The following is a 56,467-nucleotide window of genomic DNA, read 5'->3' as shown; positions in this document are numbered from 1 at the left end:
TGAATTGGTGCTTATACGTAAGGCGAGCTTGCCGTCTTCACCGAGACAAAGTTGTGCTCTGCTCCCTGAAAACTGGATCGTTCTGAACTGGAGTTTCTGGCGGTCTCTGATTTGGACAGGTAGGAGCAGGATGAATTAAGGAATCGAAACTCACAAACGCGCAAAAGGCGTTATTTTGAAGCAGGGTGAGCATGGCATCGCGATGGCAGAAATCTGCCGCAAGGCGGGGATCAGCTAGGTGACCTATTTCAATTGGAAGAAAAAATAGGCGGTCTTGATGCCGTCGGAGATGTAGCGCCAGAAGCAGCTGGAAGACGAGAATAACCGGCCGGAAGTTCCGGATCCTGACGGTTGTCGATACCTGGTCGTGATGCGTCCTGGCCATCGATTCACGCTACAACTATCGGCGCGAGGACGTCGTCCAAACCCTTGACCGGATCTGCCGACAGACAGGATATCCGAAGACGATCCGGGTGGACCAGAAGCCCGAGCTTATCTCGCGCGACCTCGATCTGTGGGCCATTTCAAAGGGCGTAGTCCTCGACTTCTCCCGTCCCGGCAAGTCTACGGACAATGCCTTTATCGAGGCGTTCAACGACCGGCTCAGGTCGGAGGGCCTGGATGCGCACTGGTTCATGAGCCTGCTAGACGCAAGTGAAAAGCTGGAGGCTTGGCGTGTAGATTACAATCAGCTAAGGTCCTACAGTGCAAACCAGAACAGAGCCCCACAAGCGCTGATAAAACACCCGGACGTCGCCAGTCAGGCCAAGTGATGAAAGGCGGGAAATTCCAACCCGGAATAGTCCCATCCTTGGGCTCAGAGCAAAGGTGAGCAGACTCTCCGAATGAAAGGCCCGGAGCCACGGGGCTGGGTCATGATCAAACAGGGCCTGAGACGAGTTACGGCAAGTTTGTGGCGGCATCGGCGATCGTATTCACGCCCAGCATTGGAACATTTTTGCAGATTAGCACTCCAGCCTACTACTGAATAAATGAGATATTCTGCCTCGTCCGAAACCTGGTTGTTCAACCTTCCTGCGGCTCGAAATACATCGAGGCGCCACCATGTTCCCCCGCGATCATGCCATCTCGTCCCGCCCAAGCATCTGTTGTTCCTGACGGGATTATATAGGACTGCCCCCTCGAATAATATAATGTTTGCACAATCGGTCTACCTTGACAACATGCCAAGCTGGCCAATTGGATTGAGGTTATGAAGCGCTTCGTTCAGCATCACATGCTTCTGGGTATAATTCGGCTGTCGATAGGATAGCTGGAGATGGCTGAACAGGTTCAAAGCTGGGCTCCGTTTATCGATTCAGCCCAAACCTAGTCTCAACTCCGGTCGGGTGGACGGATTGAATTTTTCCGACGCCCCCGGGCCTGTTTCATGGCGTCTAGGAGCGTTGTCGCACGTGCCTGCCAGGAAGCTCCGTCTACAGTAGCACTCGCCATTCGCCGTGTATCCTCATCCGCCTCGGCCTCGGCATGGGCCACCTCGATTGCAGCAGCAAATGCCCCGGCATCTTCCGCCCTATGGACAAAGGGCAGTGTATCGGCCTGATCGAGGAAAGCCGTCGTGACGACCGGCAGGCCCGCGCCCAGATACTCATATATCTTGACGGCATTGATCGTTCGGGTAAACGGCGTGACATAAAAAGGCACAATTCCGACAGAGGCTTTTGTGAGGCGCATCATTGCTTCCTCGTGCCGGCGCTCGCCGAGCAGACGTATGTTGCGTGGAAGCGGCGGGTCGGGAATCCCGCTAACTTGTCCGATAATGTCGAAACGCATGGCAGGTAGCTGTGTCGCCACATCGCACAAGAGTTCCCAGTCAAACCAGGACTCGACCGCCCCGACATATATGGCACAGGGCTCCCTTTCAGAAGAGAAGCTGACAGCACTAAGTGATAGTGGATCGACACCATTGCGCACTGTCACACAGGGGGCCTCAATGACCGTCAAGTCAGGCTTGAGGGCATTGTGGGAAACGCTAATCAGGCCGGCCTGCTTGAAAAGCCTCTCCTCATCCTCAGCAATTGAAGCCCGCACATGTTCAAAACCCGCGTGGTCATCAAGGCGGTCATAGACAATTAAATCCGGCTCCATCGCAGACACAACCGGCTCCCAGCCCGGAAACATTACCAGCACGTCGCACGCGCAGGAAGATGTCAGGTGCTTGAGTACGGGAGCGAACGTCTTGACTGTTCCTTCCGATAGGCGGGCCTTGTTCCAGTCCGGCCGGATAGCGAGCGGAACAAACAGGCTCCATACCTTGGGTATATTCCGAGCCAGCACCACCTCATTGCCAATCGCGTGTTCCATACTCGCCGGGCCGATATAAATGACGGCTTCATATTCCGAGGAAAGCTGCGTAGTAAGCTGTTGCTGGCGTTGTTTGCGAGCATCCCAATTAATCGACGAAAATACTACGAGAACGCGCGCCCCGTTCATCCTTTCAACAAATGGGCCGAACCTGGCCAGAGGATACCGGATCAACGGCCGCGGCTTGGCCCTGATATACGGCGAAGAGCGCCAGCCGCGCTCTGCGGAATGTATCCGCCATCGCTGCTGGGCGGGCGTGAACTGAACCGGCAAGGGCGCGTAGAATCTAAACAATGTCCGCTTAAGGCCGGCAAGCTGGACCTTTCCAGATGGTAAAAGGCTTAAGCGGACCGGCTGCTCGTAGGGGCCGGTAATATCCACCTTCTCATCTTTGTAAACGCTTTTCGCAGGTGCGACCCATCCGCTGATTCCGGTCTCGTCATACCGGTCTATGTACGACCAGACATCTTGCCAAAGAGACAACAAGAACTGTCGTGGCGCAGTTATGACCTTGTCTGTCCGTTTATCCTTTGAACGCCTCACGGCGTTCTCCTTCATAAGGCTTCCCGGTGAAGTCGGCAATCGCCTGAACGATACGCTCGCTGGCATGACCATCGCCATAGGGAGATGCGCCGCTCGCCATGGAGCTATAGTAATCCGGATCACTCAATAGTCTCAAGACCTTGTCCCTGACACGCTCACGCGACAGGCCAACTAGGTGGGCCACGCCTGCCGATACGGCTTCGGGGCGCTCGGTTTCCTCACGCAGGACGAGAACCGGTTTGTGGAAAAACGGTGCCTCTTCCTGTACGCCACCGCTATCGGTCACAATCACATCGGCGGCCTTCATTGTCGCGACGAAGTCGAAATACGCCATCGGATCAATCAGTTTTATTCGCTCATGATCCCCAAGCTTTTCACTGGCCGCCTCTATGACCTCCGGATTGGGATGTACCGGGTATACAAGATGAACATCCGGTCGCGCATCAACGACTTCCCTCAATCCGGTGAAATACTCACGCATCGGAGCCCCGAAATTCTCCCGGCGGTGAGAGGTGAGAAGCACGAGCTTGCCACCTTCCGGCGCGCGGTGCGGGGAGAGGCTCACTTTTTCGCTATAAAACGCCAGATTGTCGATGACTGAATTACCCGTCACGAAGACTTTCTTTTCGGGTACGAATTCACGGTAGAGAGCTTGGGCAGAGGCCGGGGTGGGGGCAAAGTGAAGATCGGCCACGCGGCCCGTAATCACCCGGTTAATCTCTTCCGGGAAGGGATTGCGGACATCGCCAGTCCGCAGGCCGGCCTCCACATGGCCGAATGGGATACGCAGATAGAATGCGACAATTGAAGAAACCATTACCGTGGTTGTATCGCCCTGCGACAGGATCAAGTCCGGACCAATCTCTTTGATCTTTTCTTCGAGCGCGACAAAAGCACGCCCCGTCAAGGAGCCAAGTGACTGACCGGGCATCATGAGATTGAGGTCGTAGTCAGGTCTCACACCGAACTGCTTCAAGGCGCTGTCCACTAGGTCACGATGCTGCCCGGTAAGCAGCAATTCCGACTGGCACCAGCTTTGCCGGTCGAGCTCGCGAAGAATTGGCGCCATCTTCACTGCTTCTGGGCGCGTACCAACAATACTTAGAATTTTCATATAATCTCCGAATTAGTAAGGATGATACGCTCGGGCAGGACAACTGCCCGAAAAAATTGGCTATATGACGTTCATGGGGGATGCAACCCCTTCATTGGGAGGCCTCTACCGCCTTGGCGAGCGCGTTTTGAGCCTTCCAGAGCTTATCATTCAGCTCCTTCCGAGAGGCTTCCAAAAAATCGATGTAATAGTCCTGAAAGGCCAGACTGGCCTCTGCACTCCAAGGCAGACCCCGAAGACGTCTCAGAACCTTGGGGTGCCTGCTCACCGCGACATCCGGGAAGTCAACATCTCTCAGCAAGTAATCCGCCAATTTACAGATAGGGGTCTCAGAAGAATACGTTTTCAGGGGCTGTAGGCCGTTGGCAATCCTCCTTTCATCGGCATACTCCAACACCATGTCACGCAGCATGAAGTCTTCGGGATCAAGAGTATCAATGTTTTTGAAGTCATGGCTAAGGTCGCGCCTGCTTACGGAGATGCCGCGCCCGCTATAATTGGCGCGCCTCAACTCTTCGAAGTCAGCCTTGCGAACTAGAAAGGGCGGCGCTTCCGGGCCTATGAGAACACAGAACTTGTTCGCACTCGCCCCCTCCAGAAAGGCTCGCCCATTGGCGGCGATAACATCATACTCGCCCTGAAGCTGCGCAATATCATGACGTACACCGAGATAGCGCACTCGCTCGGGACTATACCCATAAAGCCTTACGGCACGCTTGAGACGTGCCAGTGCAACACCGTCTCCGGCAAAATCAATGGACCAGCCCTGAAAGGGCTGCAAGAGCTTCAGTAACGGCATGATGGCGCGAATCCGGGGGCGATCCAACCGGCTAACAACAAGAATCCGCCGGCGCACAGGCTGGTGTAGCCGGGTCGGGCGGTAAACCGCAGTATCGATGCCGTTTTCCATGATAAGACTGTGACGTAGCGGCGCGAAGGAGGCTTCGTGCGCCAGCGCGTCTGTCTCCCTCGAAACCGATATGATCTGCTCGGCGTGCGGCAGCATGAATTGCCGCAGAACAAGATTCCAGAAGACACCGTACTCCTGATCACTCAGCGATACAGGACCATGCAGGACAAGGCGCCGCGCGCAGCCTTTCAACTCGCCAGCCAGCATGGCGGGGAAGATGGAGACAAACGGATGGCCCCATATTTCATCCACCTCCTCACTCTCGATAATCCCCGCAAGCTGCGCAACAAGCTGCTTGAGAAGGGACACGTTCAGTGCGCGCCTGAACGGCAGATCACAATACGCCCGATCTACAACGATACCGATACTTTCCAGAACCGTTTCATCGGCTCCAGTTGCAAGGATGATGCGGGCACCTCGCGCCCGAAGGTTACAGAGCTCGCCCCGCAAGCGTGTTTCGAGCCCGCCATGGTCCAGTTGAGCTGTCACGATGAGTATCGTGCTATTAAAATCTGGACCGTCTCTCATAATTTCTCGCCTGTACCCAGTCACTTGCCGTAGATTTATATCATGTTGTAGAGAACCGAAATGAGTGTCACCGCAAATTTCCAGAGACAAAGACGGCCCTTGTTTGGTGAACTGTCTAATACCGTAAGCCATTGGCAGATCTGGGTGCTGATGGGCAATCAGGACATCAAGCTCCGTTACAAGCGGTCTGTGATCGGCCCATTCTGGATCAGCCTCACGCTTGCTGCCTGGATTGCCGGCATCTCGATCCTGTATGCACAGATCTTGAACCAGCCTTTCCTCGATTACCTGGTCTTCCTATCCTGTGGCCTTCTTGCTTGGAACCTGATCTCTGCAATTATTGGTGAAGGCAGCGTTTCCATTATCGATAATGGCGGCCACATTCGAAGTGCCGCAATTCCGCTCAGTTTATTTGCGGCTCGCGTAGTCTACCGGAATGTTATTGTTTTCTTTCACAACTTACTAGTGATCGCACTCGTACTTATCTACGCTAAAGTACCGCCTACGCCCGCCCTGCTGATCCTACCCGCAAGCCTTTTCGCAAATGCAATACTCCTATATTTTTTCATTTCAATTACCGGGCCGCTCTGCGCCCGGTTCCGAGACCTTCAGCAGATCATATCCAACTTGTTGCAAGTGTCGTTCTTTCTTACACCGATCATCTGGCAACCAGGGCAGATGTCAGGGCGCACCCTGATCACGGACGCCAACCCGTTCTATCACATGATCGAACTCATACGGGCACCGCTTATGGGCTCCTTGCCGACGACGACAAACCTGGTCGCCTGCGGCACAATGCTGATTGCGGGCTGGCTGGCCTCCATGCTGGTTTGGCGCTACAGTCGCAAACGCGTTATCTATTGGTTGTAGAAAGTCATGGTTAAAGTTGATGTCAGGGATGCGACTTTTTCGTATCCTATTTATACTTCCAAGAGCCGGTCTTTTAAGAACACTCTCCTGAGCGGCCAGGTCGGCGGCATGGGGGGCAAAGGCAAGCGATCGACACAGGTTGTACACGCGCTTCACGATGTTAATCTGAGCCTTCGCCCAGGTGACCGGCTTGGCCTGATCGGCCATAATGGCGCTGGCAAGACGACCTTACTCCGCCTGCTCGCCGGCATCTCTCATCCGACATCCGGCTCTGTGGATCTGGAAGGGCGTGTCATACCACTCATCAGTCGTGGCCTTGGCATAAATCCCGAACTGACTGGCCGAGAAAACATTGAGCTTCCCCTGCGCCTTTTCGGCGCGACAGGTGAAGAAGTCAGATGGGCTCACGAGACCGTCCCTGATTTTACTGAACTCGGCGATTTTCTGGACCTGCCGGTCCGCACCTATTCGGACGGCATGCGCGCTAGGCTCTCCTTTGCAATCTGCACCGCGCTTACGGGTGACATTCTGGTTCTCGACGAGTGGCTAGGAGCCGGTGATGCCGGCTTTGTCCAGAAAGCCAGCCGGAAGGTGAAGCAAATGGTTCAAGAAAGTGGTATCGTCGTGCTTGCGAGTCACACACCCTCCATTCTCCAGCAGAATTGCAACAAGCTAGCTTGGATGCGGCGGGGCGAAATCGTCGCCATGGGCGATCCAAAAGAGGTTTCCGAGGCCTATGCCTCTGAGATGCGCCGACGAGGGCGATCTGGCATAGGTTACGAAGACGGGAAGGGTGCGGATGACGCAGCCGCGCAACTGGCAGAGCGTGAAAAAGCCATTCAAGCACAGACCGAACTGATGGACACAGCCTGGACCTCACATAAATACGTCGAAGCCAGACACCATGCGGAACATCTTTATGCCACAGAGAACTCTTCCAAGGCAGCCTACCGACTCGGAACGATCCATTTTTATGGTCGCGGCGCGGACAAGAGCGCGGCACATGCTCTGCCCTATTTTCGACACCCGTCCCTCAGTGACGATCCGTGGAGCATCTATCACCAAGGACTGATTATGTGCGACCCAACATACCCTCAGCATGATCAGCAGATCGCCCGCAACCTTCTCGAAGTCGCTTTCGCACGGGGAATCCGGGATGCCGGACCTAAGCTTGCCGCCCTTGAGGCCGATGCAGCCGACTTAAAAACTGGTTAAATCCACCCGCCAGCGTACAATCTCTAAAAGCCCGCGAAGAACTACCGTATATCTGCACTATACTTCCGGATTAGCGTAATAACGATCTACCCGATCCCTAAACTGCTTGTGAAGGCTGCCTTCCACTCGTTGAAGAAGCTTCTGCAAGACATGCGGCAACTTCTCGAAAGCCGGCTTTATTTGAACCTCAGTATTGCCGTCCTCCTGATTGGTGGCCTCGCCGCTTAGGGAAAACGGAGCAAGCTTTGCAAGCAATCCCTTACCGTCGAAAACTAGCACGTCACCGTCTTTCTGGCTTTGAACCGTCGCCTCGAAGGGAAAGATGCCAATTGAAGCATGCATGGCACCGACAATCTTGGAACGTCGAGATCCGTCCACCCCCGAACTACCGTTCGTGAACTCATCAATAGCAAGCCGCGGCATGATTGCCTGCCAAGCAGTCGCGTCGTGCAAATACTCTTCGAGTACATGCACAGGCACCTGAGACGTGACGATCTTACGGGAATACTTCTCTGACATCAGCTTGCTACCCGCTCTTCTGCCAGGCTTTTGCTCGCCGATATCACTAGATCCTCCTTCATCGGCCAATTTAGGACCATCGCATCCTTCAGGACTGGACGAAAGTCGTCCCAATATCTGCGCGCATCAATTCGAACAGCGCGGACGCGTAGTGTGACCCGCTTGGCCGCAGCGGCTTTATCGTTCAAACGCACCTCGACGGGATAGCGAAGCACTGTTCCATCGTGGCTGCCTATAACCTCGCCATCAACTAAGACCTCGAGTGCGCTTACACGCGGGGGAGGAGCATTATCGGACGCAACGCAAAGAACAAGCGTCCAATCCGTTTTATTCTCAAGCCCCAGTCCAGTCAGGTCCACCGAGAAAAATTTGTATTCTCCGACGATATTGACTGGCCGCGCCGAAGTGATTTCGAAGCCTGAGCGTGATCTGCTCACAACACTGTCAATATTCATCTGACCCGCTTCCTGGAGTCTTCCCTCGCCAGCACTGATGCAACTCTGCGGCAAGTGGCTGGGGAACGCCATGGCCAGCTTCCGCGGCCCCACGTCGTTGAACGCATCGAGCATGATTTGAGCACGCTCAAGCCAGCTTGCCTCCTGCGCATAAGTCTCCAGTGCTTTCTGATAAGCTGGCTGAGTGCGAGCATGTAAAGCCTTGTCGATTGCCTCCGCATACTCATCTGCGGAGCTTGCCGCGAAAACTTCCTCGAAGGCGGTACATTCCCTCATGTCGGAATTGACTATGACAGGCTGGCCGGAAGCGAAGTATTCGAATAACTTCAGCGGAGATGTCGATTTAGCAATATTACCTGGTTTGAAAGGAATCCAGGACACGTCGAATGCCCTCATCACAGAGGGCACCAGCGGGTAGGCAACCGGTCCGGTCAGGATAATATTTTCCCCGGAAGGCAAGCTCTCCCCACCTGCATATTCCGGCCCGGTCAGCACGAATGTTATATCCGGCCGGAGCTTTGCAACTTCTTCGATCAACTCAAAATCAAGCCAGTTTGCCAGCGCACCGACATACCCGACGACTGGCTTATCACCATGCTGCTTCCTGATCCCATCGACCATCTCGCTGGTGCCGGTTTCAGCGCTGAACCGCTCAACCTCAACCCCATTTGGGGAAAGTGCAATCATGTCACTGGGAAAGCGGCTTGATACTTCATCATAAAGGATTTGCGCGGTCGGAACGAGCAAGTCGACATGGCTCGGCCTTAGCTTCGCAAAGGTTTCCAGGGCCACCTTGGCCCCAACCTCACCCGAGATCGCCGGATCGATATGATCTACGAATTCATAAACAATATTGTGGCCGTAGGACTTCCAGCGACCTATGATGTCGTCATTGATCGTATTCGTAGAATACAAATCTATGAATGAGGGCGGACCATGCTCGATGTAATACTCGAAATTATTCGGCTGCTTACAGAGGATTAACCCGTCGCGAATCTGAATGACGTCAGTACCGAAATCATGAGTGAAGGTTGGCGAAAAATAGATCACGAAAGCACCAAGCTCGGCCATCGCGGACGCAATATGCTGTGGGCGCTGGAACAGCGGGATATTCCAGTCGATGAAAGGCGGCATCACAAAAACCGGGCGACCTTTGCGACAAGCTTGGTTCGCAAGGTCAATCATGAATTGGAAATTGATGGCTTTCGGCTTTTCCGCACGATAGAGAACATGTGGGAATTGAAAGACCTCTTTCTGCGCATTGACGGGGGATGAAGCACTGTCTGCCTGCACACAGGCCCCCTCGAAGTCAAAGTCGCTACCGTCAACCTGCAATGTCAGGCGCATTGTACGGCGAATATCTTCCGGCACAGAAATTTCGAAACCCGCGAGCTCAGCGTCTACGTCAGAAGCGACGTCTTTTCGACGATGACATGTTTCACCGCAGGCTACGAGTTCTCCGCTTGCCAGCACATTAATGACAACCGGTTTGTCCGGGTTGAATACATCAACAGCCCACCCCGAAACTTTTTCCCTGTCGAACCGGTCAATTGCACCAATAATCATAAAATACTCCCCGGTTTCTGGAGACACAGCTGTCAGGCCTTGATGAAGCTAGATAACGCTTAGTACTGCTTTGCGAAGTGTCTGAAGTTCGTCTTTTGAAGCTCGACGCAGTTGATCGATTTTCAACGGATCGACACCTTCCATGGCAGAATAAAATAGTTCGCGCAAGCCAGCATCACCGGCATGCGACAAAAACCTCTCACGCCCCACGAGGTTATAGAAATGCATAAACTTATCGGCCTTGCTGAGCGTGATTGTCGGGATGCCCGACATATGTGCAACAACGCAGCCATGAAACTTCATGCTAACAAGCATCTGGCATTTTTGGATTTCACTTGTAAGCTGTTTGATTGACTCAGCCTTCGTTACTGAACGGGGCACAAATGTATGGTCTTCGACTTCAGCTATATCAGCGGCTGCGGTGTGACCGATTGCGAGCGGTATATGCTTGATCATCCAGCCCGCTTCCACCGCCTTTGAAAGCAAGGCATTAACATTGGCCGGGTCGATGTTCTGATTAGCCCGAGTGACCAGACCGAGAACCTTGCTCTGCGGGGCAACGTAAGGAAAATCGATCGCGCAGACGATATCGACCCCCGGATAAACATCTACGTTCGGCTTCAAATGGCGCGTAATCCAGTCAGCACTCGCCGCACTGCGCGCATGGATGAACTTAACGTTTTCATGCTGCATGAACGTGGACATCTTCTCGCAGACATCCTCATTGTAGCCCCCCCATTTGGGAACCTCGACACCGACGACAAAGACAGGTTTTCTGAGATACTCAGCCTTCCAGTAGAGCGGGCTGAGCGTCCAAGGAATAATCAGGTCTCCACCCCCGATAATTATGGCATCGAACTCGTCGACACGCTCCTCGACGGGCATACTGAAATAAGGAGCCTCGAATGAGTCATGAAGAACTTCAGCTTCAATACCCTCATCGCCCTCGAACAAGCCCCTCAAGACGTCACAGAACAACTCGTCGCCATAGTTTCCCCACTTAAAATAACCCACCAGACCAATACGCTTCAACGCTCTACTCCTTGTGTTGATCCGCTTTAGCGCGCCGGTGTGACTGTCAGCGCCAAGGAAAAATTTTTGGCTTGCTACCACTGGCGCGTGCTAACGTCAGACGGTAGCCAATAACCTGTTCTGCGGCATTGTCAAAAGTGACAATGCCGACAGGTCACACCCCATCTCTTATCAGCACCCAGCTCACCCGAGCTTCGTTACTCGTGAGGCAGCAATGGGCCCTTTCATATAGAGGTAAAAAGGCAAACCTTGTCCGGTTTAGACATTTCCCGCCCCTTTTGATTAGCCGGCAGTAGACCCGATTTCGCAATATAGCCTGACTTACACATCGAGAATACCTGCTGCGAAGAGCCGTTCGATAATCAAGTCTGAAGCTTCATGCGGCGCCATCGCTCCCACATTCAGGTGAACTTCAGGCGCCAACGGCGCCTCGTAAGGACTGTCGATCCCAGTAAAGTTCTTGATCTCGCCAGCTCGTGCCTTCTTGTACAGGCCCTTGACATCACGGCGCTCCGCCTCTTCGAGCGAAACATCGACATAAACCTCGATGAACTCGCCCTCATCAACCATCTGGCGCACGATCCGGCGTTCGGCCCGGAAGGGCGAAATGAAAGAAACAAGCACGATCAGCCCGGCATCCATCATTAGCTTGGCGACCTCGCCAACACGGCGGATATTCTCCACCCTATCAGCATCGGTGAACCCGAGATCATGGTTGAGGCCGTGACGGACATTATCGCCGTCGAGCGTATAGGTGTGCCTGCCCATTGCGGCGAGGCGCTTCTCGACGATGTTCGCCACCGTCGACTTGCCCGCGCCCGAAAGGCCGGTGAACCAGAGAATGACCGGCTTTTGCCCCTTCATCGAGGCACGCAGATCCTTCGTCACATCCAGCGCCTGACGGTGAATGTTGGAAGCACGGCGCAGCGCGAAATTGATCAGGCCCAGGCCGACCGTTTCACTCGTCATCCGGTCAATGACGATGAAGCCACCCATGCGCCGGTTCTGCCTGTATGCGTCGAAAGCAACCTCGCGATCAAGTGCGATGTTGACGACACCGATCTCATTCAGGTCAAGCGTCTTCGCCGCTTCATGCGCGCGGGTGTTCACGTCGACGCGGTAACGCTGCTCGGTTACCTGCATCTGGGCTTCTCGGGCACCCATTTTCATAATGTAGGAACGGCCCGGCAGCATGGCGCTATCAGACATCCAGAGCATGGTGGCCTGGAACTGGTCAGAGACTTCTGCCGGGGACTGGTCTGCGCACAGCACGTCGCCGCGCGAAATATCGATCTCGTCATCCAGCGTCAGCGTGACCGACTGGCCTTCAACGGCCTCCTCAAGATCACCGCCCATGGTGACGACACGCGCAACCGTGCTCGATTTGCCTGACGGCAGCGCCCGGATTTTCTCACCCGGTTTGATCGAGCCGGAAATGATCTGGCCGGCAAAACCGCGGAAATCGAGATTCGGGCGGTTCACCCACTGGACCGGCATGCGGAACGGCTTTTCCGCTGCATCCGAGCGGATCTCGACCGTATCGAGATACTCCATGAGTGGAGGACCGTCATACCAGGGCGTGCGCGCGCTGTTGGTGACGACATTGTCGCCCGCAAGCGCCGATACCGGAATCGCCTGAATACTCTCAAAGCCGAAATCAGACGCAAACTCACGATACTCGCTGAGGATTTCCTCGTAGACGGACTGGTCATAGTCGACGAGATCCATCTTGTTGATGCAGAGCACGACATGCTTGATGCCCAGCAGCGAGACAATGAAGCTGTGGCGGCGTGTCTGGGTCAGCACACCCTTGCGCGCATCAATCATCACGATGGCGAGGTCCGCCGTCGAGGCACCCGTCGCCATGTTACGTGTGTACTGTTCGTGGCCCGGCGTATCCGCGACGATGAACTTGCGCCGGTCGGTTGAGAAGAAACGATACGCGACATCGATCGTGATGCCCTGCTCGCGCTCCGCGGCGAGGCCATCGACGAGTAGTGCGAAATCTATCTCCTCGCCCTGGGTGCCGAATTTCTTGGACTCATTCTTCAATGAAGCAAGCTGGTCGTCGAAGATCATCTTCGACTCGTAGAGAAGCCGGCCAATCAGGGTAGACTTGCCGTCATCAACGGAGCCACAGGTAATGAAGCGTAGAAGTGATTTTTCCAGCTGGCTCTCGAGATAGCTCTTGATATTGTTGAACTGGGGAACAGCATAGGCAGCCATCAGAAATAGCCCTCCTGCTTCTTGAGCTCCATTGAGGCGGGTGCATCCTTGTCGATGGCGCGCCCCTCGCGCTCCGAGGTCGTGGTGCGCAGCATTTCCTCGATGATCTCGGTAATGGTAGAGGCTTCGGATTCAACCGCGCCTGTCAGCGGGTAGCAGCCGAGCGTGCGGAACCGCACCTTTTTCATCATCGGCTCCTCGCCCGGCTCGAGCGGAAGGCGGTCATCATCGACCATGACGAGAATGCCATCACGCTCCACGACGGGGCGCTCCTTCGCAAAATAGAGTGGCACGATCTCGATCTCTTCCTGGTAGATGTATTGCCAGATATCGAGCTCGGTCCAGTTCGAGAGCGGGAAGACGCGCACACTCTCACCCGGTTTGATACGCGTATTGTAGAGCGACCAGAGTTCCGGACGCTGGTTCTTCGGGTCCCAGCGGTGCTGTGCGGAGCGGAACGAGAATATACGCTCCTTTGCCCGCGACTTTTCCTCATCGCGGCGCGCACCGCCAATTGCGGCATCAAACTTGTGCTTGTCGAGTGCCTGTTTGAGGCCTTGTGTCTTCATGATGTCGGTATGGACAGCAGACCCGTGCGTGAACGGGCCAACCCCCTGCTCCACACCTTCCTGGTTTATATGGACAAGCAGGTCGGTGGCCGGATCATCCTTGAGCACATCACGGAAGGCGATCATCTCGCGGAACTTCCAGGTCGTATCTACGTGCAGCAGCGGGAAAGGGATCGGCGCAGGGTAAAAAGCCTTACGGGCCAGATGCAGCATAACCGAGCTGTCTTTGCCGATCGAGTACATCATAACCGGATTTTGCATCGAGGCCGCCACCTCCCGCAGGATGTGAATACTCTCTGCCTCCAGCCGGTCGAGATGGGTCAGTATCGTCATGATTGTTCTTTACCGTTAAAAATCTGGCCGTCAGGTAGCAAGCGAACTTGTGGGTAACAATAGAGAGACAGTCAAACGACACGCAGCCATTTTCTAAATCCTGAACTGTATCTGCTTTTTGACGTCAGGAAGCGCTGCAGTGACACAGGCTGACAGTTGTCGCATTCGAATGGAGGGTCTAGGCGATAGGTCTCACTGTTGCGCAGATCAGGACACCATGACAGCTCTTCGTCTTGCCATTATCGGAAAAAGCCCGATTGCCTCGCGGCGCTGCCGTGCGATTGAGCGGCGGGCCGATGCTCAAGTTGTACGCACCTGGACGACGGACGCGTCAGCAGGCTTTACGGATGAGGACTGGGCCGAAGCGCTTTCTTCCAACGATATCGACGCCATCATTCTCGCCCTGCCCGAGCCAATTTCGGCACGCGTGGCTCTCATCGCCCTTCGCTCCGGGGTTCATGTGCTTAGTGAGTTGACAAGCATCCGCAAGGTCGAGGACATCATAAACCTGCGTGAGGCTGAACGGAAAAGCAGGGCGGTGCTCAAATTCGGCTGCGGCCTTCGCTACCATCAGAGCGTTCGTGAGGCCTCGGGGCTGATCTCGCAGGCAAGTTTCGGGCGGCTGCTGACAGCACGGGCCGTCTATGGACATGCCGGCTTTCCCGGTCCCGGTGCTGAGGCGAACGGCATCCTGTGCGGTCATGGCATTCACATGCTCGACCTGCTTCATCACTTCTGTGGTCCCTTCGAAACCGTGAAGGCCATGTGCTCGGGTGATGAGGGCGCGGAAGCGAACCTGTTCGCCATCTTGGGCACAGGCAGCGGCACACTTGCGCAGCTGCATGCATCGGCAACATCCTGGCGCCAGACCTTCCGTCTGGAGCTGGGTTTCGAGGAAGGTTATGTCTGGCTTGACGGACACCTGCCGGCGCCGGACGGCTATGGCCCTGAAATGCTCATTCATGCCCGGCTTCAGCGCCAGGGCGATGGATCGCCGCAGGCCAATCCGGACGAAACCATTAAGGAACTCCGGACAGTTACCGCCGCCAACGATGAAATAACGGAGTTTATTGATGCGATTTCCGGGCGCAGCCCATTGCGTCATGGCACCAGCCATCATGCTTTTGACGCCATAAACATCGCGCAACGCATTTGCGCAGCGACGGAAACGTGGGCATAAGCTCCCCGATCACAGTCTAAGCTGAAAGGAGACAGGATGAGCGTCACCGCTGACCAGTTCACCCGCATCGCGCTGGATGCCGGAAAACTCGTCATGGACATCTATTCGACGGATTTCGATGTCGTGCGCAAGGGCGATTCCTCCCCTGTCACCGAGGCCGACGCCAAGGCAGAATTGCTGATCCTTCAAGGGCTCTCTGCGGCAGAGCCGGACCTGCCTGTCATCGCCGAGGAATCCGTGGCCGCTGGCAAGCTGCCCGAGCACGGATCCCGCTTTGCGCTCGTCGATCCACTCGACGGCACACGTGAATTCGTCAACCGCAATGGCCAGTTCACCGTCAACATCGCCATCATAGAACATGGTAAGCCAGTTATGGGCGTCGTCTACGCCCCCGCCCTGAACCGGCTATTCGTCGCTGAAACCCCCACCAGCGCCTGGCAGGCCGAAGTCAAACCCGGCGAGCCGGTCCCGGCAACCGATGCCCGCCTGCCCCTTCATATAAGGCAGGTTCCGGAGGCGGGGTTAACCGCCATCGCCTCGAAATCACATCGCTCCGCCGAGACCGATGACTTTCTCGCGAAGTTCGACGTTGGCGAGATCATCTCTGCGGGCTCATCGCTGAAATTTTGCCTGCTCGGCGCGGGCGAGGCCGATCTTTATCCGCGCATGGGCCGCACCATGGAATGGGATACTGCAGCCGGGCACGCTGTCGCCGAAGCTGCTGGCGCAAGTGTGCTGGTCGAGGACGGCACGCCGTTACGTTATGGCAAGCGCGAGCGCGGTTACGACAACCCTCACTTTATTGTCTATGGCGACGTAACACCCGCCTGAGCCGGCCTACTCCGACGCCACCTTGCGGGCGATTTCCTTCCGATGCCAATCGTAAGCCGTCCGGATGAGGCTATCGACATCTGACTGGACCGGTTTCCAGCCAAGAATGCTCTCAGCCTTCTCTGCTGAGGCAACCAGTGCCGGGGGGTCACCCGGCCGGCGCGGGCCGATAGAGCGTGGCACAGGCTTGCCGGTCACCCGCTCCACGGCGTTGACGATTTCCATGACGGTGGTGCCGGTGCCCGTACCAAGGTTGAAGGCTTCCGAGGCGCCACCTTCATCGAGATAGTCGAGCGCTCTCAGGTGTGCGTCGGCCAGGTCCATGACATGGATATAGTCGCGAATACAGGTTCCGTCGCGCGTATCGAAATCATCGCCGAAAACAGTCAGCTTGAACGTATCGTTCAGCACCCCCTCGATGCAGAGCGGAATGAGGTGGGTCTCCGGCTCATGACGCTCACCGATCTCGCCATCCGGAGAGGCCCCGGCGGCATTGAAATAACGCAGCTTCACCGCTCGGATGCCATGCGCGGTCTCGTAATCTTCGAGCACCTTTTCCACGAACAGTTTCGATCTGCCATACGGATTGATCGGCGCCTGTGGCAGGTCTTCCGTGATTGGCATGCTCTCCGGCACACCATAGGTCGCGCAGGTCGAGGAGAAGATGATCCTGCCGCAACCTGCCTTTGCCATCGCATCGAGCAGGCGCATTGTGCCGAGCGTATTGTTCTCATAGTAGAGCCCCGGTTTCTCTACAGACTCCCCGACATACGCAAACGCGGCGAAGTGAGCCACGGCGTCGGGCTTGTACCTGTCGAATGCCGCATCGAGATCGGCCGGACTGAGAAGGTCTCCCTCCACACTCTCCCCGAACTGAACGAAATCACGCCACCCGCGCGAGAAATTGTCAAAAACGACAACCTTCCATCCAGCATCCCTGAAGGCTTTGCAGCAATGGCTGCCGACATAACCGGCACCGCCGGTAACGAGAACTGTTCTGGTCAAGACGCTTGCGCTCCCTAGTATCTGCCGCTTCGCCCTCATGGCTCCGGCTGGAGCCCACTCTCATGGCATAAAGAGTGCCGCTCGCGGGGCCAAGGCCCACACAGAATGAAAAAAGGCGGCGCCGAAGCACCGCCTTTTCCAGTTTGCTATCTGATGCTGGTCTAGCGACCGCCACCAAATGTTTTCGAAACGCTGACCTTGAAAGTGCGGCCAAACGGATTGTGCGTGTACGGGTCGTAGCTCGTGTCAAACTGCACGAAGGGCGGCTGCTCGTCGGTCACGTTGACCACAGACAGCCCAAGATCGAGCCCCATCGGCTCCGACGACCAGCTATAGAAGAGGTCGAAAGTCGTCTGGCTGTCGATCTCGCTGTCGTCCCTGTTGTTGAGCGGCGTGATGTCACCACGCTCGTCTTCATAGGAATCGACATGCCGCATAACACCACGGATATTGTGGTTCCCGATGGCGTAGTTCGCCGTGAAGTTGGCTTTCCACTGCGGCAGCGAGCGGGAGAAGTTCGAGCGGTTGAACTGGCTCACCCTGTCACCGCCCGGAATGTTCGTCCCTTCGATCTCGAAGTCGCTCACATCATACTCGATGATATAGGTCGCTTCGCCACCGAGAGAGAACTCACCTGCGCCAACATCCCAGATCTGTTCGGCCCGAAGATCGACACCCGAGGTCTGGATGTCAGGACCGTTCACGACATTGGTTCGGATACGGGCGATTTCACTCCCTGAGTTATTGTCAAACCCGTCACCTGCCGTGTCGTTGAAGGTGATCCGGGACAGGATAGCTGCATCGGTATCCCCAGCCGCCAGCGCGGCCACAGCCGCGTTCACGATCGAGGCCTGGTCTTCAACAATGATCGGGTCCTTGAAGTCGAAATTGTAATAATCGATCGACGCCGTGAAGCCGTTATTGTTGTCGAACAAGGCACCCAGGTTGAAGCTGAACGCATCTTCCGGGTTGAGGTTCGGATTGCCGAACTGGTCAACCGCTTTAAAGGCTAATGTCGGTGCCACGAACTGCAGCGTCGTGACCTGCCCGGAGAGCTGGTTCAGCGTTGGCCCCTTGAACGAGGTCTGTGCCGAACCGCGAAGGGCAAAGCTGTCGGTCGCCTGCCACTTGACGGCAACCTTGGGGTCAAAGGTGGATCCGACATCCCCGCCATAATCCTCATACCGGGTCGCAACCTGGACATTCAGATCATCATACAGCGGAATCTGAAGCTCGCCGAAGAGAGCATAGATCGTCTGGTTCTCGTCAAATGCATTCGTCCCTGCAAGGAAGGAGAACGGTCCTGTACCACCCGGTCCCGGGTTCTGGGCCAGGTCGGTAACCTCGTTCGGGTCGACCTCATAACCTTCGCGGCGCACCTGAGCACCAAGCGCATAGCTGACAGCGCCGCCCTGGGCCTGCACGTTGCTTTGCCCGCTGATACCGGCATCGAAGACCATGATGTCGGACGTGACGACCGTACCAACACCATCTGTCATCCACTCAGCAAGTTCCGGAGAGTTCTCAAGGCCTGCTGTGTAGTTCGGGTTGGGTTCACCGGTAATGGCGCTTGCCTGAATGGCGTTTGAGAATGGGTTGTAATACTCACATCCACCCTGTCCCGGAACAGCTCCGGCCGGTACCGCGCCTGTGTTGGGATCGCCACAGACACCGAAGCCCTGAAGGGCAATCGTCAGGCCGTTGATATAGGTATCATTCGTGACACGCTCGCCTTCTGTTTGATGCCAGGTCAGCGCAGCATGCCAGTCAATGCCATTCGAGAACTGGCCCTTTACATCACCGGCAAGACGGTAGCTGTCATAAGTACGATAGCCTTCCTGCGCGCCGCCCGTGCCCGGGAAGCCGCCCCAGCCATACGTCCGGCCAATAAAGAGCGCGCCGATTCCGCCCGCGAGAGAACTGCCCGGATTGTCTGCGAGGTATTGCTGATAGCCCGGGTGGCTGGCAGGGACGAACTGGTTCGTCAGGGATTGCGGTGGATAGGACGGAGATGTCTTCCACTCCGGCACATCGGTGTGCGCGTAAAGGCCTTCGAGATGCAGGTCGATTCCATTGCCGAATGTCCGGTTGTATTCAGAGAAGATCTGGTAGCGCTCTTCTTCCTCAACCAGGTTATCGAATTGCGTGAACTGGAAACGGCAGTCGCCGATTGTGGGGTGAATAATGCCGCCGGCTGCGACACAGCCGCTGTCGACTTCAGCCCCGATCGGCGTGCCTGCCGGCCCGATGACGACATAACGGCCAGGATTGGACAGCGAGGAGAAGCCGCCAACTTCATTTTCGGTGATTGACGGAACGCCAAACTCAGTATCGAGAAGCCCCACCTCGCTACGGAACTGATAACCGGCGCTGGTCACCCAGTTCCAGTCACTGCCCTGCATGCCATAGGCAAGCGAGACATCGTACTCACCGTCTGAACCTTCAAACGTCTCGTACTGGCCCGAAATCTCGAACCCTTCGAGATCGTCACGCGTAATGAAGTTGACAACACCGGCGATAGCATCAGAGCCATAAACAGCCGCAGCACCGTCTTTCAGCACCTCGATACGGCCAATGGCAGCCGATGGCAGGGTGTTCGTATCGACGAAGAGCTGTGCCTGCTCGCCAATTGCATAAGGCGCGAAGGTCTGGCGCTTGCCGTTAAGCAGAACAAGCGTCCGGCCCGGGCCAAGACCCCGCAGGTTGATGTTGGATGTGCCTTCCAGCCCGTTTGAAGCGAATTGGTTGGTCTGGCCATCGACACCCGTCGAGACGCCAAGGTTACGGATCATTTCTGTAAGTGAGGGATCGCCCTCGAGCTTCAGGTCCCCTGCTGTCAGGACGTCGACGGGCAGTGCCGCATCTTCCGGCGTTCCGGCAATCGCCGAACCCGTCACCGTAACGGTTTCCTGGCGCAGGGTTTCATCATTGTCCTGCGCCTGTGCAGTACCTGCGGCAGACAGTGCAATAATCGACGCGCCCAGGGCGAGTCTTGCTCCGTATTTCATGTGTTTCCTCCCGAGATAATCTCTATTCGGCCAGTCTATTATTGCTGACTCCATGAGAGGCTGGCCTACTTCAGCAGTGAAGCAAACTGATTTTTGTGCTGCGCCGCATCAAAACTTCGGCTTGTTTCGCGTTGCGGTAACCCTGCTGCCTACCATTGATAGATTCACACCAGGTGGGCTCTGGTACCTGAACGCTAGGGAAGGGTTATTTTCCCCCATCCCCATTGAAGCCCGCGGAAAGACCTGCCACCTAATGGCCCTGACATGACAAATTCGCCCCCAATCCTCGAAATCTCGGATTTCTTCGCAGACGCAGCAGAGCCTGCAAATTTTCCAGAGGCTGTGTTGCGATTTCGCAACAACAGATGGGCGAGCCATGTCGGTCTTGACCATCTGGACACCGCTCAATGGGTCGAACACTTCGCCCGGTTCCATCCGCTTCCGGACAATATACCCCACCCATTGGCCATGCGGTATCACGGCCACCAGTTTGGCGTGTACAACCCTGAACTTGGCGACGGGCGCGGCTTTCTCTATGCGCAGCTGCGCGATGAGGATGGCCGCCTTCTGGACCTCGGCACCAAGGGGTCCGGCCAGACACGCTGGTCCCGCCAGGGCGACGGGCGCCTGACCCTGAAAGGCGGCGTGCGCGAAATCCTCGCCGCGCAATATCTCGAAGCTCATGGCGTAAAGACATCCAAGCCCTTCAGCCTGATCGAGACCGGTGAACAGCTAGTACGCGGCGACGAACCCTCGCCCACACGCTCTGCCGTACTCGTGCGCCTCTCGCACAGCCACCTGCGCTTCGGCACTTTCCAGCGCGTCGCGTATCATGAAGACCGTGAGAACCTCGCCCGGCTCGTGCGCCACTGCGCAGCGCATTACTATCCCGACGTCGAGGATGAAGACCTCACCGTCATGGCGCCTGCACTGCTTGAACGCATCACACGGGAAACCGCGCGCATGATCGCCGGCTGGATGACCGTCGGCTTTGTTCACGGCGTCATGAATACCGACAATTTCAACATTACCGGCGAGAGCTTCGACTATGGGCCGTGGCGCTTCCTGCCCTTTTCCGACCCGAATTTCACCGCCGCCTATTTCGACCAGCAGGGCCTTTACCGTTTCGGCCGCCAGCCAACACAGGGGCTCTGGGCGCTACAACAGCTCGCCGCCGCGCTGACGCCGATTGCCGATGCCGAACCGCTGACCGATGCGTTAAAAACATTCGAGGACGCCTATCAGCAGGCCTTTGCCCGCCACACACTTGCCCTGTTCGGCCTGAAGGATGGCGAAAGCCTGCACGAGGATCTTGTCTTCCTCCAGACACTCTATGGCTGGATGACGGAAACCGCCGCGAGCTGGCCGCAGGTCTTTTTCGACTGGTTTGGCGGCAGGCTAAGCGAGACCCGCGCCGCAAAGAGCCCGCTTGCTTCCCGCTATAAGGAAGACAAATTCGCCGCCGTGCGCGACGGCCTGTTTGCCCGCGAGCCGGATCGCTCCGAGCGGCTCGAAAATTCCTACTTCCAGCGCGAACGTCCCGCCTCCCTCTTCCATGATGAACTCGAAGCCCTCTGGGCCCCCATCGCAGAAAGTGATGACTGGTCGGCCTTCGAGACCAAGCTCGACGACATCGAATCCGCCCGCCGCGCGCTCGACCTTGGCGATTCAGCGGTCGGCGCATAATCTCCCGCTGCGACACATTTTATCGCTGCGCCGCAGCACGTTCTGTGTCAAACCGCGCCCGTCAATCTAGTTGAAGTGCGCAGGAGACGCATGGAAGCCAGGCGCACGGAGGGAAAAGATATGGATGCAACGCGCAGCGATACGCCAAACCCGGTGATGGACGGGCTTCTCGAGGCCATGCAGGAGGCTCTCACAAGCCTTGAAGCCTATGGTGAGGACGCGAAAGCCTCCATGAAGGCGCGCCTTGCCCCCGAGGGCAAACCTGACCGCAAACTGCTCGACGTCCATCAGCACGCCGCCCACGGCCTGTCCTGGGTCATCACATATATCGAGACGCTGCGCGAGACCACGCACTGGGCAGAGCGCCTGTCTGCCGAAGACAGGTTCGGTGAGGTCGAACAGCTTCTGTCCCAGATCCTCTTCTCCGAATACTGCGCCCAGCTGATCGGCGGCATCCCGATGAACCAGGGCGAGATCATCCGGCCTGCCGACATGGGCGTCACGAAAGACGGCATGCGCCGCCTGTTCGAGCCTGCCGTCCAGCGTTTCCTCGCCGAAGGCAAGACGACAGAGGTCATGACGGCCGCCGCCGCACATCTGCCCGATGCGCTTGGCCGCGCCACGGTGGAAGAGACCGGCCTTGACGAAACCCTCACCATGATCCGCGACCAGTTCCGCAAGTTCGCATCGAACCGTGTCGAGCCTTATGCCCATGAGTGGCACCTGAAGAACGACTATATCCCGATGGATGTCGTCAACGAGATGAGCGAGCTCGGCGTGTTCGGGCTCACCATACCGGAAGACTTTGGCGGGCTCGGCCTCGGCAAGACCAGCATGTGCGTCGTCTCCGAAGAATTGTCGCGCGGCTATATCGGCGTCGGCTCGCTTGGCACGCGCTCCGAGATTGCGGCCGAACTCATCCTGAATGGCGGCACAGACGAACAGAAACAGCACTGGCTGCCACTCATCGCGTCTGGCGAGATCCTGCCCACAGCCGTTTTCACCGAACCCAATACCGGCTCTGACCTCGGCTCCCTGCGCACGCGCGCGATAAAGGATGGCGAGACATACAGGATCACCGGCAACAAGACCTGGATCACCCACCCCGTCCGCGCCGACATGATGACGCTGCTTGCCCGCACCGACCCGGAAACAGACAACTTTTCCGGCCTCTCCATGTTCCTCGCGGAAAAGCCGCGCGGCACCGACGAAGCCCCCTTCCCCGCAGACGGCATGACTGGCGGCGAGATCGAGGTGCTCGGCTATCGCGGCATGAAGGAGTATGAGCTCGGCTTCGATGAATTCGAGGTGCCCGCGAAGAACCTGCTCGGCGAAACCGAAGGCCAGGGCTTCCGCCAGCTCATGGCGACCTTCGAATCCGCCCGCATCCAGACGGCGGCCCGCGCGGTCGGTGTGGCGCAGAATTCCTTCGAGGTCGCCCTGAAATACGCGCTCGACCGCAAGCAGTTCGGACGCGCCATCTTCGAGTTTCCGCGCGTCGCCAACAAGCTCGTCATGATGGCAGCCGAACTCGTCGGCGTGCGCCAGCTCACCTATTATTCCGCCCGCCAGAAGGATGAAGGCAAACGCTGCGACCTCGAGGCCGGCATGGCCAAGTTGCTGGCGGCCCGTGTCGCATGGGCAGCCGCTGACAATGGCCTCCAGATCCACGGCGGCAACGGCTTCGCGCTCGAATACCCCATCTCACGCCTGCTGGCCGACGCCCGCATCCTCAACATCTTCGAAGGCGCCGGGGAGGTGCAGGCGATGGTGATCGCAAGAAGGCTGGTGGAGCGGGGGAATTAGGTAAACCAGTACGCCATCCACTGATCGCACCATCAATGCGATACCTGCGTTGCCTGTTCCGCCTTGCCCTAACTTTCCGCGATCTCCATGATCTGCATGGCAAAATCGACATCACCGACACGCATGGCGTGATCGAAATGGGACTCACCTGAGGTCGGGTCCTTGTGCATGATGTCGACACCAGCGGCGTGCAGGTGTTTTAGCATGCTGACGGTCGGCTCATAATGCCGGTTACGGCTGGGATAAGGCATATAGTTGATGACGCCCCGCCCCTCGGCATCCGTAGTACTGACATCCGCGCCACGCTCCAGAAGGAAATCAATGAAAGCGGGATAGTCATTGTCGCCCCACCAGTTGGCAACTGCAAACATCAGCGGCGTCGCGCCCTCGCCATAGTCACCCCAGCGCTTGATTGTCGGCGCATTGATGTCGGCCCCGCCTTCCAGCATGTTCTGCATGATCGCCATGAGGCGCAGCACACGTTCATTGTCGGCCTTGTAGGGCTGCTGGTTGGCGCAATAGTGAAGCGGCGCCAAGCCGTTCTCGTCGGTGAAATTGAGCTCCCAGCCTTCCTGTGCCGCATATTGCGAGGTCAGCAGCGCACCCTGGCGGCCCCAGCAGAGGTAGCTGGCCGGGCGCGTCCCGTTGCGCACTTGGGCGTCGAGGTCGAAATGCGGGGCGATGCCTTGGAGGACTTTCAGCGTCGGGCCGCAATAACCGTCACGCGGGCCGTCGCAATCGGGCCCGGGGAAGAGGTAGTATGGCAGGCTCTTGCCGGTCGAGAGATTTGCCGGATCGACCAGCCCCTGCTGCACATAGAAATTCGCCTTCTCGAACTCTTCATCATCGAGCAGGTTGACGTACTGGCTCTCCTGCTGGGTCAGGCGCTCCGACTGGGCAACGGCAACCGGGACCATTGCGGCGGATGCAAACAGTGCCATCGCACCGCACGCTTTCAGTGATCGTGAACTCATCAGCTCTCCCTCTTCTATAAGTCATTGATATCACCGAATTTCACAATGGGTAGCCCTTTATCAGACCGGCCGGGCACGCTCTCATGGCCTTTGCCTGGAGGACGAGGCATGCACAAACGCATGCGACTCGCCCCGTCGCACTTCAGATGCTACCGCCTCTCCGCTCATCCCCGCGCAGGCGGGGGTCTTGGGCAATTGAAGTGCGGAACATGCCGCACAGGATTCCCGCCTGCACGGGAATGAGCGGGTTTCAAACGGACCCATAAACCCCTATGTCCCCGCCTCAGACGACAAAGCTGGAAAGCCCCATGGACGACGCCGACTGGAATTTCACCGAGCAGCAGGCCGAGACGGTCTATACCTGCGAGCAGCTGCGCGACACCAAGGGGGTCAAGCCGCATACGCCGGTCATGCTCGACCTGTTCTTCATCCCCATCGAGGGCGAAGAGGCGCGCCGTGAGGCCTTCGAGAAAGCGCTGACGAGCTTCGGCTATGAGCTTGGCGAGGCCGACAGCGATGCCCCGGAGCAGGTCGCCGTCAGTGCCGGGGAAATTCCCTTCACCCCGCAGGACATCTGGCTGCATGAGGAGCGCACAACCAAGATGGCGCTCGCACGCGGCTACAAGCCCGATGGCTGGGGTTTTGCCGAACCGGTCTGAAGCGTCAGGCGTCGGTCTGGTTGACGAAGATCGCGATCAGCGCCCCGAGCGCCGCATACTGGAACGCCCCGTTTGCCGCGGCTCCGCCGAGCGTGGTCTGCCACATCTGGAAGTAAGCCTCGCCGATGACCTTGAACAGGCCGAACCAGACAAACAGCGTCATCGCGCAGGCCATCAGGCCGAAGGCTTTCGATGCCTGGAAGGCTTGCGCGTCCTGCTTGCGCGCGCCCCACATGTCCCAGACGCCCTTGCCTGCAAGGACCGGGATCGTCAGTTCGAGGGCGATGATGATGACCAGGGCGACAAGCTGAAGGCCGGGCGAGGTGATGGCCGGGCCGAACGCCTCCGGATAGGCCTGATGGTCAGGCATTGGCAGGACGCCGGCGACGAACCCCTTCGCGGCGGCCCAGTTTGCGATGTTGTTGAGCGCATAGAACAGCCCCTGCAGGCCGATGAGCGCGATCAGGATAATCTTGGCAATACGGATCATGTCATGTCCCCCCTGCTCCAAATCTAGCCCAAGCACGCAAATTCACAAAACGAGGGCTCACTCCCCACGTGCAGCCTTGACTCCTCCTTCTCAGAGTCCGATCCCGAAAAGATGAGCGGAATGGCCGACGATATAGCCCACATCATCCAGCTGGCGGTCGCGCCGGTTTTTCTGATTGCCGGGATCGGTCATCTGCTCGTTGTGCTGACCAACCGGCTCGGCCGCATCACCGACCGGACACGCGCGCTGGAGATCGAGCTTGCTGTCGAGCAGCCAACGCAGACCCATCCGCGCTGGTCACGCGAACTGATCCTGCTGGACCGCCGCATGCGGTGGATCAACCGCGCGATCACGCTCTCGACGCTCGCCATGCTGATGATCTGTCTCGTCATCGTGACGCTGTTTACCGGTCAGCTTCTGTCCTTCGACCTGTCCATGATCATCGCGATCCTGTTCATCCTGACCATGGCCGCCCTGGTCGCGGCTGTCGGCAATTTCCTTTGGGAGATCCATGTTGCCGCGGAGATGCTGCGCCTGCGCACCGATCTCATCAACCGGTTGAAGTACAAGCCGGGAAATTTCTGACCAGACGGCCTGTAAGCCGGGTTCTGTTCCCCCGCAAAGCGGGTTCGGCAACCATTCCTCTGGGAGCCCTGTCGCCAGGACCCTCACGCGACGCACCCGGGGCACGGGCTGGAAACGGCCCATATGTGCCCCCTATTCGGTCTTGCTCCGGGCGGGGTTTACCATGCCAGGGACGTTACCGCCCCCGCGGTGGGCTCTTACCCCACCCTTTCACCCTTACCAGCCGCAAGCGGCTGGCGGTCTGCTCTCTGTGGCACTTTCCCTCGGCTCGCGCCGGGCGGACATTATCCGCCGCCCTGTTTCCATGGAGCCCGGACTTTCCTCCAGCATGGCGTTACCACCATGCCAGCGGCTGCCCGGCCGTCTGGTCAGCTGTCGAACATATATCAGGCGGGATGATGTTTCCAGATACCTTCCCCGCTGGCCATCAGGGCCAAGCTGCGCCATCCTGAAGATGGATCCGCTGGCGGACGGGAACACAGATGGAAGCCTGGCTTGAAAAGCTCCCCTTGCCAAAACCCGTTATCATATGGGTGCTGCTGCCGCTCTGGCACGCGATCGTTCGGCTGTCCAAGCCGGAGGTGCGCATCGTTTCCGGCGGGATCAGCTTCTATGCCCTGTTCTCGATTTTCCCGCTCATCTACCTGACACTTACCCTGCTCTTCTCGCTCCTGCCGCATGACCTCTCGGTGAGCCTGTCGAACACGATTGACCAGGTGCTGGTCTCAGCCGTCGCTCCCCTGAAGGAGGCAGACCTCACCGCGATCCGGGACGCAACCCCACAGGGCCTGACCATACGGGCCGCACTTGCCATCCTGATCGTGCTCTATACGGCAAGTTCCGGCGCCAAGGCCGCGATTACAGGTATCCGCATGGTGGCTGGCAGCGAGAAACGCTTCAACATCATCCGCTTCCAGGGCGTCTCGCTGTTAATGACGACCGCGCTGATCATGCTCGTCTGGCTGCTGGGCGCATTGCAGCTACTGATGTCCTTCGTGACCGAACGCGAAGGCTTCATCGCCTTCGAGCTGGCCGAGCGCATTTCGACACTAGCCTCGCACCTCTGGCTCGGGAAGTTCCTGGCCTGTTTTGCGATCTTCTACCTGATTATCTCCCTGTCGCTTTATGGCCGCATCAATTCCGGACGGGCCATGACGGCGGGGGCAGCGGCAGGCGCGCTGTCGTGGAGTGTCGCGACCTGGGCCTATCACCTCTACCTGAAGGTCTCGGTGCTCGACACGTTCTACGGGGCGCTGGCTTCGGTCATTCTCGGCTTTATCTGGCTGCTCGTCTCGGTCTCCTCGCTCCTGTTGGGCGCGGCGCTCTCCGTGGAATGGTCAAGCCGGATTGCCGGCATCAAGGCGCAGGTCGCAAGCCGCGATCAGGAAGCAGCGGAGTAGAGCTGCGCTACCGCCAACGCCACGGCACGGGTATCGGCATCATCGAAACCATCGACACGCTCTGGCCGCCAGCGTCTCTGGAAGGCAGCGATCGCGGCGGGAAGGTCACGCGTGTCATACCCGATGGTCTTCAGGGCAGGCTCAGTTGCCCCCTCAAGGTCTTTCAAGGGCCCCGGCCAGAGACCGATCCCGCGGCTGGTCAGGTCTTTCCAGGGAAAGTGCTCACCGGGGTCTTTCTTGCGGGCCGGCGCGATATCGCTATGGCCGACAATGCGCGTTTGCGGAATATCCCAGCGGTCGACGATAGCTTTGCAGAGCTCTGTCACCGCTTCGATCTGAGCCGGTGGATAGGCAGGCAGATTGCCATCGGCATCCAACCAGTCATGCCCGCCATTCACGATCTCGATCCCGATCGAGCGTGAATTCAGGTCATCGTCGCCCTGCCAGGTCGCCACGCCTGCATGCCAGGCGCGCTTGTCTTCACCGACCAGCTGGACAGTTTTTCCCGTCTCCCAGACCATGTAATGGGCCGAGACACCGCCATCTTCGCTGCGCATCTTCTCAAGCGCCGCATCGCCGCTTTCCATGCCGGTATAGTGCAGCACCAGCATGTCGACCGGGTGCTTGCGGTCATTGAAATTCGGGCTTGGCGTTTGCGCAACCTGTATCATCTCGGCGCTGAAATCCTTTCCGATATGGAAGCTTCCGGCAAGGACTTGTTCCCCCGGACGGCGATCACGAACACGCCTCCAAGAGAAATGGCTGCCCCGACAATAAGTTTCAGGGTCAGCGGCTCGTTCAGCAGGACTATGGACAGGATGACCCCCCAGATCGGCGTCATCAGCGTCAGCGGCGAGAGGAGCGAGATGTCGTATTTCTTGATCAGCGTGTAGAAGGCCCCGTGGCCGAAAACGCTGACACCAAGCACTGCGAACGCGGTTGCCAGCCAGACCAGCCAGCCCCCGCTCGCATAGGAAACAACCTGGTTCTGCTCGACCAGGAATGACAGCAGGATGAGAGGTGAGAAACTGAACAGGCCCAGCCAGCCCTGCAACTGAAGCGCGCTGATCGGCGCCATGCGCTTCATCAAAATGCCGCCAACTGCACCGATAAAGGCCGACGCGATGACATAAAGCAGGCCGTAGCTGACTGAAAAACTGTCAGGATCGAAAGCGATCAGGACTACCCCTGCAAAGGCAAGCATGATGCCCAGCCCGCGCCGCCAGCCGACCGTCTCTCCGAGAAACGCCATGCTCATCAGCGTCGAGAAAGGCACGCCAAGCTGGCCTGTTACCGAGACTGCGCTCGCCTCGGCATTGGCAAGCCCCATGAACAACAGGGCGAAATGCACCCCGCCCATGCACATGGAGATCATGAACAGCATCCCCATCTGCTTCGGCAGCGGGAAGAGAAACGGGATCAACACAAGGGCGATGCCCGCAAAGCGCACCCCCGCGAAGAATATCGGCGGCACGCCAGCATCCGCGACGACCCAGCGTGTCACGACAAGGTTCAGCCCCCAGACAAAACAGACGGCGAATAGCAGCAAGAAATCCCGGAATCCCATGCCCGGTCTCTAGCAGCTTCCTGACGCCTGCGTCATGCGAAATCTGGCAAAGTCAGCTCGGACGCGTCTGCTCGTAAGGGCTATCGAGCGAGAACGTCGGGATACTCGTTCTCAGCTTCTCGCCGCTATCATTCACCATGGTGTAGTGCCCGCCCATGATTCCGGAAGGGGCCGCCAGCGGCGCTCCGGAGGAGTATTCAAATGATTCTCCTGGTGCCAGGCGCGGCTGCTTGCCGACGACACCCTCCCCATCGACAGTCTGGCGCCGGCCATGACTGTCGAAGATGTCCCAGTGGCGCATCATCAGCGTCCAGGTCTGTGAAGAACCGTTCTCGATCTCAACAGTATAATGCCAGACATACTGACCGGACCCGGCATGCGACTCATCATGCACGAAGCGCGGTGTGACACGCACGATAATCCCGTCCGTATCCGCCTCGTAGAGAGTATCAGATGATTGTGCGGCCATTGCGGCTGCCTCCGGCAAGATTACATCGCGTCGAGAGCGCCAAGGATATCAGCTTCGATATCCTCCACATCCTCCAGCCCGACTGAAATGCGGATCCAGCTTTCATCAAGCCCCATGGAGGCCCGCTCTTCCTCGTTCAAGGCCCTGTGCGTTGTTGATGCGGGATGGCAGGCAAGTGATTTTGTATCACCCAGATTATTCGAGATATCGAGAAGGTTCAAAGCGTTCAGCATACGGAATGCTTCCGCACGCGCACCCTTGACCGAAAAAGCCACAAGCGTTCCGCCTGCGGACATTTGTTTCTTGTGAACCTCGTATTGCGGGTGGTCGCTGCGCCCCGGATATCGCACGGCGTTTATCTTTGGGTGGGCCGCAATGGAATCGGCAATCCGGGCGGCATTGCTGCAAGCCTGCTTCACCCTGAGGTCCAGCGTTTCCAGGCCTTTCAGGACAACCCAGGCATTGAATGGCGAAGGTGCTGGCCCGGTGTGGCGTATCCACGGGTCAATATGCTCTTCCATCCAGTCGGACGGCCCGCAGATCGCCCCGGCCAGCACGCGGCCCTGCCCATCCATGTGCTTGGTCGCGGAATAGACCGAAATGTCCGCCCCAAGGTCGAGCGGCCTCTGCAGGACCGGACTGGCAAAGACGTTATCGACAACAAGCTTGGCCCCGGCCGCATGCGCGAGCTTTGCCACGGCCTCGATATCGACAGCTTCAAGCAGCGGGTTGGAAGGTGACTCGATCAGTACGAGATCCGCCGGGCGGGAGAGCGCCTTCTTCCAGGCATCGAGATCTGCCCCCTGCACGAACTCCGTCTCGACCCCATAGCGCGGCAGGATGGTCTGGCAGATGACACGGCACGAGCCGAAAAGCGCGCTTGCCGCCACCACGCGCGCGCCCTGCCCAAGCGGCGCGATCATGGTCGTGGAAATCGCGCCCATACCCGAAGCCGTTACACGACACGTCTCGGAACCTTCCAGCATGGCCAGGCGGTTTTCCAGCATCCGCACGGTCGGGTTGGCATAGCGTGAATAGACATAGCCCTCTTCTTCACCGGCCATGCGCCGGGCGGCCTGCTCGGCGCTGTCATAGGCATAGCCGGACGTCAGGAAGATCGCTTCCGACGTCTCGCCGAACTGTGAGCGCATGGTGCCGCCGCGCACGAGCTTCGTTGCAGGCTTCCAGTCATTTCCATCGCGCTTTGCCATGGGCAAAAATCCTTCCAATCAAGAGCGCACCGTCTTAAGCCTCTTGTCTGAAAGGGATCAAGGGATGGCTGAAGCAACGCAGGGCGTTTTGCCCGACACCGACCTGGCAGACCTGTTTGAAAACAGCGCCATCCGCGCCGGCGAACCACTGGACGACGACCAGATTCAACCGGCCAGCCTGGACCTGCGGCTTGGCACGGAAGCCTACCGCATACGGGCCAGCTTCCTGCCCGGTCCGGAACGCACCGTCGCTGAAGTGCTCGAGGAACCGGGCATAAAACTGCACCGGATCGACCTCAGCCGGGATGGCGCCGTCCTCGAAACAGGTTGCGTCTATCTCGTTCCCCTCATGGAGACCCTGCAGCTGCCTGCCGGCATATCAGGGCGCGCCAATCCCAAGAGTTCTACCGGGCGGATTGACGTCTTCACGCGGCTGGTGACCAATCGCGGCAAGGCGTTCGACGATATTCCAGCGGGGTATTCCGGCCCGCTCTGGCTCGAAATCTCGCCGCGTACCTTCTCCATCCTCGTACGTCCCGGCGACCGTCTCGCCCAGCTGCGCCTGAGGCGTGGTGAATCCCGGAATACAAGTGACAAGACCGTCTCGATCGATATGGACCAGGCCGATGGCCGACCCGTCGGCTGGCGAGCCAAGCGCCATGCCGGGCTGATAGACCTGCGCGGGCTGGGTCTCCATGAGGTGGCCGGCTTCTGGGAGCCGCTATTTCCCCATAAGGGCCGTCTCGTTCTCAACCCGGATGATTTCTACATCCTGGCCTCGCGTGAAACCGTGGAAGTTCCCGGTAACAAGGCCGCCGAGATGGCGCCCATTGCGCCCGAGCTTGGTGAATTCCGGGCCCATTATGCCGGATTCTTCGATCCGGGGTTCGGCACCAACAAGGGCGGCTCCCGTGCCGTACTCGAGGTGCGCTCGCGCGACGTCCCCTTCATCCTGGAACACGGCCAGCCGGTCGCAAAACTCGTCTATGAGGACATGGCAGGCAAGCCCGCCGCCCTTTATGGCGGCCGGACCAGCAATTACCAGGGACAGGGGCTGAAACTCTCCAAGCACTTCGCCCGCCCCGAAGAGTGAACGCTGGACAGCCCGGCTCAAACGCGTTCAGGTGCGGCGGTCTAGACCACAACAAAGCCAGATCACAGCAAAGGATGCGACATGAAACGTGCATTTATCCTGTCAGCCACCTGCCTCGCCTTCGCAGCATGCGGCGGCCCTCAGGACACGAGCGAACCATCAGCTGACGCCGAGCAGGCTGGAAATTCGACGGCCAGAACTGCCGAAACCAGTTTCGAGGATGACTGCCTCGTTGTCGCCAACGATGTCGAGGGCAAACAGGAAATCACCGAGATGGGCACTGACCCGGAAGGCTTCTGCGCCTGCGCCGAAGAGTTCCTCGCCGAAATGCCGCAATCCGATCAGGACAATGCCCGCACGACAATGAAGAACGTAGCCGCCAGCATGAAGGAATCTGGCGATGATACCGAGACCGTTGTCGGCCAGATGATGGCCGAAGCCATGGCCAAGGGCGAAGACCCGGACGCCAAGGCAACAGCAGAGGGCATCCGCATTGTCGGTGGCATGATCGACAATATCGATGACAGCTTCGAGGAAACGGGCAGCTGCACGGTTGGCTAGCCGGATTTGACTTCCCGAGGGTGAAGGGCGTTTCTCTTGAGTGAATATCCGCGGAAAAGACGGATCTCAGGAGGAAACGCCCATGACCCATGATCTCGTTATTCGCAATGGCTTCATCGCTGATGGCACCGGCACGCCGGGCTATGAGGCAGATATTGCCATTGATGACGGGCTGATAAGCGATATCGGAAAGATACCCGGCAAGGGCCGTGAGGAGATAGATGCCAAGGGCCAGCTCGTCACGCCCGGCTTCGTGGACGTGCATACCCATTATGATGGCCAGGTCACGTGGGGCGATGCCCTCACACCCTCCTCTATCCACGGTGTCACGACCGCCGTGATGGGTAATTGCGGCGTCGGCTTTGCCCCCTGCAAGCCGGAGGACCATGACCGGCTCATCCGCCTGATGGAAGGCGTCGAGGATATCCCCTTTCCAGTGCTGTCCACCGGCCTGCCCTGGGACTGGGAGAGTTTCCCGGAATATCTCGACAGCCTTTCGGACAAGAGCTTCGATATCGATTTTGCCGCCCAGCTGCCGCATGCGGCCCTGCGTGTTCACGTGATGGGCGAACGGGGCGCCAACCGCGAAGACGCAACCGATGCAGAAATCGCCGAGATGGGAAAGCTCGCCAAAGACGCTGTTATGGCGGGCGCACTTGGTTTTTCGACATCACGCACCCTTAACCACCGCACATCCGATGGCCAGCCGACCCCGACTCTGACGGCCAGCGAAGCCGAACTGACCGGCATCGCCAACGCCCTGAAGGAAGCCGGGCGCGGCGTACTCCAGTTCGTGTCGGACTTTGACGATCCAAAAAAGGAAGCCGCCATGCTGCGCCGGATCGTCGAGACATCCGGCCGGCCACTGTCTGTCTCGCTCGCCCAGTCCGATCTTGCGCCGGAAGGCTGGAAAGTCCTGCTCGGAGCCATCGAAACGGCAGTAGAAGATGGCCTGCCGATGCGCGCGCAGGTCTGCGGGCGGCCCGTGGGCATCCTGCTCGGCCTCGACCTCACCATGAATCCGTTTTCCGCGCATCCCTCCTACAGGACCATCAAGGACAAACCGCTGAGCGAACAGGTTGCCGCCTTGCGTGATCCAGCGTTCCGCACCCAGCTCCTCAGCGAGGAACCGCAGACGGATAACCCTTTCGCCAAGGTAATGCTACGCAGCTTCGGCAAGATGTTCACCCTCGATGCCGTGCCGGATTATGAACCGAAAGCCGACCGCACGGTGGAGGCCATCGCGCAGGCGCGCGGCGTCTCCTGCGAGGAAGTCGCCCTCGACATCCTGCTCGCCGATGACGGGCAGGGCATGCTCTACCTGCCCTTCCTCAACTATGCACAAGGCTCACTTGAACCGTCCTACGAGATGCTGAAAAGCTTCGCGACCATTCCCGGCCTGTCGGATGGCGGGGCGCATGTCGGCATGATCTGTGACGGCTCCTTCCCGACCACCATGCTGACCCACTGGACACGCGACCGCACACGCGGGGAACGCTTCCCCGTCGAGTGGATCGTCAAGCGCCAGACGGCTGACACCGCGCACTGGATGGGACTGCACGACCGGGGTGTTCTGGCCCCGGGCTACCGGGCTGATCTCAACATTATCGACTATGACAATCTCACCCTGCACCGTCCGGAAATCCTGCGGGACCTGCCGGCGGGCGGGCGCCGTCTGATGCAGCGCGCATCAGGCTATACCGCCACGATTGTTGCCGGTCAGGTGATCTATCGCGACGGGTCACCAACAGGGGCCAGACCCGGACGCCTCGTACGCGGCGCGCAAGCCGCGCCTGCCGTCTCGAAGATCGCAGCGGAATAGAGGGAATTTCAGAGACTCCGGTAAGGATCTATTTACATCTGGCCAGGTGTCAGTTCATCGCGTTTTCACGCCAAATTGACCGTCCGCGAGGCGATTGCGATTTGAGTTCGTCACCGCCAGCACCGATCCTTGTGGCATGATGACATTCCGTTTGACCGCCACCTGCGCCAGCCTGCTCGCCTTCGTGTCAGGTGCCTGCGCCGATACAGATACCAACGTCCGCAGCACAGAAGCGCCGGTCCTCGCCGAACTGTTCACCTCGCAGAGCTGCTCCTCCTGCCCGCCTGCCGAAGCCCTGTTTGCAGAGCTTGCCGATGAGCCCGGCCTGGTAACGATCGAGTGGCATGTCGATTACTGGGATGACCTCGTCTACGGCCGCGAAGGCCGGTGGGAAGACCCCTACTCCCAGGCTTCCCACACCAGGCGTCAGCGTGACTATAACATGTCGCTGCGCGGCACGATGTCAGTCTATACCCCTCAAGCCATCGTCAACGGGCAGAGCGAACTGGTCGGCTCACACCGGGACAAGCTGAACACCGCCATAGAAAGCGCAGACCCAGCCAGCATTGCATTGTCCGTTGCCCGCACGGCTGATGGTATCAAGGTGAGCCTGCCACAAGGCCAGGATGCGCCATCGGCTATCATCCGTCATGTACGCCTTCTGGAGAAGCAGTCGACCAGCGTCAAAGGCGGCGAGAATGCCGGGCGCGAGCTTGCCAGCCGGAACATCGCGCTGAGCTCTGCCGTGCTTGGCAAATGGGACGGCACGAGTGCGTTGTCTCTCTCTGCACCCACGCCTGAAGCCGGTGAGAATTGCGCAATCCTTGTCCAGCAGACAGCCGAGCGCGGCCTCGGCCCGGTTCTGGCGGCACGCTACTGCCCCGAAGCCGGTGCCTGAGCAGGCTTCACCGCCTGCTCCTCAATCCGGTCGAACTGGTCGGCACGCGCCAGCTGCGGGAAGAGCCGCGTCCAGGCGAGCGCTGTGACGATCGCCATACAGCCGCCGAACACAACAGCCCCGACTGGGCCAAGCAGCCGCGCAGCCACCCCGCTTTCAAACTCGCCAAGTTCATTCGAGGCCGAGATGAAAATGAACGAGACCGATGAAACCCGTCCCTTCATCTCGTCCGGTGTGGCCAGCTGGATCAGCGATGCACGGACATAGACAGAGATTTCGTCAGCCGCCCCGGTCACGATAAGGGCGATCATTGACAGCCAAAAGAAGGGGGACAGACCGAAAACCAGTGTCGCAACGCCATAAATCCCGACCGCCCACATCATCCACGGCCCGACATGCCGGGCAAGCGGCCGGGTGGCGAGTATGAAAGCAACGGTCGCCGCGCCTATCGCCGGAGAGGCGGCCAGAATTCCCAGCCCCTCCTGCCCGACATGCAGGATGTCGCGCGCAAAGACCGGCAGCAGCGCCTTTGCCCCACCGAAGAAGACCACCACCAGATCAAGCGAGATCGCGCCGAGCACGATCCTGTTGCGGCGGATATAGCCCAGCCCCTCGAACACCATCGACCAGCCGCGCACGTTCAGCACTTTCTCATGCGGCGGGGTCTTCGCTGTGGCGATGGCAAGGATGGCGAATGCAGCAAGCACGATGGCAACGCTGTAGACCGTCGCGGCACCGAAGAACCCATAGATCAGCCCGCCAATCGCCGGGCCGACAATCACGGCTGTCTGGAAACCTAGCGAGTTCCAGGCAATTGCGCTCGGGAGTTCGTCGCGCGGCACCAGTTTCGGGAAAAGCGAATTGGCTGCAGCCGGGGTAAAGGCGTTGACGCAGCCCAGCATCATGGCCACCCCGAAGATGATCGGAAGTGCATTTTCCGCCGGCATGAAGACCGCCGCTAACAACGCCACGGAAAGCCCGAGGCGCACGGCATTGGAGACGATCAGGATCATCTTGCGGTTCAACCGGTCAGCCGCCTGACCGCCGACAAGAGACAGTAGCAGCACCGGCAGGAACTGCGCCAGCCCGACCAGCCCCAGCAGGAAGGCCGATTCTTCTATACTCCAGCCCAGCCCACCTGACTCCGCCGGGCGGCGCGCGAGATCATAGACCTGATAGCCGATCGTGATCGCTTCCATCTGCCGGGCCGCGGCAATCGAAACGCGCATGGACCAGAAATGCAGATAGGCCCGGTGGCGGAAAACCTGGAGGGAGGGAGCAAGCGCCATGAAGCGCTTGTCCTAGCGTGCCTTCATCAGCATGCAACGGCAAAGTTTGTAAAGGTCGCTTGACATGACAAGTTTACTTGTCTAAATGTCAAGGAAACTGGACATCATGAGAGGACGGTGGAGGAAGAGAAGCAGGATCTTGAATGGGGGCTGTTCCGGGCGCGTATCCTCAGCGGTATCGGCCTGATTACCACCGGCACCGAGTCCCTCGCGCCTGACTCCCGGACACAAAGAAAGGAATGCCCATATGGCACAGCTCGGATTCAATGCCGCCCATAGACGTTACAAGCGTCTTTTCTGGCCCACCACGGTCCTCTATGTGGCCGTCTGCATTGGCGGGGCTTTTCTCATCAACAAGGAGACATCTCCCCTGTGGATGACGTCCACGGTCGCCATTCTCACCGCATTGCCGCTTGTTCTGATGATGTGGGCCATCCTGCGCCACCAGGCAGAAACCGATGAATATACGCGCCTGCGGCAACTCAAGGCCATTGCCCGCGGCGCCGTGATCACAATCAGCGCAATCTGGGTCGTTGGCAGTTTCCAGCTCTGGGAAGTCATTCCGGGTATCAATGTATTCTGGTTCGGTCCGTTCTTTTTTCTCGCCTACGGCCTTGGCAATTGCTGGGACAGCCTGACAGGCAAAACGGTCTGAGGGCTACTCATGGAGAATATCATCCGTACCCTGCGCGCCGAACAGGGCTGGAGCCAGGCGGCCCTCGCCGAGCGGCTGGATGTCTCCCGCCAGTCGGTCAATGCCATCGAAACGGGCAAGTACGATCCATCGCTGCCGCTGGCCTTTGCGATTGCCCGGATATTCGGCAAATCCATAGAAGAGGTGTTCAAGGATCCGGCTACGCCTGAACCGGCAGAAAAAGCGGCGGAATAATCCGCCCACCCGCTCACGCCGAACAGCTGCCCCCGCCGAGCACGCAGAAACTCGCGCACCACGGATGGTTGAGCTGGACCGGGTCCGCCGTCGCCTCTTCCAAAGTCTCGCCGAGCTCGAATTCGGGTGCATAGGCCAGGAGTGTGCAGGCCGTCACGGTCGCACGCCCCGCTCCCTTCCGTCTCACCACCATGCGCTGGCTCGCGCACATCATGTCAGCCGGGTCGACATCGAGAATGCCCCAGCAGGCAGTGGTGATCTCGGGCGGCTCATCGCCTTCAACCATTTCCGGAAACAGCACCAGCGCCCTGGGATCTTCAGGGTCCAGCCCAAGGCCAAGCCGCCGGCTGAGTGCGCCATACCCCGCCCGCGCTGCAGGCTCGTCATCTGTTAGTGCCTGCCGGCCTGCAATGGCAACATCAAAGCCATGCTCTCCCAGCCAGGCGAGGCCCTCACATGCAATATCGAAACTGCCTTCACCGCGCTCCTCGTCGTGCAGGTCAACCGCATAATGATCCATCGAGACCCGCAGCGTCATCCGGTCGCCGAAGCGCGCCTGGAGCCCTAGCAGTCCTTCCCGGATGCGCGGACGCATCATCGGGCGCATGGCATTTGTCAGCAGCAGGAGAGTGTGGCCGCGCTCAAGCACAGCCTCCATGATCTTCAGGATGTCCGGGCACATGAAGGGCTCACCGCCGGTAATCCCGATCTCCTTTGCCCCTTCGCCAAGCCCATCAATCTCATCAAGGAAGGGCGTGACATCCCCTATGCGCAGGAAGACGAGATCGTCATTGGTTGGCGAGCTCTTGATGTAGCAGTTGGCGCACTCGATATTGCAGAGCGTTCCGGTATTCAGCCACAGCGTCTTCAGGCCGCGCCAGTCCACACTGCCACGCGGCTCTCCCTTTGCGGTAACAAAAGGATCGCGGAATTTCTGTTCAATCAGGGTCGTATGCGCCATGGGCGACAGACTAGACCTGCGCGCCAGCATGGCAAACAGTCTGTATCATGCACTCGCGCAAGTGTGATCTCACTTGAGTGAGACCACGACACTGGAGAGAGCGCCGCAAACAAAACCGCTTGACGCCACGCCTGCCCGTGGCAAAGCATTGCCCGGCGCGCGGGTGTAGCTCAATGGTAGAGCAGCAGCTTCCCAAGCTGACGACGAGGGTTCGATTCCCTTCACCCGCTCCAGCGCCTCACGCTTCCGGCAGCCAGCTCAGGTCCAGTTCGTTATAGCGGTTGAGATAGCTGCTATGGACCGAGAGTTTTTCCTCGTCGACGATCTGGATGAACGGGCTGTGGCGCTTGAGCGCGCCTTCCTTTTCCAGCTTGGTAAAAGTGCGGGAGACATGCACGCTCGTCATCCCGACCACATCACCAATATCCGTCTGGGTCAGCGGACAATGGAAACGGTCATGCAGAAGGTTGTTCATCAGTTTCAGCCGCCCGAACGTCTGCTGGGCAAACAGGGCGAGCTTCGCCATTGCGCTGTTGCGGCGAAAGACGCGGGCCCGGTCCTCCTGCTCTGCACTTTCGATCATCGCCACCGTAAGAAGAAGGGCTGACAGGCGCGGCGAGCGCTTGAACACCTCGACAAGGTTTTCCCGCGGGAACGGACAGACGATCGCTTCGGAGCGCGCCACGGCCCGGTATGGTGTGACCGTGTACGGAATTTGTGAGTCCCCGACGATGTCGCCCGGATGGTGCACCCGGACGATGGAGCGGTTTCCGCTGCCATCATGCAGTTCCGACACCAGCCAGCCTTTTTTCAGGACGTACAGTTTTTCCGTCGGTTCGCCGGCCGGGTAGAGAACTTCTCCCGGGCCGATCTCGCATCTTTCCTCTTCAAGGGCGGCCAGCAAGCCCGCCTGCCTGCTGTCCACCGGGGCCAGAGCACTCAGCTTCTCGGCCAGACAGCTATCGGATGTCTCGCAAGGCTCAATGTTTTCCGGTCTGATTCCGCTCATCTCAACAAGTCCGTCTTGTTAAAATTTTCATGTTTTCAGACACCTGCCCTTTCGGGCACATCTGGGTATAGAGACGATCAATCATTCGAAATGTTCCTCAAAAAATGGCATCGAATAAAAATATGAAACCGGCCCCGGGTCATCCCCGGCGCCGGCTTTCAGATACGCCCTGCTTTTTCACGCCCCTCACGCCGCAAAGCGATGCTGACGCGAAAGCCGCCGAAGGGGAGCATCCACCTTGCGGTGGGCGACATGCTCGGGACGCGGCTTGCCTGCGGCGAACGGCGCTTCGAGCCTGTTGGACCAGGCATTGAACACGAAGAAGGCATTCATCCGCTCGAACGGCGTGATGTTGCCATTCGAGGCATGCAGCGTGTTGCAGTCGAAAATCACGACCGACCCGGCTTTCGGGGCCGGGGCCTCAATGCCGCCTTCTGCAACCATGGAAGCAATAGAGTCCTTGTCCGGAATACCGGTCTCCTGGCGCTTCAGCGAGGACTTGTAATTATCTTCCGGCGTCTCGCCGACACAGGAGATAAACTGCTTGTGGCTTCCCGGCACGAACATGACGGGCCCGGCCTGCGGATGATTGTCCGTCAGCATGACCGACATCGAGAGCGCCCGCATGTCCGGCATGCCATCCTCAGCGTGCCAGGTCTCGAAGTCCGAATGCCAGTAGAACTCCTTGCCCCTGAAGGCCGGTTTATAGTTCAGGCGCGACTGGTGGATATAGACGTCGTCGCCGAGAATATGGCGGGCCACTTCGGCGAGACGCGGGTCGCGCGAGACCAGGTCAAAATCGTCACTCTGGCGGTGCGGCGCGAAGACCGAGCGTACGGCCCCGCTATCGGGTTCAGAGACAACGGTCTCGTCGGCAAGGCTTTGTGGATAATCACGCAACTCATTCGCTGTTGCGCGCATCCGCTGGACCTCCTCATCAGAGAAGACGTCTTCCAGCACGATGAAACCATCGCGATCGAAAGCCTCGATCAGCTCCGGCGCAACCGGCGATAACCGGCGGTCGCTGGAGCGTACAACGGGCGCCTTGCGGGCAATCATGTCCGGCTGGCTGTTCAGCCGTGTCTGGTAAAGATCCTTTCTTACTGTCTGCATCTCTTTCTGTTCCTCGATTTATTGCACCGGACCCGCCCAAGAGGCACGAACCGGTGCGGGTGAATTCAAGCAACAATGGCGCGAGGGCCCATGTCCGATCGTTGCGGCCCACCTACGCAACCACTGACCTATGAGTTGCGCGGGTTTCGCGAAACCGGACGTCTTCATGATCCTGATCAAGAAAACCGCCACGAACAGGCGTGAAAACTTGATCTCGATCAAATATGCGCAAGCGATAACCGGCGCGGAATTCATTGCCGGGCTGCCTCTGCATCGCCTAGACTTCAAGGGACAGACGGGGAGGCTACAATCATGATCATCAGGATACTTCTGGCTATTCTGCTCGTAGCTGTGCTGATCACTGGCGCACTGGCCTGGCGCGAGGCGGGCTATGGCACAGGCGCGCGCGATACGTCCGCTGCCCCGGAGGGCGAGACACGGGAAGTTGCCATCGTCTCGAACGCCGTTGGCGGCACGCTTACCCTCATCGGGACCGATAGCCTTGAGCCCATTGCCACGCTCAACGGCATACCCGACGGGCGCAAGGTCGGCTTCCTGCGCGATCCGATACAACGCCTTGCCCAGGGCCGGGCCGAAGCCGCAGGCGGGCTGAATTACGGCCAGGACACCGATCTGTCCCGTGATGGCACCGTTCTCTATATCTCGCGCGGCTTCCTCGGTGATGTCGTCGCCATGGACATCGCCAGCGGCGACATCCTCTGGCGCACACCGATTGCCGGCATGCGGGCCGACCACATGGACATCTCTCCCGATGGCAAACGCCTCTATGTTGCCGCCCTGCTGTTCGGCGGTGATGTCGTCGAAGTGCTCGATACCGAAACAGGAGAGAAGACGGGAGAGTTCAAGGCCGGGATCTGGCCACACGATATTCACATCACCGACGACGGCGAGCATGTCTATGTTGCCAGCCTTGGCGACATGCAGCTGCCCCTGGCAGAGCGTGCACAGGCCGAAGACGCATACCTCATCACAAAGGCCGATGCTGACACGCTCGAGACGCTTGCCACGTACAGCTTCGAAGCCGGCATCCGCCCCTTCGCCGTGACGGAAGATGAAAAGACCGCCTACGCCCAGCTATCCAACCAGCACAGCATCGTCGCGCGCGATCTCGAGACTGGCACGAACAGCACCCGCATAGACCTGCCGGTCGATGAGGGTGTCACGGAAGACGACTGGGACTTCGAGGCCCCGCATCACGGCCTCGCCATGACAGGTGACGAGACGCTGCTCTGTGCCGCCGGGCGCGCTTCGGACTATGCCGCCATCGTGCGCACAGACGGCCTCTCCCTCGTCACGACGGTCGACACGGGCAATGCGCCAAGCTGGGCCGCTATCACGGGCAATGACCGCTATTGCTTCCTGCCAAACACCCGCAGCGACAATGTCTCCGTCATCGACCTTGAAGCCATGTCAGAAGCTGCCCGCATCCCCACCGGACGCGGCGCCAAACATATAACCATCGGCGAGATCCCCGTCAGCGTGATCGCCGCGCTGGACGCCTCGGAATAATGGACGTCCCCTTCTTGCCAAGAGACCACGGTCACGATTATCCCTAGATAGAGGTTAAGCTATTTGTGAGTGTAAATGGGGCGACGGGCACCCTGGCGTAGTCGTGCAAGTAAGCGCAAAGCACTGGGCTTACCGCTCGACCTGATCATTTTTGCGCTCACCATCAGCATATTGGTCTTCACACCACTTACCAGCTTCATCGGCTTCGCCGCCCCCGGCGCATGCCAGATGGGAGAAACCGTTCTTTACGGAAACGGCGCGGACCAGCCAGGGCTTCACACGCTCCTACTTGTGATCTGTGGGCTTATTGGTTTGCTGATTTGTACGCATGCAGCAACTGGCCTCATTATGCGGCAAAAGTTCAGTATTACGGCCTGCATGTTCGGTATTCTCAATCTGGTTTTGCTGGTCCTTGCCACCCGGCAGATCGGATATAGCTGGGCCTTCTTCCATCCAGACCATCCGATCGCGCAGCACCTGCACGCTCAGGCCCGGCCATACGTAATCGATAATGTATTCAGCTTGAACGAAGAGAACTGGACCGATCCGTTGAACGTCTTCTACGACGAGCGCGCTTGGGAATGCGTCGATCAGAATGAGTATGGCTGCATTTTCTGGAATGAAGGCCTCAAGCTAACAGCTCGTCCGATGCTTGTCTCTCAGTGTTATTCCCCCGAACTCATAAGAAAGAACTGGGCAGCACTGATTGACCGGCCCTTTCCGGAAAATCATTCCAACACGCTGATCGAATACGTCTACTTCGATAGTCAGAACAGGTGGATCAGACCACCCGGTTTCCTCCGCCCCCGCACGCATGAGCTGCAGCAACACCTAGCCTCCCATCAACTCGACGAATCCACCCCCGGCTGGTGGCTCATGCAGGACCTCCTTTACGAACAATATCTCGAACGCGAGAAGGCAGAGGCAGAAAAGTTGCGCCCCTATACTCGCAGGGAGATTGATATGCTCGTGGCACGAAACTGGGGCGACGAGCGCCCGGTCTGGTGGCAGGACGAGTAACGCGCTAGCACAATAACAATGTCCCCAGAGCTTCTCCTCGCCTTTGCCGACAGGATCGGTGTCTTCGTCTTCGCCATCTCCGGCGGCGTGCTGGCTGTACGCAAGCAGATGGACCTGCTGGGCGTTATCGTCCTGGCCTTCCTGCCCGCGATTGGCGGCGGCACGTTGCGCGACCTTCTTCTGGGCGAACCCGTCTTCTGGCTGACCGACACGGTTACCATTTTGCTCGCCATCGCCGGTGGGGGGACAGCCTTCATCTTCTACCGTTTCGTCAGCCGGTTCCGCGCCCTGCGCTGGCCCGATGCGGTCGGCATGTCCCTGTTTGCCGTCACTGGCGCGGCCAAGGCCATGTCACTCGGTCACGGTTTTCTCGTCACCCTGATCATGGGGGCGATGACCGCCAGCGCAGGCGGGCTTCTGCGTGACGTGGTCGCGAATGAGGAGCCACTGGTGCTCAAGGATGGCGAACTCTATGCGACCTGCGCGCTTGCCGGGTCGCTGGTCTATTTCCTGATCATGAGCTATGGGCCGGGCGACCCGGTCGCCCTTGCAAGCGGCATGGCGGCGGCCTTCATCCTGCGCGCCAGCACGATCGTTTTCGGGCTCAGCCTGCCGCGCGCAAAAGGCTAGCTAGCGGCCAGCCTCATTGACCAGGGGCACAAAGGCCACCCCGCCCGCATCCATTTCACTCCACGTGTCGTCTCCGGTCCGGGTGATACGTTTGAGCATCTGGCGCCCCCCCGGTCCGCTCACCGGAATGACGAGGCGACCGCCCGGCTTCAGCTGCTCACACAGGGCGCGCGGCACATCGCCTGCCGCTGCCACAAGAATGGCATCGAAGGGCGCCATCTCAGGCCAGCCCTTCGTTCCATCGCCCGTCCGTGTGGTGACATTCTGATAGCCAAGCGAATCCAGTACGTTGCTTGCCTGCCGTGTCAGGGGAGCATGGCGCTCAATGGCATATACATGCGAGACGATCTGTGCGGCGACGGCAGCAGCATATCCGGACCCCATGCCAACATCGAGCACTGTCTGGCCCGGCGCTAGGTCGGCAAGTTCCGCCATGATCGCGACAATGTAAGGCTGGGATATGGTCTGGTCCTGTCCGATCGGCACCGGGCCGTCGCGATAGGCATGGCCGCGGTTCTCTGACGGTATGAAGCAGTGACGCGGCACCGCGCGCATGGCCAACAGAACGCGCGGGTCAGAAATGCCACGCGCTTCCAGCTGGTCAGCCACCATGCCTTCGCGCTGAGTTTCGTAGTCGCTCATCTTCGATGCCTTCCACTCGGGCCCGCCAGAGCCTGAACCAGATGCCACATGCCGACAGCCTTTCCCCGCGGGTGCGGACATGGCAACATAGTTTCTAAATGACCCTACTCATAATCTATCTGTGTCTCGCCATCGGCGTGTCCTTCTTCTGCTCCATCGCCGAGGCTGTCCTTTTATCTGTCAGGCCATCCTATATCGCCACGCTCGAAGAACGCGGTGCCCGTGGCGCCCGCACACTGGCCAAGGTCCGCAGCAACATCGACCGCCCGCTGGCAGCCATCCTCACAGCAAATACGATCGCCCATACCGTCGGCGCAGCCGGTGTCGGTGCCCAGTCCGCCATCGTTTTCGGCAATGCCTATCTGGGTGTGACCTCTGGCGTGCTGACCCTGCTGATCCTCGTATTTTCGGAGATCATACCAAAATCGCTTGGCGCGGCCCACTGGCAGAGCCTGGCCCCCACCATGGCAGTCCTGATCCGATGGCTGACACTTCTTCTGCTGCCCGCCGTAATCATCTTCGAGGCACTGACCCGCCTGATCGCACGCACGAGCGGCAACCAGCCGACCTTCAGCCGTGACGAGATGCAGGCGATGGCAAAGATTGGCGCGCGCGAGGGCGAAATCGGCTCGCAGGAACACAGCATTGTCAGCAATGTGATGAAACTCAACGTGCTGTCGGTGCGCGATATAATGACCCCGCGTCCCGTCATATTCTCCGCGCATGAAGATATGAGCGTTGACGACTTTTTCGCAGAGCACGCCCAGAAGCCGTTTTCGCGGATTCCCATTTATGAGAACGAGGCCGATTCCATTAACGGCTATGTCCTGAAGAACGACCTGCTTCTCGCCCAGGCGCGCGATGCCTTCGACAACAAGCTAGCCAGCTTCAGGCGGGACTTTCTCGTCCTGCCGGACTTCCTGACGGCCTCGCAGGCCTTTGGCAGCCTCATGGAAGACAAGTCGCATATCGCGCTGGTTGTCGACGAGTATGGCACGGTCCAGGGATTGCTCACGCTGGAAGACGTGATCGAGACGCTTGTCGGCCTCGAGATCACCGACGAGCTTGATGTGGTCGAGAACATGCAGACACTGGCGCGCAAACGCTGGCGCGAGCGGATTGCGCGTATGGGGATTGATCCGGATTCACTGGCAAGGCCGGAGACCGAGCCCTCCTAGATTCAGGAATAAAAAAAGCGGCGCTACAGCCATACCATAGCGCCGCCTCTCATTGTCTCAGGCATGTCAGGGGCCACCCGGAAGCAGCCCCTGACACGGCCGATTATTTCAGGTCGAACCGGTCGAGGTTCATGACCTTGTTCCAGGCTGCCACGAAGTCATTCACGAATTTCTTCGTATTGTCTTCCTGGGCGTAGACCTCGGCAATCGCACGCAGTTGCGAGTTGGAACCGAACACCAGGTCAGCCCGGCTTGCCGTCCATTTCAGCTCACCGCCGGAACGTGCGTGACCTTCATAAAGGTGCTCGTTGTCTTTCGAGACCTTCCACGCCGTGCCCATGTCGAGCAGGTTGGTGAAGAAGTCATTCGTCAGCTGGCCTTCCCGCTTGGTGAAGACACCATGCTTCTCGCCGTTATAGTTGGCCCCAAGCACCCGCAGGCCGCCGATCAGGACGGTCATTTCGGGCGCCGACAGCCTCAGAAGCTGCGCACGGTCGACCATGAGCTCTTCGGCTGGAACCGTGCGGTGCGTGTCGACCACATAGTTGCGGAATGCATCGGCCTTCGGCTCGAGATAGGCATAGGAGTCGACGTCCGTCTGCTCCTGCGTGGCGTCCATGCGGCCCGGCGTGAACGGCACTTCGAGGTCGTGGCCGGCATCCTTTGCCGCCTTCTCGACAGCTGCACAGCCGCCAAGAACGATCAGGTCAGCCATGGAGATCTTCTTGCCACCCGACTGGGCGCCATTGAAGGCCTTCTGGATGTCCTCATACTTGGAAAGCACCTTGGCGAGCTTTTTCGGCTCGTTGACTTCCCAGTTCTTCGCCGGCTCGAGACGGATACGTGCGCCATTGGCACCCCCGCGCATATCGGACCCGCGATAGCTGGAAGCTGAAGCCCATGCGGTCGAGACGAGGTCAGCCGTCGACAGGCCGGAACCAAGAATCGTGTTCTTCAGTTCGGCAATATCGCTGGCATTGACCAGCTCGTGATCGACTTCCGGGATCGGATCCTGCCAGAGCAGTTCCTCTTCCGGAACTTCCTCACCGAGCAGGCGGACCTTCGGGCCCATGTCGCGGTGGGTCAGCTTGTACCAGGCCCGCGCGAAGGCATCGGCGAACTCTTCCGGATTATCCTTGAAGCGGCGCGAGATTTTCTCGTATTCCGGATCGAAGCGAAGCGACAGGTCGGTCGTCAGCATGGTCGGCTTGCGCGGCTCGCTGTCCTCGGTCGGTCCGGGGATCACCGCTTCGGCATCCTTGGCAACATACTGATAGGCGCCTGCCGGGCTCTTCTCCAGTTCCCACTCATAGCCGAACAGGTTCTCGAAGAAGAAATTCGACCACTGAGTTGGCGTCTGCGTCCAGGTCACTTCCGGGCCACCCGTGATGGCATCGACACCAACGCCGCTGCCATGTGTGCTCGTCCAGCCAAGGCCCTGCTCTGCAATGTCAGCGCCTTCCGGCTCGGCACCAACCAGTGAATCATCACCGGCACCGTGGCACTTGCCGAAAGTGTGACCGCCAGCGATCAGCGCAACGGTTTCCTCGTCATTCATGGCCATGCGGCCAAAGGTATGGCGAATATCGTGCGCGGCTGCGACCGGGTCCGGCTTACCTTCCGGGCCTTCCGGGTTCACGTAGATGAGGCCCATATGCGTTGCCGCAATCGGGTTCTCCAGAACGCGTTCCTCGCCGGGATAGCGTTTGTCGGAGCCGAGCCACTCTTCCTCGGTGCCCCAGTAGACGTCCTTTTCCGGTTCCCAGATGTCTTCGCGGCCACCGCCGAACCCGAACGTCTCGAAGCCCATGTCCTCAAGCGCGACATTGCCCGCGAGAATCATGAGGTCAGCCCAGGACAGGGAATTGCCGAACTTCTGCTTGACCGGCCAGAGAAGGCGGCGGGCCTTGTCGAGGTTGGCATTGTCCGGCCAGCTGTTCAGCGGCGCGAAACGCTGGGCACCGGCACCACCGCCCCCGCGGCCATCGCCGACGCGATACGTCCCGGCGCTGTGCCAGGCCATGCGGATCATGAAGGGGCCATAGTGGCCATAGTCAGCCGGCCACCAGTCCTGTGAGTCCTTCAGGACCTTGGCGATTTCCTGTTTGACGGCTTTCAGGTCCAGCTTCTTGAAGGCTTCGGCATAGTCGAAGTCCTCGTCCATCGGATTACCAGCCGGATGGTTCTGGTGGAGGATGTCGAGGTTCAGAAGCTTGGGCCACCAGTCCTTGTTGGACCGGCCCTTGAATACATTGTGTGTTTCGAGATCGCCCACGACGGGGCATTTGAGATCGTCAGCCATGATATCTCCCTGTGTTGCGCGTGTATCCTAGTTACACGTGATAGCGCCCAAAGGTCCATCAATCCAATCGATTATACGATCATGTGTTATTGATAGGAGCTATGGATAGCGCGAAACTTCCATATAGCATCTGGCAGACACATCCATATGACGCGCTGTGGCGCCACTTCTGGACTGCTCCCACACCGCTCTCACACCGTGGCTGTACCGTGCCCAGACGGCTCCGGCACGCATTCATCCGGCTGATGTTTCAGAGGAAGTCCACAAGTGTCTGCATGAACAGCTCGAAGCGGTCATGATGCAGCCAGTGCCCGGCCTCGGGAAACAGCTTCACGTCGGCATTGTTGAAATACTTCATCCGCCCGTCCTCGGCCGGATTCGAGGCCCAGCTCTTTTCCCCATAGAGCAACAATGTCGGACAGGTGATTGCGCCCCAGAGTTCATGGACCTGTTCCTGGGTGAGATCGACCGATTCCCAGACGCGCAGATAGTTGTCGAACTTCCAGGAATAGGTGCCATCCTCATTGCGCGCGATACCGTTGATCGTCAGGTGGCGCGCCTGCTCTTCGGACAGGAAGCTGTTTTCTTCCTTCATCCGGGCATAGGCCTGTTCAAGGCTATCATAGCGCTTGGGCTGGCGGCCGGAAAGCGCGCGCTTGTCCTCGACCATCTTGCGAAACCGCTCCCGCCACGGCGTCTCACGGCGCTTGGCGAGCATGGCCGGGCTTGGCCCCAGCCCCTCAATGGCCACGAGCTTGCGGACGTTTTCCGGGTAAAGGCCCGTATAGCGCAGCGCAATATTACCGCCGAGCGAATGCGCGACCATTGTGACAGGCGCCAGCTTCAGCTGGTGTATAAGCTGCGCCAGGTCATAGATATAGGCCTGCATGTTGTAATTGCCTTCAGGCGACCAGGCGCTGTCGCCATGCCCGCGCAGATCCGGCGCGATGACATGCCAGTCCTTGCGCAGTTCCTCGGCCACCCAGTCCCAGCTGCGGCAATGGTCACGCCCACCATGCACCAGCAACAGGGGCGGTTTGTCCTCATTGCCCCAGTCAACATAATGGAGCTTCAGACGCTGCGAGAAATAGGTGTGTGAGACAGGGCCATGTAAAGTCATTGTGCGCCTGTCTCCCGCATTGCCTCGTAAAACGCAATGGCCGCAGCATTGGAAACATTGAGGCTTTCCATGCCCGGAACCATCGGGATACGGGCATGTGTGGCGCAGGCCCTGGCCACAGCGGGGCGCAACCCGGAACCTTCAGCGCCCATGACAAAGGCGATGCGTGGAGCCCCTTTCACGGCACTGGCGATTGTCTCCTCGCCCTCTCCGGCCAGGCCGATCGTATGGTAGCCCGCATCAGCAAGCTGCTTCAGCGCACGGGCAATATTGACCACGCGAACTTCTGGGACAGCCTCTATGGCGCCTGCAGCCGCCTTGGCCGCAACGCCGGTGACCGGCGGGGTGTGGCGTGTCTGGAGAACAAGCCCGCCGACATCGAAAGCGGCGGCAGAGCGAAAGACCGCACCGAGATTGTGCGGATCGGAAATCTGATCCAGCACACACAGGCGCTGTGGCGCATCCGGCCCGGCAATAACGTCCTCCAGCGCAGCCGGCTCAAGCGGCATGGTCTTGATGGCCAGCCCCTGGTGAACTGCTCCGGGCGGTAACAGCTTGTCCAGCGCTTTCGGATCCATGATTTCAAAGTGATCGAACCCGGTCCGGCGCGCGGCGTTTTCGGTCGCAACACAGCGTTGAATGACACGATCGCCATTCGCGATGGCTGCCTCAACGGCATGCTGGCCCCATAGCCAGACCGGCTGTTCAGGGCCAAGTGCAGACTGTGCTGCAAATCGGCGTTTCTCACGGTTGCGTGGAATAGTCTTCATCCCTATAAAGCGCGCTTCGGTGCGCCGGTGACTGTTCTTGCTGTCATTTGGCGTCCTGCTCCGGCGGCGTCAATCGAAGCGTCGCAGGGCAGCCCTGTGGAGGGGTGGCCGAGTGGTTAAAGGCAGCAGACTGTAAATCTGCCCGCATAGCGTACACAGGTTCGAATCCTGTCCCCTCCACCACTTGCTGCCATCGAACATGCTCTACCACTTGCATCCCCGGACAGGGCACAGTATTCCCAGCGGTTCTGGTATGCGGGTGTAGCTCAATGGTAGAGCAGTAGCCTTCCAAGCTAACGACGAGGGTTCGATTCCCTTCACCCGCTCCAGAAGTCTCCAGACTTCAGATGGGATTTCTGTCTAGGCTGACTTGCGGCCTGCCTGGCCGCGCTTTCCTTTATCCCTGGGCGCATCAGCCACAAAGTTTCTCAGGAAATCGAGCGTCTTCTCGCAGGCTTGCGGACGCGCGATGAAATAGCCCTGTGCGGCATCCGCTCCCATGCCTGAGAGGATGGCCATGACTTCGGCCGTCTCGACACCTTCGGCTGTCACTGTCATGCCCAGGCTGTGGGCCAGGTCGATTGTCGACTTGATCAGGAGCGCATCCGAGGAACCCGCCGAAAGCGTCATGACGAAACTCTTGTCGATCTTCAGCTCATGCGCGGGAATCTGCTTGAGATAGGTTAGCGAGGACAGGCCTGAACCGTAATCGTCGATCGAGATCTCGATGCCAGCCTCACGTAGCCGCTGTATATTGGCAAGCGCCAGCGCAGGATCATCAATCACGGCGGTTTCAGTCACTTCGAAGCAGTAGCGGCTCGTTTCGCCTTTTAGCAGGGTGATCGACCAGTCCAGAAACTCCGTATCCGTCAACAGGCGACCGGAAAGATTGACCGCCATCTTGATATCCATGCCGGCGTCGAGGAAAGCCTGCCGGTCCTTGCGCACCTGCTGCAGCACCCACTCGCTCAGCGGACGGATATGACCGGTCTCCTCAGCCGTTCGGACAAAATCTTCTGGTGACACAAAGCCATGAACAGGGTGCTCCCAGCGCAGGAGCGCTTCGGCTCCCTCGATCTTCTGTGTACGAAGGTCGATCTTCGGCTGATAGGCCATATGAATCTGGCCATTTTCGAGGCCGGCAATCATCTCACTCATCAGTGACAGGGTCCCGCTCGGATCACCATATGCCTCTGCGTCGAATTCGAAGATCTTTGCATGGCGCTGGCGGCCCTGCTGCAAGGCGATGACGGCACGGTCGAGCGCGTGCAGACGGTTGGTCTCATCATGATGCGCGAAACCGGTCGAAAGCTGTATGTCCACCTTCTCGCCGTCGATTTCGATGGGGCTGCTCACTGCGGTCGTTATGGCTGCAAGGCAAGCGTGAGCTTCGTCTAATGTCCGAGCACGCACCACCAGCCCGATCATGTCTGTTCCCAGCCGGCCAACCCCTTCGACAGACGCCTGGGACTCGATCCGCTTGCCGAGCTGGGCAATCAGGAGATTGGTCGAGGACTGTCCAATAACCGCCATGATCTTGGCGAAGCGGTCAGGACTGATGGCTGCACAATAGAGGTGTTTCCCGGTATGGCCCTGAAACTCCTGCAGGATCGCGTGGAGCGCGCGGCGGTTCGGCAGGTCCGATTCGGTGTCAGTGAGCGACAGGCGCAGAATATTGTCTTCGCGCCGCTCGATCTCTCCGGCCATTCGCTCGAAGCTCTCGGCCAGACGCCCAATCTCATCATTGGTGCTCACTTTCACATGAACACGCTTGCCGCTCGCCAGTTCATGCGTGGCATGGTCCAGTTTCGTGATCGGCCCTGTCACGCTGCGTGATATGAACCAGGAACAGATCAGGAGAGCCAGACTGCCCCCAACGGCCATGACAAGTATCGCGTACAACATGGGCCGGAAGGGTGCCATGGCGCCGGCAAGCGGGTATTTTAGCACGAGAACGGCTTCAGGCATGTCACCAAAGCCACGGACATTGGTCAGGCGTACAATGTTGTCTCCTGAACTCTCTTCCAGGTCGGTCAGGTCAGGCTTCATCACGATCCTGGCGTTCAGCGGGATCGAGGAAAGGGTCTCCAGTTCCTGCATCCGCTCCGCGCCCAGCTGGTAGCCGAACATCACCCAGCCAACTAGGTCAGGTGCCCGCACCTGCGCGGAGACCATCTGGTATGGAACCTCGTCGACGGCGAGCACGCCCAGTGTCTCCCCCCGAGACGTGAGCGCCTGCCAGACACCCGGCTCCACCCGTTCGGTCTGCTCCATGCCAGGCGAGACGACTCGCCCGTCTGACAGAACGATATAGGCCGCGTCGATGTCCACCCGGCCTGAAATGTTATCCAGCGCTGATGCGATTGTCGCGATATCATTGGTGGCAACGGCTTCGCGCAGACCGAAATCCTTGGCGGTCACACTGGCATTCTCTTCCAGTTTTTCCGCCTGGATCCTCCAGAGCTCGGAATAGACTGCCGAGGTGGCGCGCATCTCGTCAGCGATCTTCCCTCGCGCCGTGTTCTGAATTGAAAAGTAAACCGCGACCGAAATGACCGCGAGGATCAGGCCAAGCAAACCACCATAAGCAAGTGTGAGCTTTGTTTTTAGATGTCTGAACATGCCCGCCTGTGCCCTAGTTCATGCTCATTCGCGCCACAGGTGCAGGTGCATCTGCGGGAAGCGACAGCTTGTATCCTTCGCCATCGGCGATCAGGGGAAGAACGAGCGCTTCGTCACGCCCGATCTGTGGATACCAGACATGCGCCGTGGCAATGTTTTCAGGCATCGCATCGAAACTGATTGTGCCGCTTTCATTGCTGACCCCGCCATAAGGCGCATCAGCGACACGGATATAGGCCAGCATGTCATCATGAATATTGCAGCCAATCGCGACCGTGCCGGGCTTGTTGAAGGTGACCGTGCGATGCTCTTCCCGTCCGTAAAGCTCAAGCTCGAAACGGTTGCCCCTGGAAAAGGAGTAGACATGGTGGCGCACGCGGTCGAGGTTGGGAAACTCGACAGAAACCCCCTTCGGCACGGCCAGCACGTAAGGGTGAAAGGCCAAGTCTTCCTGGCTTACCTTGTTTGCCATGCCGTAGTTTTCAGGTGAGCCCCCCTCACCCTCCATCGTGACAACAGCATGCGGCACGGGTTCTCCCGTCGCATCAAGGACAGTTACCGTCTGTGCTGTCGCAAACGGAACCAGGAACAAGCAGAAAACAAGACAGGACAAGGCGCGCATGTAACGCTCTCTGCCCGAAACTGATTACGTATCGTTTAATCTTTCTTCTGTAATTGTTCTCGCAGGAACACCCCGGAGGAAATCGTTTTGAAACAGTCGAGACGACACAGTCCAGAATTGCGTTGGCCTGTCCGGCTGATCCTGGCCCTGGCTGGTTGTGCAATCTTTACGACGCCTGCCGGTGCACAGGGACTGGATTTCGAAACCGGGGGCAAACTGCTGCTCACCCGCGGGATTACCAGTGTGGACGGGGCCGGAGGCGGGGGGATCACCCCCTGGGCCCTGATCACCGGTAACGAAACCGACCGGGGCATTGGGGGCACTGCACATTACACACGCGTCGACGTCCCCGATTACACATTCGAAGCCTATGGCGGCGCGGTCGGTTTCTATGACCGCTTCGAAGTGAGCTATACGCGCCAGGAGTTCGACACAGGCGAGACAGGGGCCGCCCTTGGCATCGGCGACGGATTCACCTTCGGACAGGATATCTACGGTGCGAAATACCGTATCGCCGGGGATGCCGTGTACGGACAGGATACCTGGCTACCCCAGATTGCGGTTGGCGCACTGTACAAGGAAGCCGATCATGGCGCGTTACTCGGCGCGCTTGGTGCGGAGGATGCCAGCGGCGTCGAAGTGTACGCCAGCGCCACCAAGCTGCTCCTCGCCCAGAGCCTGCTCTTCAATGCCACCCTGCGCTATACCGACGCCAACCAGAATGGACTGCTCGGCTTTGGCGGACAGGAAGACATGCAGATACAACCGGAGGTCTCTCTTGGTTATCAGCTCTCGCGGCGCCTGATCATAGGTGGCGAGTACCGGTTCAAGCCTGACAACCTGGCCTTCGCGAAAGAAGACGACTGGGTGGACCTGTTCGCAGCCTATGCCATCAATGATCACGCCACCGTCACGGCCGCATATGCAGATCTCGGCTCCATTGCGACCTTTGATGATCAACGCGGCCTCTACCTTTCACTGCAACTCGGATTCTAGACCATGAGACTGTCCGCCCTCTGCCTTCTCGCCGTGAGCCTGACCTGCAGCGTTGCCTTCGCTCAGGAAACCGGCACCCCCTACCATCGCGCAGGAGAACTCGAGGTCGATCCTTACGAAGTGAGCAACGAGAATGCCGGGGCCGATCCGTTCACCGGCCAGGCCATGCTGGAAGCCTTTAACGGCCGCGAAGGCATATCGCGCATCGTGGATGATTTTGTCGAAGGTGTCCGCACCGATCCACGCACGGAGAAGATCTTTGCCGCCTCCGACTGGAAACGCCTCGACCGCACGCTCAACGAGCAGTTCTGCTACATACTCGGCGGTGGCTGTGACTATACGGGCAGGAACATGACGGAGGTACACAGGGATCACGGCATCACGCGGGCTGAATTCAATGCCGTTGTCGAGATCTTGCAGGCGGCCATGCGAAAGGAGGGCGTCCCCTTCCGGATGCAAAACCGCTTCCTGGCAAAGCTCGCACCAATGGAGCGTGACACGGTAACCCGCTAAGCCTCACTGGAAGTCGTGCGTGTCAGTGCGACAGCAGCATGTTCACCCGCTCGGTAATCTGGTCCCCCATCCGATCGCTGGACCAGCCCGCCCGGCCCCGGAACATATATCCCTGCCGCAGATCAAAGAGCATTGCGGCGCGTTCCTGCGAGGGGAATGTCGCTGGCAAGGTGCCCTTTTCAATTTCCCGATCAAAGCGCGCGGCCAGTCTTCTCTCCGTATCGGCGATTGCGTCTTCCACGCGTTGAGCGACCCCGTCCACCTGACCGACCGACGCCACGACACTTGAGGCGAGAAAGCACCCCTTCGCGCCGCTTTCATGCTCTGTCGCGGCGTGAATAACCTCGGACAGGAAGGCATGCAGCGCTCTCTCGATGTCCTCTTCACCTTCTAGGGCAACTAGCGGGGCGCAGGCGTCTGCTTCGCAATAGTGATCGATTGTCCTCAGATAGAGACCACGTTTGTCTCCAAACGCCGCGTAGAGGCTGGGGCCGGTAATGCCCATGGCACTGGTCAGGTCGCGCATGGATGCGCCGTCATAGCCCTTTACCCAGAAGACCGACATCGCCTGCATCAGGGCTTCGTCATAGTCAAAGCTCCGGGGACGGCCAATTTTTTTTGTAACGTTCAATATATATCCCTTGACGCTTTTAAATCCGCACCTTTATGTAACGCTCGATATATATAGGGAAACACTCAAAATGACCAGCAAGAAACTCGCCGCCGGTTCGGCGTTTCCGGCGATCACTCTTCCTGTGCTTGGCGGGGGGCAGCGTGACATATCCAGCCCCCGGAACGGGCGCGACTGGATGCTCGTGCTTGTTTATCGTGGCAAGCATTGTCCCCTGTGCACGACCTACCTTCAGGAACTCAACGCAGCACTGGCTGATCTCAATGAGCTCGGCGTGGATGTTGTGGCGGTATCGGCCGACAGCGAAGCCCGCGCCATCGCCCAGATGAAGGAGGTATCGCCGGAATTTGACGTGGCATACGGCCTGACAATTCCACAAATGCAGGCGCTGGGTCTCTACATATCCAGCCCGCGAAACGGAATGGATGTTGAAGCGCCCTTTGCAGAACCGGGACTGTTTGTCCTCGATGAGACCGGCGCACTGCAGATCGCCGATATCTCGAATGTACCATTTTCACGCCCCGACCTGAAGTGGATTGCCAAGGGCATCGGCTTTCGCCGGGGGCCGATGAAAGACGCCCCCGTCAATGGCACCTACGCCTGAGTCCAAGGAGAAAACCATGACCGAAAGAACAGAAGCTGCGCTGCGAAACAGGATCGACGAATTGATGAATGCCGGCGTCAACGCCGACATGGAAAAGCTGGACAGAATTTATCACGACGACATCGTCGTGATGGATCTGAGCATCGACGGCCGCCTGATGACCCTGAAGAAAAAAGACTTCATGGCGATGCTGGAAGAAACCTTCCGGGACAAGAACCCGGAGGACTACCTGTGGGCCAGAATTCACAGCCTCACAGTTTCCGGCGACCGGGGACATGTCCTGATTTCCCGGAAGATCCCGGTGGGAGGCCCGAGGATGATGATCGATCTGAGCATCGACTTCATATTCGAGGACGGGCGCTGGCAGGTCACACGTGAAGTGAACTTCAGCCGACCGGACGTTGAAGCTGCCTGATCACCGGTAAACAATGTGGGGGCAGCACAGCCCTGTGCTGCTCTCGCCGCTTGGCCATCAGGACACAAGACAGGGTTCGCTTCCAGCGCGCCTCCTGACACATCTGGATATTGGCCTCGCTCGAGCTGACCGGGGCCAATTTTTTGGAAGATGGCGCACCT

At 58.6% G+C, this 56,467-nt stretch carries 53 protein-coding genes, 3 tRNA genes, 1 other RNA gene and 1 pseudogene; 28 read left to right on the top strand and 30 right to left on the bottom strand.

Annotated elements, in window-relative coordinates; all coding sequences use genetic code 11:
- The first annotated feature begins 134 nt into the window (after positions 1–134).
- Positions 135–773, top strand: a pseudogene (locus Q1K31_RS00285) (integrase core domain-containing protein).
- A gap of 253 nt (positions 774–1,026) precedes the next feature.
- On the opposite strand, the gene Q1K31_RS16610 reads toward Q1K31_RS00285, so the two are convergent.
- The 4 genes from Q1K31_RS16610 to Q1K31_RS00270 all read right to left on the bottom strand — a co-directional run bounded on the left by Q1K31_RS16610 (position 1,027) and on the right by Q1K31_RS00270 (position 5,420).
- Positions 1,027–1,164 carry a DUF2793 domain-containing protein gene (locus tag Q1K31_RS16610; protein WP_367187490.1) on the bottom strand — a complete coding sequence of 46 codons (138 nt, stop codon included), beginning with the start codon at positions 1,162–1,164 and terminating at the stop codon, positions 1,027–1,029.
- A 171-nt stretch (positions 1,165–1,335) separates the two neighbouring features.
- Complete coding sequence (locus Q1K31_RS00280; RefSeq protein WP_300375461.1) at positions 1,336–2,325, bottom strand: hypothetical protein; 990 nt, start codon at positions 2,323–2,325, stop codon at positions 1,336–1,338.
- Positions 2,326–2,848: 523 nt separating this feature from the next.
- Positions 2,849–3,982: a non-hydrolyzing UDP-N-acetylglucosamine 2-epimerase gene (wecB, locus tag Q1K31_RS00275; protein WP_300375459.1), complete on the bottom strand. Its 1,134-nt coding sequence runs from the start codon at positions 3,980–3,982 to the stop codon at positions 2,849–2,851.
- A 91-nt stretch (positions 3,983–4,073) separates the two neighbouring features.
- Positions 4,074–5,420, bottom strand: a complete 1,347-nt coding sequence (locus Q1K31_RS00270; protein ID WP_300375457.1) for a glycosyltransferase — start codon at positions 5,418–5,420, stop codon at positions 4,074–4,076.
- A 60-nt stretch (positions 5,421–5,480) separates the two neighbouring features.
- On the opposite strand from Q1K31_RS00270, the gene Q1K31_RS00265 reads away from it, so the two are divergent.
- A complete protein-coding gene (locus Q1K31_RS00265) occupies positions 5,481–6,290 on the top strand; it encodes an ABC transporter permease (protein WP_300375455.1) in 810 nt (269 codons plus the stop codon).
- Positions 6,291–6,296: 6 nt separating this feature from the next.
- Positions 6,297–7,505, top strand: coding sequence for an ATP-binding cassette domain-containing protein (locus Q1K31_RS00260; RefSeq protein WP_300375453.1), 1,209 nt, complete (start codon positions 6,297–6,299; stop codon positions 7,503–7,505).
- A gap of 57 nt (positions 7,506–7,562) precedes the next feature.
- On the opposite strand, the gene Q1K31_RS00255 is transcribed toward Q1K31_RS00260, so the two are convergent.
- The 5 genes from Q1K31_RS00255 to cysD form a co-directional block, all read right to left on the bottom strand.
- The gene (locus Q1K31_RS00255; RefSeq protein WP_300375451.1) at positions 7,563–8,024 is read right to left on the bottom strand and encodes a hypothetical protein; all 462 of its coding nucleotides are present in this window, start codon (positions 8,022–8,024) and stop codon (positions 7,563–7,565) included.
- On the bottom strand, positions 8,024–10,045 hold the full coding sequence (locus Q1K31_RS00250; protein ID WP_300375449.1) for a glycosyltransferase: 2,022 nt from the start codon (positions 10,043–10,045) through the stop codon (positions 8,024–8,026). Before Q1K31_RS00250 ends, Q1K31_RS00255 begins: the two co-directional genes overlap by 1 nt.
- A 48-nt stretch (positions 10,046–10,093) precedes the next feature.
- Positions 10,094–11,077, bottom strand: coding sequence for a polysaccharide pyruvyl transferase family protein (locus tag Q1K31_RS00245; RefSeq protein WP_300375447.1), 984 nt, complete (start codon positions 11,075–11,077; stop codon positions 10,094–10,096).
- A gap of 321 nt (positions 11,078–11,398) precedes the next feature.
- A complete protein-coding gene (cysN, locus tag Q1K31_RS00240; RefSeq protein WP_300375445.1) occupies positions 11,399–13,303 on the bottom strand; it encodes a sulfate adenylyltransferase subunit CysN in 1,905 nt (634 codons plus the stop codon).
- A complete protein-coding gene (cysD, locus tag Q1K31_RS00235) occupies positions 13,303–14,205 on the bottom strand; it encodes a sulfate adenylyltransferase subunit CysD (RefSeq protein ID WP_300375442.1) in 903 nt (300 codons plus the stop codon). Before cysD ends, cysN begins: the two co-directional genes overlap by 1 nt.
- Positions 14,206–14,422: 217 nt before the next feature.
- Between cysD and Q1K31_RS00230 the strand changes: the two genes are divergently transcribed.
- Together Q1K31_RS00230 and cysQ are read left to right on the top strand one after the other, a co-directional pair.
- Complete coding sequence (locus tag Q1K31_RS00230; RefSeq protein ID WP_300375440.1) at positions 14,423–15,385, top strand: Gfo/Idh/MocA family oxidoreductase; 963 nt, start codon at positions 14,423–14,425, stop codon at positions 15,383–15,385.
- A 36-nt stretch (positions 15,386–15,421) separates the two neighbouring features.
- The gene (cysQ, locus tag Q1K31_RS00225) at positions 15,422–16,216 is read left to right on the top strand and encodes a 3'(2'),5'-bisphosphate nucleotidase CysQ (RefSeq protein WP_300375438.1); all 795 of its coding nucleotides are present in this window, start codon (positions 15,422–15,424) and stop codon (positions 16,214–16,216) included.
- A 6-nt stretch (positions 16,217–16,222) separates the two neighbouring features.
- Here the strand turns inward: cysQ and galE are convergent, their stop codons facing one another.
- Together galE and Q1K31_RS00215 are read right to left on the bottom strand one after the other, a co-directional pair.
- Positions 16,223–17,221, bottom strand: a complete 999-nt coding sequence (gene galE, locus Q1K31_RS00220; RefSeq protein WP_300375436.1) for a UDP-glucose 4-epimerase GalE — start codon at positions 17,219–17,221, stop codon at positions 16,223–16,225.
- A gap of 161 nt (positions 17,222–17,382) precedes the next feature.
- Positions 17,383–20,229 (bottom strand): TonB-dependent receptor, encoded by a 2,847-nt coding sequence (locus Q1K31_RS00215; RefSeq protein ID WP_300375434.1) that lies wholly within the window; start codon positions 20,227–20,229, stop codon positions 17,383–17,385.
- A 264-nt stretch (positions 20,230–20,493) separates the two neighbouring features.
- Between Q1K31_RS00215 and Q1K31_RS00210 the strand changes: the two genes are divergently transcribed.
- Both Q1K31_RS00210 and Q1K31_RS00205 read left to right on the top strand, forming a co-directional pair.
- Positions 20,494–21,915 carry a protein adenylyltransferase SelO family protein gene (locus Q1K31_RS00210; RefSeq protein ID WP_300375432.1) on the top strand — a complete coding sequence of 474 codons (1,422 nt, stop codon included), beginning with the start codon at positions 20,494–20,496 and terminating at the stop codon, positions 21,913–21,915.
- A gap of 120 nt (positions 21,916–22,035) precedes the next feature.
- Positions 22,036–23,721: an acyl-CoA dehydrogenase family protein gene (locus Q1K31_RS00205; protein WP_300375430.1), complete on the top strand. Its 1,686-nt coding sequence runs from the start codon at positions 22,036–22,038 to the stop codon at positions 23,719–23,721.
- Between the two features lie 68 nt (positions 23,722–23,789).
- Here Q1K31_RS00205 and Q1K31_RS00200 read toward each other — a convergent pair whose 3' ends face one another.
- Complete coding sequence (locus Q1K31_RS00200) at positions 23,790–24,695, bottom strand: hypothetical protein (protein ID WP_300375428.1); 906 nt, start codon at positions 24,693–24,695, stop codon at positions 23,790–23,792.
- 308 nt (positions 24,696–25,003) lie between these two features.
- Between Q1K31_RS00200 and Q1K31_RS00195 the strand changes: the two genes are divergently transcribed.
- Positions 25,004–25,354, top strand: coding sequence for a hypothetical protein (locus Q1K31_RS00195; RefSeq protein WP_300375426.1), 351 nt, complete (start codon positions 25,004–25,006; stop codon positions 25,352–25,354).
- Between the two features lie 4 nt (positions 25,355–25,358).
- On the opposite strand, the gene Q1K31_RS00190 is transcribed toward Q1K31_RS00195, so the two are convergent.
- Positions 25,359–25,844: a DUF2165 family protein gene (locus Q1K31_RS00190; RefSeq protein WP_300375424.1), complete on the bottom strand. Its 486-nt coding sequence runs from the start codon at positions 25,842–25,844 to the stop codon at positions 25,359–25,361.
- A gap of 120 nt (positions 25,845–25,964) precedes the next feature.
- On the opposite strand from Q1K31_RS00190, the gene Q1K31_RS00185 reads away from it, so the two are divergent.
- On the top strand, positions 25,965–26,429 hold the full coding sequence (locus Q1K31_RS00185) for a DUF2721 domain-containing protein (RefSeq protein ID WP_300375422.1): 465 nt from the start codon (positions 25,965–25,967) through the stop codon (positions 26,427–26,429).
- Here Q1K31_RS00185 and rnpB read toward each other — a convergent pair.
- Positions 26,426–26,797, bottom strand: an RNA gene (gene rnpB / locus Q1K31_RS00180) — RNase P RNA component class A. The genes Q1K31_RS00185 and rnpB overlap by 4 nt on opposite strands.
- Before the next feature lie 114 nt (positions 26,798–26,911).
- On the opposite strand from rnpB, the gene Q1K31_RS00175 reads away from it, so the two are divergent.
- Positions 26,912–27,829, top strand: coding sequence for a YhjD/YihY/BrkB family envelope integrity protein (locus Q1K31_RS00175; RefSeq protein WP_300375420.1), 918 nt, complete (start codon positions 26,912–26,914; stop codon positions 27,827–27,829).
- On the opposite strand, the gene Q1K31_RS00170 is transcribed toward Q1K31_RS00175, so the two are convergent.
- Genes Q1K31_RS00170 through metZ form a run of 4 tightly spaced genes read right to left on the bottom strand, consistent with a single transcriptional unit; the run spans position 27,811 to position 31,076 of the window.
- Positions 27,811–28,500, bottom strand: coding sequence for an N-acetylmuramoyl-L-alanine amidase (locus Q1K31_RS00170; protein WP_300375418.1), 690 nt, complete (start codon positions 28,498–28,500; stop codon positions 27,811–27,813). The two genes, Q1K31_RS00175 and Q1K31_RS00170, sit on opposite strands and share 19 nt — an antisense overlap.
- Entirely contained in the window at positions 28,497–29,396 is a 900-nt protein-coding gene (locus Q1K31_RS00165; RefSeq protein ID WP_300375416.1) for a DMT family transporter, read from the bottom strand. Before Q1K31_RS00165 ends, Q1K31_RS00170 begins: the two co-directional genes overlap by 4 nt.
- 52 nt (positions 29,397–29,448) lie before the next feature.
- Positions 29,449–29,865, bottom strand: a complete 417-nt coding sequence (gene apaG / locus Q1K31_RS00160) for a Co2+/Mg2+ efflux protein ApaG (RefSeq protein ID WP_300375414.1) — start codon at positions 29,863–29,865, stop codon at positions 29,449–29,451.
- 20 nt (positions 29,866–29,885) lie between these two features.
- Complete coding sequence (metZ, locus tag Q1K31_RS00155; RefSeq protein WP_300375412.1) at positions 29,886–31,076, bottom strand: O-succinylhomoserine sulfhydrylase; 1,191 nt, start codon at positions 31,074–31,076, stop codon at positions 29,886–29,888.
- Between the two features lie 64 nt (positions 31,077–31,140).
- Between metZ and Q1K31_RS00150 the strand changes: the two genes are divergently transcribed.
- The 4 genes from Q1K31_RS00150 (at position 31,141) to Q1K31_RS00135 (ending at position 35,450) form a co-directional block, all read left to right on the top strand.
- Complete coding sequence (locus Q1K31_RS00150) at positions 31,141–32,169, top strand: 2'-deoxycytidine 5'-triphosphate deaminase (RefSeq protein ID WP_300375411.1); 1,029 nt, start codon at positions 31,141–31,143, stop codon at positions 32,167–32,169.
- 81 nt (positions 32,170–32,250) lie between these two features.
- Positions 32,251–32,730, top strand: a complete 480-nt coding sequence (locus Q1K31_RS00145) for a hypothetical protein (protein ID WP_300375409.1) — start codon at positions 32,251–32,253, stop codon at positions 32,728–32,730.
- Between the two features lie 82 nt (positions 32,731–32,812).
- Entirely contained in the window at positions 32,813–34,552 is a 1,740-nt protein-coding gene (locus Q1K31_RS00140) for an amidohydrolase family protein (protein ID WP_300375407.1), read from the top strand.
- Between the two features lie 151 nt (positions 34,553–34,703).
- Entirely contained in the window at positions 34,704–35,450 is a 747-nt protein-coding gene (locus Q1K31_RS00135; RefSeq protein WP_300375404.1) for a thioredoxin family protein, read from the top strand.
- Here the strand turns inward: Q1K31_RS00135 and Q1K31_RS00130 are convergent.
- Positions 35,426–36,739, bottom strand: a complete 1,314-nt coding sequence (locus Q1K31_RS00130; protein ID WP_300375401.1) for an MFS transporter — start codon at positions 36,737–36,739, stop codon at positions 35,426–35,428. The genes Q1K31_RS00135 and Q1K31_RS00130 overlap by 25 nt on opposite strands.
- A gap of 247 nt (positions 36,740–36,986) precedes the next feature.
- On the opposite strand from Q1K31_RS00130, the gene Q1K31_RS00125 reads away from it, so the two are divergent.
- Complete coding sequence (locus Q1K31_RS00125) at positions 36,987–37,394, top strand: hypothetical protein (protein ID WP_300375398.1); 408 nt, start codon at positions 36,987–36,989, stop codon at positions 37,392–37,394.
- Between the two features lie 9 nt (positions 37,395–37,403).
- A complete protein-coding gene (locus Q1K31_RS00120) occupies positions 37,404–37,628 on the top strand; it encodes a helix-turn-helix transcriptional regulator (protein ID WP_300375396.1) in 225 nt (74 codons plus the stop codon).
- Positions 37,629–37,641: 13 nt separating this feature from the next.
- Here the strand turns inward: Q1K31_RS00120 and Q1K31_RS00115 are convergent, their stop codons facing one another.
- Positions 37,642–38,589 (bottom strand): radical SAM protein, encoded by a 948-nt coding sequence (locus tag Q1K31_RS00115; protein ID WP_300375394.1) that lies wholly within the window; start codon positions 38,587–38,589, stop codon positions 37,642–37,644.
- A gap of 159 nt (positions 38,590–38,748) precedes the next feature.
- Between Q1K31_RS00115 and Q1K31_RS00110 the strand changes: the two genes are divergently transcribed.
- A tRNA-Gly gene (locus Q1K31_RS00110) sits at positions 38,749–38,822 on the top strand.
- Positions 38,823–38,827: 5 nt separating this feature from the next.
- On the opposite strand, the gene Q1K31_RS00105 is transcribed toward Q1K31_RS00110, so the two are convergent.
- The gene (locus Q1K31_RS00105; protein WP_300375392.1) at positions 38,828–39,598 is read right to left on the bottom strand and encodes a Crp/Fnr family transcriptional regulator; all 771 of its coding nucleotides are present in this window, start codon (positions 39,596–39,598) and stop codon (positions 38,828–38,830) included.
- 186 nt (positions 39,599–39,784) lie between these two features.
- Positions 39,785–40,657, bottom strand: coding sequence for an ectoine hydroxylase (thpD, locus tag Q1K31_RS00100; protein ID WP_367187507.1), 873 nt, complete (start codon positions 40,655–40,657; stop codon positions 39,785–39,787).
- A gap of 220 nt (positions 40,658–40,877) precedes the next feature.
- Between thpD and Q1K31_RS00095 the strand changes: the two genes are divergently transcribed.
- Positions 40,878–41,027, top strand: a complete 150-nt coding sequence (locus Q1K31_RS00095; RefSeq protein WP_300375387.1) for a hypothetical protein — start codon at positions 40,878–40,880, stop codon at positions 41,025–41,027.
- Positions 41,024–42,241: a hypothetical protein gene (locus Q1K31_RS00090; RefSeq protein WP_300375384.1), complete on the top strand. Its 1,218-nt coding sequence runs from the start codon at positions 41,024–41,026 to the stop codon at positions 42,239–42,241. Before Q1K31_RS00095 ends, Q1K31_RS00090 begins: the two co-directional genes overlap by 4 nt.
- A gap of 129 nt (positions 42,242–42,370) precedes the next feature.
- Here the strand turns inward: Q1K31_RS00090 and Q1K31_RS00085 are convergent, their stop codons facing one another.
- Entirely contained in the window at positions 42,371–42,520 is a 150-nt protein-coding gene (locus tag Q1K31_RS00085; RefSeq protein WP_300375381.1) for a hypothetical protein, read from the bottom strand.
- Between the two features lie 69 nt (positions 42,521–42,589).
- Between Q1K31_RS00085 and Q1K31_RS00080 the strand changes: the two genes are divergently transcribed.
- Positions 42,590–43,261, top strand: coding sequence for a hypothetical protein (locus Q1K31_RS00080; protein WP_300375378.1), 672 nt, complete (start codon positions 42,590–42,592; stop codon positions 43,259–43,261).
- Between the two features lie 18 nt (positions 43,262–43,279).
- A complete protein-coding gene (locus Q1K31_RS00075) occupies positions 43,280–43,891 on the top strand; it encodes a trimeric intracellular cation channel family protein (RefSeq protein WP_300375376.1) in 612 nt (203 codons plus the stop codon).
- Here the strand turns inward: Q1K31_RS00075 and Q1K31_RS00070 are convergent, their stop codons facing one another.
- Positions 43,892–44,533 (bottom strand): protein-L-isoaspartate(D-aspartate) O-methyltransferase, encoded by a 642-nt coding sequence (locus Q1K31_RS00070; RefSeq protein ID WP_300375374.1) that lies wholly within the window; start codon positions 44,531–44,533, stop codon positions 43,892–43,894.
- A gap of 98 nt (positions 44,534–44,631) precedes the next feature.
- On the opposite strand from Q1K31_RS00070, the gene Q1K31_RS00065 reads away from it, so the two are divergent.
- Positions 44,632–45,711, top strand: coding sequence for a hemolysin family protein (locus tag Q1K31_RS00065; RefSeq protein ID WP_300375372.1), 1,080 nt, complete (start codon positions 44,632–44,634; stop codon positions 45,709–45,711).
- A 103-nt stretch (positions 45,712–45,814) separates the two neighbouring features.
- Here the strand turns inward: Q1K31_RS00065 and katG are convergent, their stop codons facing one another.
- The 3 genes from katG to Q1K31_RS00050 form a co-directional block, all read right to left on the bottom strand.
- Positions 45,815–48,013: a catalase/peroxidase HPI gene (gene katG / locus Q1K31_RS00060; RefSeq protein ID WP_300375371.1), complete on the bottom strand. Its 2,199-nt coding sequence runs from the start codon at positions 48,011–48,013 to the stop codon at positions 45,815–45,817.
- A 250-nt stretch (positions 48,014–48,263) separates the two neighbouring features.
- Positions 48,264–49,133: an alpha/beta hydrolase gene (locus Q1K31_RS00055; RefSeq protein ID WP_300375370.1), complete on the bottom strand. Its 870-nt coding sequence runs from the start codon at positions 49,131–49,133 to the stop codon at positions 48,264–48,266.
- Complete coding sequence (locus tag Q1K31_RS00050) at positions 49,130–49,903, bottom strand: RNA methyltransferase (protein ID WP_300375369.1); 774 nt, start codon at positions 49,901–49,903, stop codon at positions 49,130–49,132. Before Q1K31_RS00050 ends, Q1K31_RS00055 begins: the two co-directional genes overlap by 4 nt.
- A gap of 98 nt (positions 49,904–50,001) precedes the next feature.
- On the opposite strand from Q1K31_RS00050, the gene Q1K31_RS00045 reads away from it, so the two are divergent.
- Both Q1K31_RS00045 and Q1K31_RS00040 read left to right on the top strand, forming a co-directional pair.
- Positions 50,002–50,086, top strand: a tRNA-Tyr gene (locus Q1K31_RS00045).
- Between the two features lie 72 nt (positions 50,087–50,158).
- Positions 50,159–50,232 (top strand) — tRNA-Gly (locus tag Q1K31_RS00040).
- Positions 50,233–50,263: 31 nt separating this feature from the next.
- Here Q1K31_RS00040 and Q1K31_RS00035 read toward each other — a convergent pair.
- Positions 50,264–52,525: a bifunctional diguanylate cyclase/phosphodiesterase gene (locus Q1K31_RS00035; protein WP_300375368.1), complete on the bottom strand. Its 2,262-nt coding sequence runs from the start codon at positions 52,523–52,525 to the stop codon at positions 50,264–50,266.
- A gap of 13 nt (positions 52,526–52,538) precedes the next feature.
- Positions 52,539–53,054: a methylamine utilization protein gene (locus Q1K31_RS00030; RefSeq protein WP_300375367.1), complete on the bottom strand. Its 516-nt coding sequence runs from the start codon at positions 53,052–53,054 to the stop codon at positions 52,539–52,541.
- A 210-nt stretch (positions 53,055–53,264) separates the two neighbouring features.
- Between Q1K31_RS00030 and Q1K31_RS00025 the strand changes: the two genes are divergently transcribed.
- Both Q1K31_RS00025 and Q1K31_RS00020 read left to right on the top strand, forming a co-directional pair.
- Positions 53,265–54,143 (top strand): DUF3034 family protein, encoded by an 879-nt coding sequence (locus Q1K31_RS00025; protein ID WP_300375366.1) that lies wholly within the window; start codon positions 53,265–53,267, stop codon positions 54,141–54,143.
- Between the two features lie 3 nt (positions 54,144–54,146).
- Positions 54,147–54,656, top strand: coding sequence for a group 1 truncated hemoglobin (locus Q1K31_RS00020; protein ID WP_300375365.1), 510 nt, complete (start codon positions 54,147–54,149; stop codon positions 54,654–54,656).
- Between the two features lie 22 nt (positions 54,657–54,678).
- On the opposite strand, the gene Q1K31_RS00015 is transcribed toward Q1K31_RS00020, so the two are convergent.
- Positions 54,679–55,287 carry a TetR/AcrR family transcriptional regulator gene (locus tag Q1K31_RS00015; RefSeq protein ID WP_300375364.1) on the bottom strand — a complete coding sequence of 203 codons (609 nt, stop codon included), beginning with the start codon at positions 55,285–55,287 and terminating at the stop codon, positions 54,679–54,681.
- Between the two features lie 70 nt (positions 55,288–55,357).
- On the opposite strand from Q1K31_RS00015, the gene Q1K31_RS00010 reads away from it, so the two are divergent.
- Entirely contained in the window at positions 55,358–55,891 is a 534-nt protein-coding gene (locus Q1K31_RS00010; protein WP_300375363.1) for a peroxiredoxin-like family protein, read from the top strand.
- A 16-nt stretch (positions 55,892–55,907) separates the two neighbouring features.
- Positions 55,908–56,306, top strand: coding sequence for a nuclear transport factor 2 family protein (locus tag Q1K31_RS00005; protein ID WP_300375362.1), 399 nt, complete (start codon positions 55,908–55,910; stop codon positions 56,304–56,306).
- Positions 56,307–56,467: the final 161 nt, after the last annotated feature.

Source organism: Henriciella sp. (assembly GCF_029936995.1).
Lineage (GTDB): Bacteria > Pseudomonadota > Alphaproteobacteria > Caulobacterales > Hyphomonadaceae > Henriciella.
Note: the sequence above shows the minus strand (reverse complement) of the source record. Positions and strands in the feature narration are given on the sequence as shown.

Bases quoted from the DNA above. Each gene is read 5' to 3' on its own strand.
- Q1K31_RS00280 (WP_300375461.1), bottom strand. From the start codon at position 2,325: ATGGAACACGCGATTGGCAATGAGGTGGTGCTGGCTCGGAATATACCC.
- wecB (WP_300375459.1), bottom strand. From the start codon at position 3,982: ATGAAAATTCTAAGTATTGTTGGTACGCGCCCAGAAGCAGTGAAGATG.
- Q1K31_RS00270 (WP_300375457.1), bottom strand. From the start codon at position 5,420: ATGAGAGACGGTCCAGATTTTAATAGCACGATACTCATCGTGACAGCT.
- Q1K31_RS00265 (WP_300375455.1), top strand. From the start codon at position 5,481: ATGAGTGTCACCGCAAATTTCCAGAGACAAAGACGGCCCTTGTTTGGT.
- Q1K31_RS00260 (WP_300375453.1), top strand. From the start codon at position 6,297: ATGGTTAAAGTTGATGTCAGGGATGCGACTTTTTCGTATCCTATTTAT.
- Q1K31_RS00255 (WP_300375451.1), bottom strand. From the start codon at position 8,024: ATGTCAGAGAAGTATTCCCGTAAGATCGTCACGTCTCAGGTGCCTGTG.
- Q1K31_RS00250 (WP_300375449.1), bottom strand. From the start codon at position 10,045: ATGATTATTGGTGCAATTGACCGGTTCGACAGGGAAAAAGTTTCGGGG.
- cysN (WP_300375445.1), bottom strand. From the start codon at position 13,303: ATGGCTGCCTATGCTGTTCCCCAGTTCAACAATATCAAGAGCTATCTC.
- cysD (WP_300375442.1), bottom strand. From the start codon at position 14,205: ATGACGATACTGACCCATCTCGACCGGCTGGAGGCAGAGAGTATTCAC.
- Q1K31_RS00230 (WP_300375440.1), top strand. From the start codon at position 14,423: ATGACAGCTCTTCGTCTTGCCATTATCGGAAAAAGCCCGATTGCCTCG.
- cysQ (WP_300375438.1), top strand. From the start codon at position 15,422: ATGAGCGTCACCGCTGACCAGTTCACCCGCATCGCGCTGGATGCCGGA.
- Q1K31_RS00215 (WP_300375434.1), bottom strand. From the start codon at position 20,229: ATGAAATACGGAGCAAGACTCGCCCTGGGCGCGTCGATTATTGCACTG.
- Q1K31_RS00210 (WP_300375432.1), top strand. From the start codon at position 20,494: ATGACAAATTCGCCCCCAATCCTCGAAATCTCGGATTTCTTCGCAGAC.
- Q1K31_RS00205 (WP_300375430.1), top strand. From the start codon at position 22,036: ATGGATGCAACGCGCAGCGATACGCCAAACCCGGTGATGGACGGGCTT.
- Q1K31_RS00200 (WP_300375428.1), bottom strand. From the start codon at position 24,695: ATGAGTTCACGATCACTGAAAGCGTGCGGTGCGATGGCACTGTTTGCA.
- Q1K31_RS00195 (WP_300375426.1), top strand. From the start codon at position 25,004: ATGGACGACGCCGACTGGAATTTCACCGAGCAGCAGGCCGAGACGGTC.
- Q1K31_RS00190 (WP_300375424.1), bottom strand. From the start codon at position 25,844: ATGATCCGTATTGCCAAGATTATCCTGATCGCGCTCATCGGCCTGCAG.
- Q1K31_RS00185 (WP_300375422.1), top strand. From the start codon at position 25,965: ATGGCCGACGATATAGCCCACATCATCCAGCTGGCGGTCGCGCCGGTT.
- Q1K31_RS00175 (WP_300375420.1), top strand. From the start codon at position 26,912: ATGGAAGCCTGGCTTGAAAAGCTCCCCTTGCCAAAACCCGTTATCATA.
- Q1K31_RS00170 (WP_300375418.1), bottom strand. From the start codon at position 28,500: ATGATACAGGTTGCGCAAACGCCAAGCCCGAATTTCAATGACCGCAAG.
- Q1K31_RS00165 (WP_300375416.1), bottom strand. From the start codon at position 29,396: ATGGGATTCCGGGATTTCTTGCTGCTATTCGCCGTCTGTTTTGTCTGG.
- apaG (WP_300375414.1), bottom strand. From the start codon at position 29,865: ATGGCCGCACAATCATCTGATACTCTCTACGAGGCGGATACGGACGGG.
- metZ (WP_300375412.1), bottom strand. From the start codon at position 31,076: ATGGCAAAGCGCGATGGAAATGACTGGAAGCCTGCAACGAAGCTCGTG.
- Q1K31_RS00150 (WP_300375411.1), top strand. From the start codon at position 31,141: ATGGCTGAAGCAACGCAGGGCGTTTTGCCCGACACCGACCTGGCAGAC.
- Q1K31_RS00145 (WP_300375409.1), top strand. From the start codon at position 32,251: ATGAAACGTGCATTTATCCTGTCAGCCACCTGCCTCGCCTTCGCAGCA.
- Q1K31_RS00140 (WP_300375407.1), top strand. From the start codon at position 32,813: ATGACCCATGATCTCGTTATTCGCAATGGCTTCATCGCTGATGGCACC.
- Q1K31_RS00130 (WP_300375401.1), bottom strand. From the start codon at position 36,739: ATGGCGCTTGCTCCCTCCCTCCAGGTTTTCCGCCACCGGGCCTATCTG.
- Q1K31_RS00125 (WP_300375398.1), top strand. From the start codon at position 36,987: ATGGCACAGCTCGGATTCAATGCCGCCCATAGACGTTACAAGCGTCTT.
- Q1K31_RS00120 (WP_300375396.1), top strand. From the start codon at position 37,404: ATGGAGAATATCATCCGTACCCTGCGCGCCGAACAGGGCTGGAGCCAG.
- Q1K31_RS00115 (WP_300375394.1), bottom strand. From the start codon at position 38,589: ATGGCGCATACGACCCTGATTGAACAGAAATTCCGCGATCCTTTTGTT.
- Q1K31_RS00105 (WP_300375392.1), bottom strand. From the start codon at position 39,598: ATGAGCGGAATCAGACCGGAAAACATTGAGCCTTGCGAGACATCCGAT.
- thpD (WP_367187507.1), bottom strand. From the start codon at position 40,657: ATGATTGCCCGCAAGGCGCCCGTTGTACGCTCCAGCGACCGCCGGTTA.
- Q1K31_RS00095 (WP_300375387.1), top strand. From the start codon at position 40,878: ATGATCCTGATCAAGAAAACCGCCACGAACAGGCGTGAAAACTTGATC.
- Q1K31_RS00090 (WP_300375384.1), top strand. From the start codon at position 41,024: ATGATCATCAGGATACTTCTGGCTATTCTGCTCGTAGCTGTGCTGATC.
- Q1K31_RS00080 (WP_300375378.1), top strand. From the start codon at position 42,590: ATGCGGCAAAAGTTCAGTATTACGGCCTGCATGTTCGGTATTCTCAAT.
- Q1K31_RS00075 (WP_300375376.1), top strand. From the start codon at position 43,280: ATGTCCCCAGAGCTTCTCCTCGCCTTTGCCGACAGGATCGGTGTCTTC.
- Q1K31_RS00070 (WP_300375374.1), bottom strand. From the start codon at position 44,533: ATGAGCGACTACGAAACTCAGCGCGAAGGCATGGTGGCTGACCAGCTG.
- Q1K31_RS00065 (WP_300375372.1), top strand. From the start codon at position 44,632: ATGACCCTACTCATAATCTATCTGTGTCTCGCCATCGGCGTGTCCTTC.
- katG (WP_300375371.1), bottom strand. From the start codon at position 48,013: ATGGCTGACGATCTCAAATGCCCCGTCGTGGGCGATCTCGAAACACAC.
- Q1K31_RS00055 (WP_300375370.1), bottom strand. From the start codon at position 49,133: ATGACTTTACATGGCCCTGTCTCACACACCTATTTCTCGCAGCGTCTG.
- Q1K31_RS00050 (WP_300375369.1), bottom strand. From the start codon at position 49,903: ATGAAGACTATTCCACGCAACCGTGAGAAACGCCGATTTGCAGCACAG.
- Q1K31_RS00035 (WP_300375368.1), bottom strand. From the start codon at position 52,525: ATGTTCAGACATCTAAAAACAAAGCTCACACTTGCTTATGGTGGTTTG.
- Q1K31_RS00020 (WP_300375365.1), top strand. From the start codon at position 54,147: ATGAGACTGTCCGCCCTCTGCCTTCTCGCCGTGAGCCTGACCTGCAGC.
- Q1K31_RS00010 (WP_300375363.1), top strand. From the start codon at position 55,358: ATGACCAGCAAGAAACTCGCCGCCGGTTCGGCGTTTCCGGCGATCACT.
- Q1K31_RS00005 (WP_300375362.1), top strand. From the start codon at position 55,908: ATGACCGAAAGAACAGAAGCTGCGCTGCGAAACAGGATCGACGAATTG.